Annotated in this window: 62 protein-coding genes and 3 pseudogenes (1 of these 65 only partly in view); 12 read left to right on the forward strand and 53 right to left on the reverse strand. The window is 62.0% G+C overall.

Annotated elements, in window-relative coordinates:
* On the reverse strand, positions 1-312 hold the 5' end (the start) of the coding sequence (locus tag BQ8482_RS33530; RefSeq protein WP_123151478.1) for a VOC family protein. It extends 597 nt beyond the left edge of the window; 312 of the gene's 909 nt are visible here — the first part of the coding sequence; the start codon lies at positions 310-312; its stop codon lies beyond the left edge, outside the window.
* A gap of 145 nt (positions 313-457) precedes the next feature.
* Here BQ8482_RS33530 and BQ8482_RS40220 point away from each other — a divergent pair, with 145 nt between their 5' ends.
* Positions 458-583: a hypothetical protein gene (locus tag BQ8482_RS40220; protein WP_280178892.1), complete on the forward strand. Its 126-nt coding sequence runs from the start codon at positions 458-460 to the stop codon at positions 581-583.
* A 28-nt stretch (positions 584-611) separates the two neighbouring features.
* Here the strand turns inward: BQ8482_RS40220 and BQ8482_RS33535 are convergent, their stop codons facing one another.
* Entirely contained in the window at positions 612-902 is a 291-nt protein-coding gene (locus BQ8482_RS33535) for a Dabb family protein (RefSeq protein WP_123151479.1), read from the reverse strand.
* Between the two features lie 106 nt (positions 903-1,008).
* A complete protein-coding gene (locus BQ8482_RS40225; protein WP_280178893.1) occupies positions 1,009-1,143 on the reverse strand; it encodes a hypothetical protein in 135 nt (44 codons plus the stop codon).
* Positions 1,144-1,383: 240 nt separating this feature from the next.
* Here BQ8482_RS40225 and BQ8482_RS33540 point away from each other — a divergent pair, with 240 nt between their 5' ends.
* Positions 1,384-2,640 carry an SAM-dependent methyltransferase gene (locus BQ8482_RS33540; protein WP_123151480.1) on the forward strand — a complete coding sequence of 419 codons (1,257 nt, stop codon included), beginning with the start codon at positions 1,384-1,386 and terminating at the stop codon, positions 2,638-2,640.
* 5 nt (positions 2,641-2,645) lie between these two features.
* Here BQ8482_RS33540 and BQ8482_RS33545 read toward each other — a convergent pair.
* Positions 2,646-2,856: pseudogene (locus BQ8482_RS33545) on the reverse strand (5'-nucleotidase C-terminal domain-containing protein); the annotation flags it as partial.
* A gap of 150 nt (positions 2,857-3,006) precedes the next feature.
* Positions 3,007-4,272, reverse strand: coding sequence for an NAD(P)/FAD-dependent oxidoreductase (locus BQ8482_RS33550; RefSeq protein ID WP_123151481.1), 1,266 nt, complete (start codon positions 4,270-4,272; stop codon positions 3,007-3,009).
* A 268-nt stretch (positions 4,273-4,540) separates the two neighbouring features.
* Between BQ8482_RS33550 and BQ8482_RS33555 the strand changes: the two genes are divergently transcribed.
* Positions 4,541-5,143 (forward strand): 5-formyltetrahydrofolate cyclo-ligase, encoded by a 603-nt coding sequence (locus BQ8482_RS33555; RefSeq protein WP_165848825.1) that lies wholly within the window; start codon positions 4,541-4,543, stop codon positions 5,141-5,143.
* Here the strand turns inward: BQ8482_RS33555 and BQ8482_RS33560 are convergent.
* Entirely contained in the window at positions 5,140-5,613 is a 474-nt protein-coding gene (locus BQ8482_RS33560) for an Lrp/AsnC family transcriptional regulator (RefSeq protein ID WP_023675099.1), read from the reverse strand. The genes BQ8482_RS33555 and BQ8482_RS33560 overlap by 4 nt on opposite strands.
* A gap of 159 nt (positions 5,614-5,772) precedes the next feature.
* Between BQ8482_RS33560 and ald the strand changes: the two genes are divergently transcribed.
* Positions 5,773-6,888 (forward strand): alanine dehydrogenase, encoded by a 1,116-nt coding sequence (ald, locus tag BQ8482_RS33565; RefSeq protein ID WP_123151483.1) that lies wholly within the window; start codon positions 5,773-5,775, stop codon positions 6,886-6,888.
* 198 nt (positions 6,889-7,086) lie between these two features.
* Positions 7,087-8,386, forward strand: a pseudogene (locus BQ8482_RS33570) (outer membrane protein).
* 242 nt (positions 8,387-8,628) lie between these two features.
* On the opposite strand, the gene BQ8482_RS33575 reads toward BQ8482_RS33570, so the two are convergent.
* The 6 genes from BQ8482_RS33575 to BQ8482_RS33600 form a co-directional block, all read right to left on the reverse strand.
* Complete coding sequence (locus tag BQ8482_RS33575; RefSeq protein WP_123151484.1) at positions 8,629-9,096, reverse strand: DUF1203 domain-containing protein; 468 nt, start codon at positions 9,094-9,096, stop codon at positions 8,629-8,631.
* A 77-nt stretch (positions 9,097-9,173) separates the two neighbouring features.
* Positions 9,174-9,980 (reverse strand): 4-hydroxy-tetrahydrodipicolinate reductase, encoded by an 807-nt coding sequence (gene dapB / locus BQ8482_RS33580; RefSeq protein WP_123151523.1) that lies wholly within the window; start codon positions 9,978-9,980, stop codon positions 9,174-9,176.
* Positions 9,981-10,320: 340 nt separating this feature from the next.
* Complete coding sequence (locus BQ8482_RS33585; protein WP_123151524.1) at positions 10,321-10,884, reverse strand: GNAT family N-acetyltransferase; 564 nt, start codon at positions 10,882-10,884, stop codon at positions 10,321-10,323.
* Entirely contained in the window at positions 10,884-11,741 is an 858-nt protein-coding gene (sseA, locus tag BQ8482_RS33590) for a 3-mercaptopyruvate sulfurtransferase (protein WP_123151485.1), read from the reverse strand. The genes BQ8482_RS33585 and sseA overlap by 1 nt, the downstream gene beginning before the upstream one ends.
* 35 nt (positions 11,742-11,776) lie before the next feature.
* Positions 11,777-12,520: an alanyl-tRNA editing protein gene (locus BQ8482_RS33595; protein WP_123151486.1), complete on the reverse strand. Its 744-nt coding sequence runs from the start codon at positions 12,518-12,520 to the stop codon at positions 11,777-11,779.
* Positions 12,520-13,554: a cysteine synthase A gene (locus BQ8482_RS33600; RefSeq protein ID WP_123151487.1), complete on the reverse strand. Its 1,035-nt coding sequence runs from the start codon at positions 13,552-13,554 to the stop codon at positions 12,520-12,522. The genes BQ8482_RS33595 and BQ8482_RS33600 overlap by 1 nt, the downstream gene beginning before the upstream one ends.
* 210 nt (positions 13,555-13,764) lie before the next feature.
* Between BQ8482_RS33600 and BQ8482_RS33605 the strand changes: the two genes are divergently transcribed.
* Positions 13,765-14,586: an SDR family oxidoreductase gene (locus tag BQ8482_RS33605; RefSeq protein WP_123151488.1), complete on the forward strand. Its 822-nt coding sequence runs from the start codon at positions 13,765-13,767 to the stop codon at positions 14,584-14,586.
* 96 nt (positions 14,587-14,682) lie between these two features.
* Positions 14,683-15,657 (forward strand): alpha/beta hydrolase, encoded by a 975-nt coding sequence (locus BQ8482_RS33610; protein WP_123151489.1) that lies wholly within the window; start codon positions 14,683-14,685, stop codon positions 15,655-15,657.
* Positions 15,658-15,757: 100 nt separating this feature from the next.
* On the opposite strand, the gene BQ8482_RS33615 is transcribed toward BQ8482_RS33610, so the two are convergent.
* Positions 15,758-17,161 carry a DEAD/DEAH box helicase gene (locus tag BQ8482_RS33615; protein ID WP_123151525.1) on the reverse strand — a complete coding sequence of 468 codons (1,404 nt, stop codon included), beginning with the start codon at positions 17,159-17,161 and terminating at the stop codon, positions 15,758-15,760.
* Positions 17,162-17,570: 409 nt separating this feature from the next.
* On the opposite strand from BQ8482_RS33615, the gene BQ8482_RS33620 reads away from it, so the two are divergent.
* Positions 17,571-19,103, forward strand: coding sequence for an acyl-CoA carboxylase subunit beta (locus tag BQ8482_RS33620; protein WP_123151490.1), 1,533 nt, complete (start codon positions 17,571-17,573; stop codon positions 19,101-19,103).
* A 35-nt stretch (positions 19,104-19,138) separates the two neighbouring features.
* Here the strand turns inward: BQ8482_RS33620 and BQ8482_RS33625 are convergent, their stop codons facing one another.
* Together BQ8482_RS33625 and BQ8482_RS33630 are read right to left on the reverse strand one after the other, a co-directional pair.
* Complete coding sequence (locus BQ8482_RS33625; RefSeq protein WP_244603096.1) at positions 19,139-20,716, reverse strand: hypothetical protein; 1,578 nt, start codon at positions 20,714-20,716, stop codon at positions 19,139-19,141.
* Positions 20,717-21,137: 421 nt separating this feature from the next.
* Positions 21,138-22,670, reverse strand: coding sequence for an NAD(P)H-hydrate dehydratase (locus BQ8482_RS33630; RefSeq protein ID WP_123151491.1), 1,533 nt, complete (start codon positions 22,668-22,670; stop codon positions 21,138-21,140).
* A 378-nt stretch (positions 22,671-23,048) separates the two neighbouring features.
* On the opposite strand from BQ8482_RS33630, the gene BQ8482_RS33635 reads away from it, so the two are divergent.
* Both BQ8482_RS33635 and glnA read left to right on the forward strand, forming a co-directional pair.
* Positions 23,049-23,387: a P-II family nitrogen regulator gene (locus tag BQ8482_RS33635; RefSeq protein ID WP_095494897.1), complete on the forward strand. Its 339-nt coding sequence runs from the start codon at positions 23,049-23,051 to the stop codon at positions 23,385-23,387.
* A 54-nt stretch (positions 23,388-23,441) separates the two neighbouring features.
* Positions 23,442-24,851 carry a type I glutamate--ammonia ligase gene (gene glnA, locus BQ8482_RS33640; protein WP_123151492.1) on the forward strand — a complete coding sequence of 470 codons (1,410 nt, stop codon included), beginning with the start codon at positions 23,442-23,444 and terminating at the stop codon, positions 24,849-24,851.
* A gap of 170 nt (positions 24,852-25,021) precedes the next feature.
* On the opposite strand, the gene BQ8482_RS33645 is transcribed toward glnA, so the two are convergent.
* The gene (locus tag BQ8482_RS33645) at positions 25,022-26,062 is read right to left on the reverse strand and encodes a glutamine synthetase beta-grasp domain-containing protein (RefSeq protein WP_123151493.1); all 1,041 of its coding nucleotides are present in this window, start codon (positions 26,060-26,062) and stop codon (positions 25,022-25,024) included.
* A gap of 318 nt (positions 26,063-26,380) precedes the next feature.
* Here BQ8482_RS33645 and BQ8482_RS33650 point away from each other — a divergent pair, with 318 nt between their 5' ends.
* Positions 26,381-26,575, forward strand: coding sequence for a DUF2735 domain-containing protein (locus BQ8482_RS33650; RefSeq protein ID WP_123151494.1), 195 nt, complete (start codon positions 26,381-26,383; stop codon positions 26,573-26,575).
* Positions 26,576-26,662: 87 nt separating this feature from the next.
* On the opposite strand, the gene BQ8482_RS33655 is transcribed toward BQ8482_RS33650, so the two are convergent.
* From BQ8482_RS33655 to BQ8482_RS33695, 9 genes and pseudogenes are all read right to left on the reverse strand, one after another.
* Positions 26,663-28,552, reverse strand: coding sequence for an MFS transporter (locus BQ8482_RS33655; RefSeq protein ID WP_123151495.1), 1,890 nt, complete (start codon positions 28,550-28,552; stop codon positions 26,663-26,665).
* Between the two features lie 286 nt (positions 28,553-28,838).
* On the reverse strand, positions 28,839-29,630 hold the full coding sequence (locus tag BQ8482_RS33660) for an ATP12 family chaperone protein (protein WP_123151526.1): 792 nt from the start codon (positions 29,628-29,630) through the stop codon (positions 28,839-28,841).
* Positions 29,631-29,641: 11 nt separating this feature from the next.
* Positions 29,642-30,426, reverse strand: a pseudogene (locus BQ8482_RS33665) (DMT family transporter).
* Between the two features lie 50 nt (positions 30,427-30,476).
* Complete coding sequence (locus BQ8482_RS33670) at positions 30,477-31,457, reverse strand: RluA family pseudouridine synthase (protein ID WP_123151496.1); 981 nt, start codon at positions 31,455-31,457, stop codon at positions 30,477-30,479.
* A gap of 64 nt (positions 31,458-31,521) precedes the next feature.
* On the reverse strand, positions 31,522-31,860 hold the full coding sequence (locus tag BQ8482_RS33675; RefSeq protein ID WP_123151497.1) for a DUF190 domain-containing protein: 339 nt from the start codon (positions 31,858-31,860) through the stop codon (positions 31,522-31,524).
* Positions 31,857-32,228 carry a fluoride efflux transporter CrcB gene (gene crcB / locus BQ8482_RS33680; protein WP_244603097.1) on the reverse strand — a complete coding sequence of 124 codons (372 nt, stop codon included), beginning with the start codon at positions 32,226-32,228 and terminating at the stop codon, positions 31,857-31,859. The genes BQ8482_RS33675 and crcB (BQ8482_RS33680) overlap by 4 nt, the downstream gene beginning before the upstream one ends.
* A gap of 125 nt (positions 32,229-32,353) precedes the next feature.
* Complete coding sequence (crcB, locus tag BQ8482_RS33685; RefSeq protein WP_123151499.1) at positions 32,354-32,743, reverse strand: fluoride efflux transporter CrcB; 390 nt, start codon at positions 32,741-32,743, stop codon at positions 32,354-32,356.
* A gap of 79 nt (positions 32,744-32,822) precedes the next feature.
* Positions 32,823-34,133, reverse strand: a complete 1,311-nt coding sequence (locus BQ8482_RS33690; RefSeq protein WP_123151500.1) for a replication-associated recombination protein A — start codon at positions 34,131-34,133, stop codon at positions 32,823-32,825.
* A gap of 51 nt (positions 34,134-34,184) precedes the next feature.
* A complete protein-coding gene (locus tag BQ8482_RS33695) occupies positions 34,185-35,672 on the reverse strand; it encodes a DegQ family serine endoprotease (protein ID WP_123151501.1) in 1,488 nt (495 codons plus the stop codon).
* A 133-nt stretch (positions 35,673-35,805) separates the two neighbouring features.
* Between BQ8482_RS33695 and BQ8482_RS33700 the strand changes: the two genes are divergently transcribed.
* The gene (locus BQ8482_RS33700) at positions 35,806-36,432 is read left to right on the forward strand and encodes a hypothetical protein (RefSeq protein WP_208867943.1); all 627 of its coding nucleotides are present in this window, start codon (positions 35,806-35,808) and stop codon (positions 36,430-36,432) included.
* Between the two features lie 66 nt (positions 36,433-36,498).
* Here BQ8482_RS33700 and rplQ read toward each other — a convergent pair whose 3' ends face one another.
* The 28 genes from rplQ to BQ8482_RS33840 form a co-directional block, all read right to left on the reverse strand.
* Positions 36,499-36,930 carry a 50S ribosomal protein L17 gene (gene rplQ, locus BQ8482_RS33705; RefSeq protein ID WP_023799277.1) on the reverse strand — a complete coding sequence of 144 codons (432 nt, stop codon included), beginning with the start codon at positions 36,928-36,930 and terminating at the stop codon, positions 36,499-36,501.
* Positions 36,931-36,969: 39 nt separating this feature from the next.
* A complete protein-coding gene (locus tag BQ8482_RS33710; RefSeq protein WP_023799278.1) occupies positions 36,970-37,980 on the reverse strand; it encodes a DNA-directed RNA polymerase subunit alpha in 1,011 nt (336 codons plus the stop codon).
* A 102-nt stretch (positions 37,981-38,082) separates the two neighbouring features.
* Entirely contained in the window at positions 38,083-38,472 is a 390-nt protein-coding gene (gene rpsK, locus BQ8482_RS33715) for a 30S ribosomal protein S11 (protein ID WP_023799279.1), read from the reverse strand.
* Positions 38,473-38,611: 139 nt separating this feature from the next.
* Positions 38,612-38,980 carry a 30S ribosomal protein S13 gene (gene rpsM / locus BQ8482_RS33720; RefSeq protein WP_029352234.1) on the reverse strand — a complete coding sequence of 123 codons (369 nt, stop codon included), beginning with the start codon at positions 38,978-38,980 and terminating at the stop codon, positions 38,612-38,614.
* Between the two features lie 199 nt (positions 38,981-39,179).
* The gene (locus BQ8482_RS33725) at positions 39,180-39,791 is read right to left on the reverse strand and encodes an adenylate kinase (RefSeq protein ID WP_123151503.1); all 612 of its coding nucleotides are present in this window, start codon (positions 39,789-39,791) and stop codon (positions 39,180-39,182) included.
* Positions 39,788-41,128, reverse strand: coding sequence for a preprotein translocase subunit SecY (gene secY / locus BQ8482_RS33730; protein ID WP_123151504.1), 1,341 nt, complete (start codon positions 41,126-41,128; stop codon positions 39,788-39,790). Before secY ends, BQ8482_RS33725 begins: the two co-directional genes overlap by 4 nt.
* Before the next feature lie 192 nt (positions 41,129-41,320).
* On the reverse strand, positions 41,321-41,794 hold the full coding sequence (gene rplO / locus BQ8482_RS33735; RefSeq protein ID WP_123151505.1) for a 50S ribosomal protein L15: 474 nt from the start codon (positions 41,792-41,794) through the stop codon (positions 41,321-41,323).
* A gap of 22 nt (positions 41,795-41,816) precedes the next feature.
* Positions 41,817-42,014 carry a 50S ribosomal protein L30 gene (rpmD, locus tag BQ8482_RS33740; RefSeq protein WP_006205449.1) on the reverse strand — a complete coding sequence of 66 codons (198 nt, stop codon included), beginning with the start codon at positions 42,012-42,014 and terminating at the stop codon, positions 41,817-41,819.
* Between the two features lie 25 nt (positions 42,015-42,039).
* Entirely contained in the window at positions 42,040-42,603 is a 564-nt protein-coding gene (rpsE, locus tag BQ8482_RS33745) for a 30S ribosomal protein S5 (protein ID WP_006333394.1), read from the reverse strand.
* A 154-nt stretch (positions 42,604-42,757) separates the two neighbouring features.
* Positions 42,758-43,117 carry a 50S ribosomal protein L18 gene (rplR, locus tag BQ8482_RS33750; RefSeq protein ID WP_029352225.1) on the reverse strand — a complete coding sequence of 120 codons (360 nt, stop codon included), beginning with the start codon at positions 43,115-43,117 and terminating at the stop codon, positions 42,758-42,760.
* A gap of 85 nt (positions 43,118-43,202) precedes the next feature.
* The gene (gene rplF / locus BQ8482_RS33755) at positions 43,203-43,736 is read right to left on the reverse strand and encodes a 50S ribosomal protein L6 (RefSeq protein WP_023799285.1); all 534 of its coding nucleotides are present in this window, start codon (positions 43,734-43,736) and stop codon (positions 43,203-43,205) included.
* 112 nt (positions 43,737-43,848) lie between these two features.
* On the reverse strand, positions 43,849-44,247 hold the full coding sequence (rpsH, locus tag BQ8482_RS33760; protein WP_006205453.1) for a 30S ribosomal protein S8: 399 nt from the start codon (positions 44,245-44,247) through the stop codon (positions 43,849-43,851).
* A 12-nt stretch (positions 44,248-44,259) separates the two neighbouring features.
* On the reverse strand, positions 44,260-44,565 hold the full coding sequence (gene rpsN / locus BQ8482_RS33765; RefSeq protein WP_029352223.1) for a 30S ribosomal protein S14: 306 nt from the start codon (positions 44,563-44,565) through the stop codon (positions 44,260-44,262).
* Between the two features lie 27 nt (positions 44,566-44,592).
* On the reverse strand, positions 44,593-45,171 hold the full coding sequence (gene rplE, locus BQ8482_RS33770) for a 50S ribosomal protein L5 (protein ID WP_023799287.1): 579 nt from the start codon (positions 45,169-45,171) through the stop codon (positions 44,593-44,595).
* Positions 45,164-45,478 carry a 50S ribosomal protein L24 gene (gene rplX, locus BQ8482_RS33775; protein WP_013531428.1) on the reverse strand — a complete coding sequence of 105 codons (315 nt, stop codon included), beginning with the start codon at positions 45,476-45,478 and terminating at the stop codon, positions 45,164-45,166. The genes rplE and rplX overlap by 8 nt, the downstream gene beginning before the upstream one ends.
* A gap of 12 nt (positions 45,479-45,490) precedes the next feature.
* Positions 45,491-45,859: a 50S ribosomal protein L14 gene (rplN, locus tag BQ8482_RS33780; protein ID WP_006205457.1), complete on the reverse strand. Its 369-nt coding sequence runs from the start codon at positions 45,857-45,859 to the stop codon at positions 45,491-45,493.
* Between the two features lie 82 nt (positions 45,860-45,941).
* Positions 45,942-46,181 carry a 30S ribosomal protein S17 gene (rpsQ, locus tag BQ8482_RS33785; protein WP_023799288.1) on the reverse strand — a complete coding sequence of 80 codons (240 nt, stop codon included), beginning with the start codon at positions 46,179-46,181 and terminating at the stop codon, positions 45,942-45,944.
* 11 nt (positions 46,182-46,192) lie between these two features.
* Complete coding sequence (gene rpmC / locus BQ8482_RS33790) at positions 46,193-46,393, reverse strand: 50S ribosomal protein L29 (protein WP_006205459.1); 201 nt, start codon at positions 46,391-46,393, stop codon at positions 46,193-46,195.
* Between the two features lie 13 nt (positions 46,394-46,406).
* Complete coding sequence (rplP, locus tag BQ8482_RS33795) at positions 46,407-46,820, reverse strand: 50S ribosomal protein L16 (RefSeq protein ID WP_023799290.1); 414 nt, start codon at positions 46,818-46,820, stop codon at positions 46,407-46,409.
* 27 nt (positions 46,821-46,847) lie between these two features.
* The gene (gene rpsC / locus BQ8482_RS33800; RefSeq protein WP_077377560.1) at positions 46,848-47,573 is read right to left on the reverse strand and encodes a 30S ribosomal protein S3; all 726 of its coding nucleotides are present in this window, start codon (positions 47,571-47,573) and stop codon (positions 46,848-46,850) included.
* Positions 47,573-47,962, reverse strand: coding sequence for a 50S ribosomal protein L22 (rplV, locus tag BQ8482_RS33805; protein WP_023799292.1), 390 nt, complete (start codon positions 47,960-47,962; stop codon positions 47,573-47,575). Before rplV ends, rpsC begins: the two co-directional genes overlap by 1 nt.
* 2 nt (positions 47,963-47,964) lie before the next feature.
* Complete coding sequence (rpsS, locus tag BQ8482_RS33810; protein WP_006205463.1) at positions 47,965-48,243, reverse strand: 30S ribosomal protein S19; 279 nt, start codon at positions 48,241-48,243, stop codon at positions 47,965-47,967.
* Positions 48,244-48,259: 16 nt separating this feature from the next.
* Positions 48,260-49,093: a 50S ribosomal protein L2 gene (rplB, locus tag BQ8482_RS33815; RefSeq protein WP_029352208.1), complete on the reverse strand. Its 834-nt coding sequence runs from the start codon at positions 49,091-49,093 to the stop codon at positions 48,260-48,262.
* 23 nt (positions 49,094-49,116) lie between these two features.
* Positions 49,117-49,410 carry a 50S ribosomal protein L23 gene (locus BQ8482_RS33820; protein WP_010909275.1) on the reverse strand — a complete coding sequence of 98 codons (294 nt, stop codon included), beginning with the start codon at positions 49,408-49,410 and terminating at the stop codon, positions 49,117-49,119.
* Positions 49,407-50,027: a 50S ribosomal protein L4 gene (gene rplD, locus BQ8482_RS33825; RefSeq protein WP_123151506.1), complete on the reverse strand. Its 621-nt coding sequence runs from the start codon at positions 50,025-50,027 to the stop codon at positions 49,407-49,409. Before rplD ends, BQ8482_RS33820 begins: the two co-directional genes overlap by 4 nt.
* Positions 50,027-50,773, reverse strand: a complete 747-nt coding sequence (gene rplC, locus BQ8482_RS33830) for a 50S ribosomal protein L3 (RefSeq protein ID WP_095494915.1) — start codon at positions 50,771-50,773, stop codon at positions 50,027-50,029. Before rplC ends, rplD begins: the two co-directional genes overlap by 1 nt.
* Before the next feature lie 94 nt (positions 50,774-50,867).
* Positions 50,868-51,176, reverse strand: coding sequence for a 30S ribosomal protein S10 (gene rpsJ, locus BQ8482_RS33835; protein WP_006205468.1), 309 nt, complete (start codon positions 51,174-51,176; stop codon positions 50,868-50,870).
* A gap of 63 nt (positions 51,177-51,239) precedes the next feature.
* Positions 51,240-51,437: EF-Tu C-terminal domain-related protein (locus BQ8482_RS33840; protein ID WP_483237940.1), on the reverse strand; the 198-nt coding region annotated here is incomplete at its 5' end.

Genomic DNA, 51,437 nt, shown 5'->3' on the forward strand with positions numbered 1-51,437 from the left:
CAGGGCGGAAAATCCCTCATTGCCGCGCTTGTCGCGATAGGCGCGATCGCGCGCGAGGAAGACGTTGCTGTCGGCGATCGCTTTCGCCACCGCCTGCTCGTTGCCCACCGCCAGCGGCTCGAGATAGGTGCCGTCCTCAAGGAAGACGCAGCAGTTTTCCGTCCCGAAAGGATGGATGCCGGTCGGCGCCACGACAAAGCCAAGCGAAACCAGCCGCGCCCGCGCCACGTCGAGGCTCGCGGTCGGCAGCACAAGATGGTCAAGCGGATAGGTGCGCGGCGGATAAGGGCCTGCTGTCTTCGTCTCGGTCATGCCGGCGCGGTGTGCATCATTCCGGAATTTGGTTCAAGAGCCTCGCCTGACGCCGCAAGGATCCAAGGCAGCCGATCGCGTGGCCGCATTACGCGAACCTCCGGGATACTTGCCGCTGCCGGAAAACCGACCTACGTCAACCAAAATGAGAAAGATCCTGTTCATAGCGGCAGCGGTCGTCGCAATGGCTGTTCTCGCCATGCTGGTCTGGGACGCGCCGAAGCGGCCGGGCGCCGATTCGACAGAACCGACCGCCGCTCAGACGGAGTAACGTTGCTCCTGCTTCGCTCAATTTCTCTTCAGGTTGCCGCCACAACATCCGCCGAATATCGCAATTCGCGCAGTGGTTTGACCTGGCTGGTCGTCTCGGCATAGAGCGGATGCGCCTTGTAGGCGGCCAGGGCGGCATCATCCTCGAACTCGGCATAAACGACCACGTCGATCTCGTTCGAAAGCGGGTCGACCTTGCTGTTGAGCGTCACCTCGAAAAGACGGGAATGGGGGATGTTGCCCAGCGCCAGCAAGCCCGTGCGTACGGCCTCGACGTCCACTTTGTGCCGCGCGCTGAAGAAAACGATATGCCGGATCAACCCAAGCCTCCTCGATCGATGTGCAAGCGTGTTTTGTGTGGGCAAAACGGTCGCGTCAACCGGCAACGATGTCGCGGCGACACGGCATTGGACGGGGAAAAGAACCCTACACCATCCCGGTGATGTAGCGCACGATGCGCGTTATCTCCCTGACCGTGGTGTCGAGATAGCGGCCCTGATTGTAGAGTCCGTCCCAGATCAGGAAGAACGTGACGGTGCAGATGACGATGACATAACGCATGGCTAAAACTACTGCATCTGGGTGGCTGCAACCATAGTGATTCCGGCGTTGATCAGCGCCCTCCCGCAAAATCTATCCATTGATCCATGTTCGCTTGCCTTGGCTCTTGAAGTTCCCTTTGATGACGTGAAAGATTGCTGCGGGGATTCATCGGGAAGCGGCGCGCCCTGGCGAATGAACTGCGAGAGAGTGGAAACCGCCAATTTGCGCCGGCGCCGCAGAAATCCCCGGGGGCGTGACATGGCTCACAAGGAAGACACCGGCGTTGCGTCGGGCGACGCGGTCAGGTTGGACGAATTCAATTTCGCCGAGACCGTCAAAGGCCTGCCGGCCAAGGCGCGCATGGTACTGTCGGCGGCGATGAACCTGCCGCGTGGCTCGCTCAAAGTGAGGATGCCGGACGGCCGCGCCGTCCTCGTCGGCGGCAAGGGCCCGGGTCCGGACGCCGAACTGGTGCTCAAGAACTGGCGCTTGCCCGGCCGCGCCTTCACCGGCGGCACCATCGGCATCGCCGAATCCTACATCGACGGCGATTGGGACAGTCCCGATGTGACCAGTTTCCTGGAACTGTTCGTAGTCAATTCAGAAATCGGAGAGCGCATCGCCGGCGGCGCCAACTGGCTGATCAACGCCGTCCAGCGTGTCCGCCACTGGTTCAACCAAAACACCCGCACCGGCTCGAAGCGCAACATTTCGGCGCATTACGATCTCGGCAATGCCTTTTACAAGGAATGGCTGGATCCGAGCATGACCTATTCTTCGGCGCTCTATGCGGCTGGCGCCAACGATCTGGAAAGCGCGCAAGCCGCCAAATATCGCGCGCTGGCCAAGGACACGGGCATCGGCGCGAACGACCACGTGCTTGAAATCGGTTGCGGCTGGGGCGGCTTTGCCGAATTCGCCGCGCGCGAGATCGGCTGCCGCGTCACCGGGCTGACGATCAGCCGCGAGCAGCATGATTTCGCCAGAGCACGCGTCCAGAAGGCTGGATTTGCCGACAAGGTCGACATCAAGCTGCAGGACTACCGCGACGAAACCGGTTCCTACGACCGCATCGCATCGATCGAGATGTTCGAGGCGGTCGGCGAAAAATACTGGCCTATGTTTTTCGGCAAGATGAAGGATTGCCTGCGGCCTGGCGGCACCGCCGGCCTGCAGATCATCACCATCAACGAGAAAGCCTACGACACCTATCGCGCCCGGCCGGATTTCATCCAGCGTTACGTCTTCCCGGGCGGCATGCTGCCGACGCCGTCGATCCTGAAAACGCTCGGTAAAGACCATGGCCTTGCTCATCTGCGCGAGCGCATTTTCCCGGACGACTATGCCCGCACGCTCGCCGAATGGCGCCTTCGCTTTTGGGGGTCATGGGAAAAGATCGTCCCACTCGGTTTCGACGACCGCTTCAAGAAGCTCTGGGAATTTTATCTGCACTATTGCGAAGCCGGCTTCCGCGCCAGCTACATCGATGTCCGCCAGGTGGTTTACAGGGCCTAGACTAGGGCGTCCGCCGACGGGTTGATCGTGCCCTGGCTGATGAGGTAGCACAATCACGTCGCGGTTGGTGTCCAGCGCCTTGCAGATGATCTTCGAGGTGTTGATCTCCGGGAAATTGCCGCCACCGTCGGCGCGGTAGTTGTTGGTGATGACGACGAATTCCCGCATGGGATCAATTGGTTTTCCGTCGAACATCAAGTCGATGATGCGGTCCGAGCCGGCTCCTGTTCAACGACGTGCCAGGCTTCAACGACGTGCCAGGCTTCAACGACGTGCCAAGTCCTGCCCGAAGCAAAGCCGCGTGCCTAATCCAGTCGAAGTCCATCAGGAACAGAGGACGTGCGGATGAATGTGCGCGCGGAGACGTCAGCTTCTGTCGTCGTCGCCTTGGGTGATCAGCCGCGCGCTGCGCTGACCTGTCACGTAAATCCATAGCCAGCTCAGCGAAACCGCAAGCCGGTTACGGAATCCAATCAGGAAATAGATGTGCGCGAGACCCCACAGCCACCAGGCCAGCCGGCCAGTGAGCTTGATCCAGCCGAAATCGATCGCGGCGGCGCGCTTGCCGATCGTCGCCAGATCGCCGTCATGCTTGTAGCGGAAAGGCCGCGGGGTCATGTCGCCGGCAAGCCGGGCCTTGATCGTCGCGGCGACATGCCGGCCCTGCTGTTTGGCGGCGGGTGCTACGCCGGGCACCATGCGGCCGTCCGGCCGCAGGACGTGTGCTGCGTCGCCGACGACGAAAATCTCCGGGCTGCCCGGCACGGTCAGGTCGGGCTCGACCAGCACCCTGCCCGCGCGGTCCGCTGCTACCCCCAGCCATTCGGCGGCCGGCGAAGCGGCAACGCCTGCTGCCCACAGAATGGTTCTGGCCGGCAGGTGCGTGTCGCCAAAGAGGACGCCCTCGGCATCGCATCGTGTAACGGGCCGGCCGAGTTCGACCGTCACGCCAAGCCGCTCAAGCGCCTTGCTGGCATAGCCGGAGAGTTCTTGCGCAAAATTGGGAAGAATGCGGTCACCGGCCTCAATCAGCACCACGCGCGTCTGCCGCGTATCGATGTTGCGGAACTCACCGCGCAGCATGTCGTGCGCCAGTTCGACAATGGTGCCGGCCAGTTCCACGCCGGTCGGTCCGCCACCAACGATCGCCAGCGTCAGCAGCGCTTGGCGCTTGGCGGGATCGGTTTCCCGCTCGGCCTGCTCGAAGGCCAGCAGAATGCGCCGTCGAATGGTGGTGGCATCCTCCAGCGTCTTCAACCCTGGCGCGAAAGGCTCCCATTCGTCATGGCCGAAGTAGGCGTGGCGGGCGCCGGTGGCCAGCAGCAGCGTGTCGTAGGCGACCGCGCCGCCATCATCGAACAGCACGCGCCTGCCGACGCGGTCGACTCCGCTGACGGTGGCGAGCAGCGTCATCACGTCCTTGCGCTTGCGCAGGAGATGGCGGATCGGCCAGGCGACTTCCGAGGTCGCCAGCGCCGTGGTCGCCACCTGGTAGAGCAGCGGCTGGAAGAGATGATGGTTGCGCTTGTCGATCATGGTGATGCGCACCGGCGCACCGTCAAGCGCGCGGGTGAATTCGAGCCCCCCAAAGCCCGCCCCGACGACGACGACATGATGGCTGGATTCGTTCATCTCATTCACTCCGGGAGAGCAGGTTGGCCGGGAGAACAGGTTGGCCGGGAGAGCAGGCTGGAGAGCAATTTCGCCAAATCTGATGTAGGGACTTTTGTGCACTGCAACAACATCCGACTTTGCCGACTGCCCGCCCTAAGATGTCGCGAATGTACATGCCCACTCCTGCCGCCGAGTATAATTTCATTGAAACTGACGACAGGAGTGGAACTTGGATAGCGATCATGACGATGAAGGTCAGGCTCACTATTCCTCGCCCCCTTGCTTCATGCACGAACTCGACCCGGAATTCCGGGCGCCCCTGTCCGACTGGACCGACGTGAAACGATGGCGCAAGGCCGAGCGCGAGCGGCTGATTGCGGCGCGCCTCGCTGTCTCGGCTGACGCTCGGACGGCAATGTCGCAGCGCATCGGCGAAAGCCTCGACGCGGTTATCGGCGACGTCGCCGGCCGCGTGGTCAGCCTCTACTGGCCGTTCCGCGGCGAGCCGGATCTGCGGCCATGGATGGCTTCCGTCAATGAGCGCGGCGGCCGTACTGCACTGCCAATCGTCGTCGAGAAAGGCAAGCCGCTGATCTTTCGCGCCTACGCACCGGGCGACCGGCTGGAGAAGGGCGTCTGGAATATCCCGATCCCGGCTGAAGGCGATCCGGTGCTGCCAGACATCGTCATCTCACCGATCGTCGGCATCGATCCGGGACAGTATCGGCTGGGCTATGGCGGCGGCTTCTTCGACCGCACACTGGCGGCGATGCCTTTCAAGCCGCTGGTCATCGGTGTCGGCTACGAACTGCAGCGCATTGCCACCATCTATCCGCAGCCGCACGACATCCCGATGGACCGGGTGGTGACGGGGGCCTTCAAGGCCTAAGCAAGTTCCGGCTTCATCCCCACCGCCGTCCGGTCGACGATCTCGCGCAAGGCGAAGGACGAATTGATCTTCGTCACATGCGGCATCGCCGACAGCCATTCCTTGTGGATGCGCTCATAGTCGACGAGGTCCTTCGCCGCGATGCGCAGGATATAATCGTATTCGCCCGACATCAGGTGGCAGGACAGGACATTCGGGCAGCGCTTTATCGCCGCCTCAAAATCCGACAACGTCTTCTCGAATTGCCCCGACAGCGATATATGCACGATTGCCGTCATCTGGTGGCCAAGAGCAGCGTTGGAAAGCCGGGCGTGGTAGCCGCGGATGGTTCCGGATTTCTCCAGATTGTCCAGCCGCCGCGAACAGGCGGATTGCGACAGGCCGACCTTCTCGGCAAGCGCCGCGTTGGGTATCCGCCCATCCTTCTGCAACGTTTCGAGAATGGCGATATCGATCCTGTCGAGCGGCATTTTTCGGGATTCCTGCGACAATCCAGCTATTTTGCGCAACGATTATCGAACCATGCCCTTCTGCGCAAGCGCATTCGCAAACACTTACCGGACGATTCGTGGTTCACTATCTGTAGACAGGGAACGTGCCCCAAAGGGCCGGATCAGGAGGAGAAGAAGATGCGCGTCGGCTGCCCCAGAGAAATCAAGAACCACGAATACCGCGTCGGCCTGACGCCGGGCTCGGTCCGCGAATATATCGCGCATGGCCACGAAGTACTGGTCGAGACCGGTGCCGGCGCCGGCATCGGCGCCGACGACAACGCCTATCGAGCAGCAGGCGCTACCATCGCCAAGACGGCCGCCGACGTGTTTGCCAAGTCCGACATGATCGTCAAGGTCAAAGAGCCGCAGCCCAATGAATGGGCTCAGCTCCGCGACGGCCAGATCCTCTATACCTATCTCCATCTCGCTCCGGATCCGGAGCAGACCAAGGGCCTGCTGGCCTCGGGCGTAACGGCCATCGCCTACGAGACGGTCACCGACGACCGCGGCGGCCTGCCGCTGCTGGCGCCGATGTCGGAAGTCGCCGGCCGCCTGTCGATACAGGCCGGCGCCACCGCGCTGCAGAAGGCCAATGGCGGCCGCGGCGTGCTGCTTGGCGGCGTGCCCGGCGTTCTGCCCGGCAAGGTCACGGTGCTCGGCGGCGGCGTCGTCGGCCTGCACGCCGCCCGGATGGCGGTCGGCCTTGGCGCCGACGTCACCATCATCGACCGCTCGATCCCGCGCCTGCGCCAGCTCGACGATATCTTCGGCGGCCGCGTCCACACCCGCTATTCGACCGTCGAGGCGCTGGAAGAGGAATGTTTTTCGGCCGACATCGTCGTCGGCGCCGTGCTGATCCCGGGCGCCGCCGCGCCGAAACTCGTTTCGCGCGAGATGCTGTCGGGCATGAAGAAAGGCTCGGTGCTTGTCGACGTCGCGATCGACCAAGGCGGCTGCTTCGAGACCTCGCACGCCACAACTCATGCCGAGCCGACCTATGAGGTCGACGGCGTCATTCACTATTGCGTCGCCAACATGCCGGGTGCGGTGCCGGTCACTTCGGCCCACGCGCTCAACAACGCAACGCTGCATTACGGCCTGCAGCTCGCCGACAAGGGCCTGAAGGCGCTGATCGACGATCATCATTTGCGCAACGGCCTCAATGTCCATAAGGGCAAGATCACCAACCGCGCGGTGGCCGAAGCACTCGGCTATGAGTTGGTCGAGCCGAAGGCCGTTCTCGCCGCCTGAACCCTGCCGCTCAATCCTCTGCCGACAGAGCCGCCGACGCCCTCGGCGGCTCTTTTTCCACAAGCAAATTTCACGGTTTGCGATTGGCTGACCGGCTTTGCCCGTATTGGTTGCAACGTGTTCTTGTGGCTTTTTTTTTACAGCCGCCAGCATGGGCAGGTGCTAGACGGGTGGCGGGTCTTTCAAAAGGTAGGGGCAATGACCAGCAAACGATTCGCAAAATCTCTTCTTCTTGGCGCAGTTCCGTTCTGGCGCTCGGATCGGTTTCCCATGCCGCCGACGCGGTTGTGCCGGTCGTTGAGACGTCGGCCTTCAACTGGAGTGGCCTCTATGTCGGCTTTGGTGTTGGCGCCGGCGCCAATGTCCACGAGATCAGCAGCGATTTGGTTCCTGGCTTCTCGTTCAACGGCATTGGTGGTGAAGGCGTATACGGTGAACTGACCGTTGGGTACGACTACATGGTGTCGCCGCGCTTCCTGATCGGCGGACTTCTGGATGCCCCATGCCGGCAACATTGAAACCGCTCGATGTTGCTGGTTTTGAAGCTTCGGTCCGCGAGACCTACGGTTTCGACGCTGGGTTGCGGCTTGGTTATCTCTTCACGCCAAACACCTTGGGCTATGTGCTGGGTGGCTATTCCTGGCAGAAATACAAACTCGACACGAACGCTGGTTTTGATTTCGATTGGGACCAGAGCGGCTACTTCGTCGGAGCTGGCGTTGAAACGGCCATCAACAGCAACTGGACCATCAAGTCAGAATATCGCTATACCCGCTTCGGTACTAATGATGATCTCCTTTCCGATTTCGGTGTGCCGGATGGCACCCTCAACCTCGACACGTCGCGGCATACGTTCCAGGTTGCGGCCAACTATCGCTTTGGCGCCCAGAATGGTGGCGTCGCCTCTTTTGAGGCTCCTGCCTACAACTGGACCGGCTTCTACGTCGGCGGCGCCGCCGGTGCGGGTGCATCGGTGCATCAGATCGATGTTCCGCCGGCTGGCGACCTCGAGTTCAACGGGATCGGTGGCGAAGGCGTGTTCGGCGAATTGAACGTCGGCTACGACCATGATTTCGGCAGCTGGGTCGCAGGCGTCATGGTGGATGCCCGCTACTCCGGCATGACTTCGGAACTTGAGATCCCGGGCGGGTCGATCAATCTGGATACTGATTACGGATTCGATGTGCTTGGTCGTGTCGGTATGAAAGTCAACGAATCAACCCTCGCCTACGTGCTCGGTGGTTACAGTTGGCAGCACTTCGATCTGAACGCGTCTTCACCCATCGGCGATTTCCTCGATTGGGACTCCAGCGGCTTCTCGGTGGGTGGTGGTCTGGAAACGGCCATGTCCAGCAACGTGACAGTCGGCCTCGAGTACCGCTATTCGCAGTTCTCCGAGAAGGATTTCTCGTCGGAACTTGGGCTGCCGGACGACACTCTCACCTCCACGCCTTCGTTCCATACCGTCCGCATCGGCGCGAAGTACAAGTTCAATTAAAAACCGTCCAGACAACAGTCAAAGCCCGCCGGTCATTCCGGCGGGCTTTTTCTTTGGGGCGGAAGAAATGCGGGGCGGACAGGGCGGGCAACAAAAAAGCGGAGCCAAAGCCCCGCTTCCTCTGATATAGAGACTTCCGCCGGTTCATCCGCGGTCGGCAAATCGATCGACAATCATTCCGTAACGCGACAATGCGACAGGCGTACGACAGCTGCGACCGATGAATACCGCCCGGCGGATCGTCACGCGCGCTCGATCCGGCACTGGTAGCAGTTGTTGCGCGCCGAGCGGACATGCAGATAGGCGATGTCGTCGCGCTCGAACAAGGTCTCTGCCCGCGCCGCGATAGCGCCCGTCGGAATGACGCCGCCGCTGCCATAGACGATGCGGTCGTCCCTGCCGTAGCCGCGCACGATGTAGTCGGTACTTTCGAGCATTTCTGGAAGCGCCTCGGCTTCGGCGGCGCGCTCGCATTCCTCGGCATGCAGAAAGATCGGTCCGGTTTCGGCGTATGGCTGCAATTCCGGGAATGGCCTGTAGGCCAGGATGAGATAGGCGTCTCCGGCGGTCACGTTCTTCAGGCAGTGGCGGCAAGGCACGCCGTCGCCGTCGGATATTTTCCGCTCTGGTATCAGGCCATAGGCGTCCGGCGCGCCGCGCTGCAAGGCTCTTACATCTTCCGTGGGCAAGGCTTTGAACTGGATGGTCATGGCGAAATCTCCGGTATCGTCGACCGGAAATTACGCCGCTGCGCCAGCGTCTCCCACCCGATTCCTGCCAATTTGGATCAGTCCATCAAGGCGTCGAGACCGCGCACCAGCCCTGTGATCTCCTGTACCCGCCTGATAGCGAGCAGTGTGCCGGCCACGTAAGGAGCAGCGGACGAGCCGGCGTCGTGACGAATGGTCAGCCGCTCGTCGGGCAGGCCGAACAGCGCCTCACAGGACAGGATGTAGGAAGGCAGGCGAAGCGCATGCACCTGCACCCCCTGGCCCGTACCGACCGCCGCACCGCGGGTTCCCGGCACACCCGAGACCTCCGAGACCGGCCGCACCGTCGAAGCCTTGCGGACATCGGCCAGCGCTTCGGCAAGCTCGCGCGCGGTGCCGGACGGCGCGTCGGGTTTCTTGGCGCTCGCATAGTCGATCAGCTCGACATCCGGCACGTATTTCGCCGCCATCAGGGCAAACCGCTTCATCAGCGTGGCGGTGATCGAAAAATTGCCGGCTGCAACGACGCCGACACGATTGGCGCGTGCTGCAGCGTCGATCTCGCCGAACTCGGTCGCACCCAGCCCCGACGTGCCGATCACAACGTGCCGCCCCTTCTCTATGGCCAGCAGCGCATGGTCTTTCACCACATGCGGCTTGGTGTAGTCGACCAGCACGTCCGACGGCACCTCCAGCGCCTCGGCCAGCGAGGCGGAAACGGTGATGCCGTTGGCCGGCATGCCAACAAGGAGGCCGGAATCCTGCCCCGCGCCGCTGCGTGACACAGCCCCGGCCAGTTCCATGTCGCCTTGCGCCCCGATCGCCGGAACCAGCGCCTTGCCGACCCAGCCGGTCGCACCGGCCATCACCACCCGAATCGTCATCGTTTGATCCTCCATCACCATTGGAGCGCCACGCGTCCTTTTTGGACGCGCAAAGGACGCTCCAATATTTGAGTCTACGCACCGTGCTTTCCGAAAATCGATTCCGATTTACGGGCCGATGCGATGGGCTTTGACCGACAGCGATATGGAAAGAGCGCGGCTCATTCAAGCCAGGCTCTTTTTCGGGAGTTGATCCAGACCGCGGTGACTAAGCCTGTTTCGAAAACGCAGTGGCGAGTCAGATGATGGTCTTTTCTCCTCTGCCGCATTGATGGTGCCGGCAAGATGGCAAAGACAAGCTGAAGCATTGATGAACAATAGGTTCAGTTTGCGGAGAAAATCATGGCTGCATGACGCTGGCCGCACGCTCGGCGAAGGTCATTGGATGCACGATCTCCTTCTTTTGCGCGACCGGTGCAAAGCCGAGCTTCTGGTAGAGCGGCAATGCCGCCGGATGGTCGAGCGTGCAGGTCTGCACCGTCACCCGCCTTGGGCCGTGCGACCAGGCGGCGGCGATCGCCGCACCCAGGAACCAGCGGCCGATGCCTTGGCCGGTCGCGTGCTCCATCATGCCGAAATAGGCAAGTTCCACTTCTTCCGGCAGATGCGGCTTTAGGTCGAAGAAGCCGGCCGGCGACCCATCGAGATACAGCACCCTGATGTCGCGGTCCTCGCGATGGATGCCTGCAGAAAGCTCCTCGTCGCTCAGCCTCAGCACGTTGACCCAGTGCCATTTGCGGCCTACCCGATCCATCAAATAGCGGTAGAAATGCAGCGGAATGTCTTTGGTCTTCAGCAGCGCGATCTGGCGGTTGAACGGCACCGGCGGCGAATAGGCGGGCGGCACATGCATTTCGAGAAACGTCACCGTGACCTCGATGTCTTCAAGCGCTCCGTTTTCCATCACTGTCGATCCTTGCCGGTCACGACGGGCGTATCGCCAAGCCCACCCCATTCCGTCCATGAACCGTCGTAGAGCCTGTTGTCGGCATGGCCAAGCGTCTCGAGCGCCAGCGTGATCGCCGCCGCAGTGACGCCTGAGCCGCAAGAGGTGACAACCGGCTTCGACAGGTCGATGCCGGCGTCCTCGATCACCTTGCGCAATCGGTCTTTCGACAGCAGCTCGCCGTCCTCGGCAAGCGCCGAAAACGGCACATTGTGCGCGCCGGGCATATGGCCTGAGCGGATGCCGGCGCGAGGCTCCGGCTCGGTACCGGCAAACCGGCCAGGCGAACGCGCGTCGGCGATCTGGCTTTCCCCGGTCTCGACGATCCGGCGCATGTCGGCCAGGCTGGCGACGCGAGCGGCATCGAAGTCGGCATGAAACACGCAGGGCGCGATCTTCGTCGGCTCCGCCGTTACCGGCCGTCCCTCCGCTTTCCAGCGGTCGAAACCGCCGTCCAATACGTAGACCTGGAATACCCCCATGACACGAAACATCCACCAGGCGCGCGGCGCCGAGAAGAAGCCCGGACCGTCATAGACGACGATGGTGTCGTCGGCCGAAATGCCCATGGCGCCGACATATTGGGCGAAATGCTGCGGCGACGGCAGCGTGTGCGGCAGTGGGGAATCAGGATCCGAGATCGCATCCTGATCCAGGAAACGGGCGCCTGGAATGTGCGCTGCGTCATATTCGGCGCGCGCGTCGCGCTTCTGCGCCGGCAGATACCAGGACGCGTCGACGATGGTCAGGCCAGGCTCGCGGAGGCGCTTCTGCAACCAGTCCGCATCGACGGTGAAAGGGCTGTCTTCGGCCATTCTTCTTCTCCTGCCCGCCTTTGACAATCTGTTTATCAGGCCGGCGGCATCGGTCCAAAGCGTATTCGGAAGCGCCGGTTCTCGCGACCCTTCTTCTCGATCTTGCCGATATGGATCTCGCCGACTTCTCCTGTGCTCTTCACATGGGTGCCGCCGCAAGGCTGGCTGTCGATCGAGGCGTTCTCGCCAATGCAGACCAGGCGGATCTTGCCCGTGCCGACGGGTGGCCGAACATTCTTGGATTTCACCAGTCCCGGATTGGCCGCCAGTTCCTCGTCGGTGATCAGCCTGACAAAGACCGGGTGGTCGGCCCGCACCAGTTCCATCAGCCTGGCCGTCACGTCTTCCCTGGTGAAGCCGGCATCCGGGATGTCGAAGTCGACACGGCTGTCGTCCTCGGAAACCGAGGCGCCGGTGATCGGGAACGGGCAGACGACGGTGAGCAAATGGCAGGCTGTGTGCATGCGCATCAGCAGATACCGCCTCTCCCAATCGACGGCGAGCTTTATCGGCTCGCCGACCTCAAGCACTGCCTGCTCAGGCGGGGGCACATGGATGATCTCGTCCTTGGTCTCGCCGGTGATGGTGGCGGCAACGTTGATCAGGCTGCCGTCGGCGCGTTCGAGAGTGCCGGTATCGCCCGGCTGCCCGCCCGACGTGGCATAGAAGATCGTCCGGTCCAGAATGATGCCGCCACGGTCGTTGACGGCGACAATCGTGGCGTCAGCCGTCCTGAGATAGGCGTCGTCGCGAAACAGCGCTTCCGTTTTGTAAGCCATCACGCGACCTTCTCGAACGGCACCGAAATTGTGCTCCGCTGCTCCATCCAGCCCGGTACCGGCAGTTTCTTTTGACGCAGGAATTCCGGGTTGAACAATTTCGACTGATAGCGCGTGCCGTAGTCGCAAAGCACCGTCACGATGGTGTGGCCGGGACCCATCTCACGCGCCAACCGGATCGCGCCGGCAATGTTGATGCCGGTCGAGCCGCCGACGCACAGACCCTCCTCCTGGATAAGATCGAAGACGATCGGCAGTGCATCCTCGTCCGGAATCTGGAAGGAGAAATCCGGTGTGAACCCTTCCAGATTGGCGGTGACCCGCCCCTGCCCGATGCCTTCGGTGATCGAGCTGCCTTCGGATTTCAGCTCTCCGGTGGTGTAGAAACTATAGAGCGCTGCCCCCAGCGGATCGGCGAGCGCAATCTTGACGTCTTTGCTCTTGGACTTAAGCCCGAACGCGACGCCGGCCAGCGTCCCGCCGGAGCCGACCGCCGAGACGAAACCGTCGACCTTGCCGCCGGTCTGGGCCCAGATTTCTTCCGCCGTGGTGCGGGTATGGCCGTCACGGTTGGCGACGTTGTCGAACTGATTGGCCCAGATCGCGCCGTTCGGCTCGGCCCTCGCCATCTGCTCGGCCAGGCGGCCCGACAGTTTCACATAATTGTTGGGGTTCTTGTAGGGAACGGCAGGCACCTCGATTAGCTCGGCGCCGAGCAATTTGATCGTGTCCTTCTTCTCCTGGCTTTGCGTGTCGGGGATGACGATCACGGTGCGGTAGCCAAGCGCCTTGGCGACAAGCGTCAATCCGATGCCGGTGTTGCCGGCCGTCCCCTCGACGATGACCCCGCCCGGCCTCAAGAGCCCGCGCTGCTCGGCGTCGCGGATGATGAACAGCGCGGCGCGGTCCTTGACCGACTGGCCCGGATTCATGAATTCGGCCTTGCCCAGGATCTCGCAGCCGGTTTCTTCCGAGGCTTTGTTGAGGCGGATCAGAGGCGTATTGCCGATCGCTTCGATCACAGAACGGGGCATTGAGATTCCTTTATGCTTGCGGCGGAACCCTAGAAACCCGAAGCTTCGGTTTCAAGGCAAGAATTTGTCTGGTCCAGCGGCATTTCTGGGCTGCAATTCCTAAAATAGACGTCGCCTTCCGCTATTCGTTGAAGCTCCCACTGAAAAGCGCTCTTTTCATTCGATTTCTTCACCGCTAGAGCACAGGCTAAAAAAGTCGCAGGGCATAGCATGACTCTCTACCGGGCCAACCCGAAAGACGGCGTCGCGTGGATCACGGGCGGCAGCAGCGGCATCGGCCGTTCATTGGCCAAGGACCTGGCGGAGCAAGGCTATGCCGTCGCGGTGACGGCGCTCGACGACGATCCGATCGATACGCTTGTAGTCGAGACGGCGCAGATGCCGGGCCATGTCACAGCCTATCCTTGCGACGTCACCGACGAGAGACGCATGGCAAAGACGGTGGCAGCAATCGAGAAGGATCTTGGCCCGATCGTCTTGGCCGTCTTCAATGCCGGGAGCTATATTGCGACCGCCGGCGAAGACCTCACCGTCCGTGGATTTCGCCAGTCCTTCGATGTCAATTATTTCGGCATCATCAACGGCCTGGTGCCGGTCATCGAACGCATGCGCGTCCGCGCGCGCGGCCATATCGTCCTGGTCGGTTCGGTCACCGCCTATTTCGGCTGGCCGACCACGGCCGCCTATGGCGGCACCAAGGCGGCGGTCAACATCCTCGCAGAGTCGCTGAAATACGATTTCGACAAGATGAACGTCCGCATCCAGGTGATAAATCCGGGCTTCGTCGACACCCCGCTGACCGAGAAGAATTTGCTGCCGATGCCCGGTCTGATGCCCGTCAATCGCGCCTCGCGCCGCATGGCGCGCGGCATCAAGTCCGGCGGCTTCGAAGTCACCTTCCCGCGCCGCTTGAGCTGGGGCCTGAAGCTGCTCAGAATCCTGCCGAGACCGTTCTGCCGATGGGTCATCAGCACCGCGACCCGCTGGAAGGCGCGTCCGCTGATTTTCGACCGCAAGCCGCCGAGCGAATAGACGGTCCTTCAAAGTTGGCGATCCCGCCGCTGGCGAGACGCCGTTGCCTGTTTGCCATCGCGGCCATAGGTTGCGGATTGTTGCGTGGAGTCTGCGATGGGGCGACGGATCGTGCTTGCGGTATTGGGTCTCGCCGTCATTCTTGTCCTGGCCTTCGCGCTTGGCCCGCGCATCCAAGCCGACACCACGATCCGCTTCGATCCTTCCGTGATCGGCGATGATCCACAAGCTTATCTGGCACGCAAGGAGGCTGCCGTACCGGGCGTCTACGACGGGCTGGAGAAGGAGATCATCTGGGCCAATCCGATGGTTCACGCCAGGACGCCGCTGTCGATCGTCTATATCCACGGCTTTTCGGCGTCGAAGGGCGAGGTTCGTCCGCTGCCGGACGAGGTGGCCGACCAGCTCGATGCCAATCTTTACTACACCCGCCTCACCGGCCACGGACGGGGCGGTGCCGCAATGGCGGACGGCAGCGTCAACGCCTGGATCAACGACTATGAGGAAGCTCTCGCCATAGGCCGGGCGATCGGCGACAAGGTGATCGTCATCGCCACCTCGACCGGCGGCTCGCTGGCAGCCTGGGCTGCGACACAGCCGGGCGCATCGGACGGAGTGGCGGCAATCGCGTTCATCTCGCCGAATTTCGGCGTCAAGGCTTCCGGCGCCGAACTTCTGACCATGCCGTGGGGCCGAGAGATCGCCGAGTTGGTCGCCGGCAAGGAGCGCAGCTTCGTGCCACGCAATGCGCTGCACGAGAAATTCTGGACCTACCGCTATCCGATCGCCGCGACCCTGCCGATGGTGGCGCTGACCGAGCTTGCCTATGGCGCGCCGGTGGAGAAGGCGACCATCCCTGCCCTCTTCATCTTTTCGGATTCGGACAAGATCGTGCGGCAAGACCGCACCCGCGAAATCGCCGGGCGCTGGGGCGCCGCGCTCGAACTGGTGCCGGTCGACGATACCGGCGATCGAGACAACCACGTCATTGCCGGTGACGCGCTGTCGCCAGCAACCACAGCTTTCCTCGCGCGGCGCATTGTCGTGTGGGTACAGGCGGTGGTGAAGTAGATCTCAGGCGAAAAAGGCGACCGAAGCATCGCTCCGATCGCCTTTTTCAATTGTGAGCAGCCGGCCGAGCCCGACAGGCTCGGCCGGCTGCACTATCTGATTACGCAGCCCGCGCCGCTGGCCGCTTGCCGCCGAAACGACGCTTGTTGTTGCCCTTGAAGGGCTTGGCGCCTTCCGGCTTACGCTCGCCGGCGAAGGCCTCGCCGAAGCGCTTCTTGCCGAAGCCGTTGTTCTGGCCACCGGGACGCCTGCCGTCGCGACGGCCATTGCGGTCGTTGGCCGGCTCGAAGCTGCGCTCGTTCTTTTCGGCGGGATTGCGCTGCGGATCGGGGCTGCCGAGATGGTCGGCAACGATCGGCAGCTTGGTGCGGATGATACGCTCGACCTGGCGCAGCTTGCTGTTCTCGGACGGGTCGCAAAGCGTGATGGCGATGCCGTCCATACCGTTACGACCGGTGCGGCCGATGCGGTGGACATAGCTCTCCGCCTCGTCCGGCAGGTCGAAATTCACCACGTGGCTGATGCCGGGCACGTCGATGCCGCGCGCCGCGATATCGGTCGCCACAAGAATACGCACCGAACCCTCGCGGAAATCATTCAGCGCCTTCTGGCGGGCGTTCTGCGACTTGTTGCCATGGATGACGGCGGCCTTGAAGCCGTCGCGCTCGAGGTCCTTGGTCACCCTGTCGGCACCATGCTTGGTGCGCGAAAAGATGATGACCGACTTCATAGCCTCGTCGACGAGCATCGTCGAAAGCACCTGGCGCTTCTGCTTGGTACGGGCAAAGACGACGCCCTGCACGATCTCGGCCGCCGCAGTGCCGTGAGGCGCCACTTCGACGCGGATCGGGTTCTTCAGCAGACCCTTGGCCAGTTCGGCGATTTCGGCCGGCATGGTCGCCGAGAACAACACCGTCTGACGGTCCGGCGCGGTCGCCCTGGCGATGCGCTTGACGTCGTTGATGAAGCCCATGTCGAGCATGCGGTCGCCCTCGTCCAGCACCAGCCATTTGGTGTCGGCAAGCACGAGATCGCCCTCACGCACCAGGTCGGTCAGCCGGCCGGGCGTGGCAATCAAAATGTCGACGCCGGGAGCAATCTTTTTTACCTGGCTGAAGCGCGAGACGCCGCCAAGCACGAGTGCTGTCGAGACATGCGCGCCCTTGGCGAGCAGCTTGATCATCTCTTCGATCTGCACGGCGAGTTCCCGCGTCGGCGCCAGGATCAGCGCGCGAGCGGTCTTCGGCCGGCGCTTGGTGCCGAGCGCGATGATCTTCGACAGGATCGGCAGCGCGAACGCCGCAGTCTTGCCCGAACCGGTCTGGGCGATGCCGAAAATGTCACGGCCTTCCAGCTGCGGCGGGATCGCCTGCGCCTGGATCGGCTTCGGATCGGTGAAGCCGGCGCCATGGGTGGCCTTGAGCAGCGCGCCCGTAATTCCAAGTGCTGCGAAACCTGAAAGTTCCCCAGTGTCATTACCGGTCAGAGTGTCCTTGCCGGTCAAAGTGTTTTCGTTGGTCAAAATATTCTTCTTTCACGCGGCTCCTGGCCGCAAACATCGATGGCGGCAGGGCGCAACAACCTGCCGTCGAAAAAACTGTCATGAAACGACAAGGCGGCGGACGTTATCGTCCGCACGGCTGCGCTGTCGTGCCCGCAGGCATCATGCCACGGGGCTTTTTCGCCGCCTTGCCGATATGTCGGAAAGAGGGAAAACAGACGCAACCAGTCTCATTCGTCGAGAAGGCCGGATAGTCCCGGCCCAAGCGCCTATGTCGCCGCATATGGCCCAGTTCGTTGCGAAATGCAAGGGGCGTCATGTTGCAGCGCAGCGAAAGCCATGGCGAAGCGGCGCTTGCGCTCGCCTGCCGTCATGATTACCACAAATCAGCTTCCGTTTTGGGGATCGACCGATGAAGGACGTGCTGAAGGAACTCGAGCGCCGCCGCGATATGGCGCGCATGGGCGGCGGCCAGGTCCGCATCCACGCTCAGCACAAGAAGGGCAAGCTCACCGCGCGCGAACGCATAGACGTCTTTCTCGACGAGGGTTCGTTCGAGGAGTTCGACATGTATGTCGAGCATCGCTCGACCGATTTCGGTATGGAGAAGACCAAGATCGCCGGCGACGGCGTCGTCACCGGCTGGGGCACCGTCAACGGCCGCCCGGTCTATGTCTTCGCCAAGGACTTTACCGTGTTCGGCGGCTCGCTGTCCGAGGCCCACGCCGAAAAGGTGGTCAAGGTGCAGGAGATGGCGCTGCGCAACCGCACGCCGATCATCGGCCTCTACGACGCCGGCGGGGCCCGCATCCAGGAAGGCGTTGCAGCACTAGGCGGCTATGCCGAGATCTTCCAGCGCAATGTGCTCGCCTCCGGTGTCATCCCGCAGATTTCGCTGATCATGGGCCCTTGCGCCGGCGGCGACGTCTATTCGCCGGCAATGACGGACTTCATCTTCATGGTTCGCGACACCTCCTACATGTTCGTCACCGGCCCGGACGTGGTGAAGACGGTCACCAACGAAACGGTGACTGCCGAGAGCCTCGGCGGCGCCTTCGTCCACACGACCAAGTCCTCGATCGCCGATGGCGCCTACGACAATGACGTCGAGGCGTTGCTGCAGATGCGCCGGCTGGTCGATCTGCTGCCTGCCTCCAACACGGCTGATATCCCCGAGATCCAATGCTATCAGTCGGTCACCGATCATGATCTGTCGCTCGATCGGCTGATCCCCGACAACGCCAACAAACCCTATGACATCAAGGAGTTGATCCTTAAAGTTGCCGACGAGGGTGACTTCTTTGAGATCCAGCAGAATTTTGCGAAAAACATCGTTACCGGTTTCGGGCGCGTCGAAGGCCGCACGGTGGGCTTCGTCGCCAACCAGCCGATGGTGCTGGCCGGCGTGCTCGATTCGGACGCCAGCCGCAAGGCGGCGCGGTTCGTACGCTTCTGCGACTGTTTTTCGATTCCGATCGTCACCTTCGTCGACGTTCCAGGCTTTCTGCCAGGCACCGCGCAGGAATATGGCGGGCTGATCAAGCACGGCGCCAAGCTCTTGTTCGCCTATGCCGAAGCGACGGTCCCGAAGATCACCGTCATCACCCGAAAGGCCTATGGCGGCGCTTATGACGTGATGGCGTCAAAGCATCTGCGCGGCGATATGAACTATGCCTGGCCGACGGCGCAGATCGCGGTGATGGGCGCTAGGGGCGCGGTCGAGATCATCTATCGCAAGGACATCGGCGATGCGGAGAAGATCGCAGCGCACACAAAGGCTTACGAGGATCGCTTCCTGTCGCCCTTCGTCGCCGCCGAGCGCGGCTATGTCGATGAGGTGATCATGCCGCATTCGACCCGCCGCCGCATTGCGCGCGCGCTCCGCATGCTGCGCAACAAGGATATGCAGAACCCCTGGAAGAAGCACGACAACATTCCGTTGTGAGACGCTGATGTCGCGAAAGCGACCACAGCAAAAGCTCACTCCGCTTCCGCCGCGCCGAACCCCGCGCCCATCGTCGCGCGGACGGCGCCCGACCACGGCGTGGCATGATTGTCGATGCGCATCTGGAAGATAAAATAGGTCGGCGAGCAGAAGCCGATACCTTTTACCCTGCCGATACCAGGCGTATCGGGCGGCAGCGACTGGCACATATAATCCTCGCGGCAGAAATGATCGGCCGAGCAGGCCGGCCTGTTGCCGCGATTAACGGCGCCGCCGAGGCACTGGTCGAAATTGTTGGTCGCCACGCAAATGTCGAATTTTTTCCCGCCGACCAGCCCGCAGATCTCGTTCGGCATCGGCTTGCCCGGCTTGAAGCCGGCAAAGGCACGATCCTTGTCATTGCAGCCGCGATAGGCGATGCCGGCCGGCACGCCGATCTTCGGCGGCCGGCAAGTGTAGGCGGTGCGCGAAATATCGGTGGCGAAGGCCGCGAATTGGCCTGATATGCTGTAGCGGTCATTGAAAGGCTGCGCCGGGTTGCTGGCGATCGAGCCGGTCAGACATGGATGGCCGGAGAACATCTTTTCGCTGCCCTTGGGCAACAGGCATTGCGCCAGTTTCGTCCGCACGCCCGATGCAGTCGCCAGCACCGTGCAGACGGTGCCGCCGCCGCATTGCCAGCCCGCAGCGAAGTGCTTTGCGTCCTCCGGCATCAGACACGGCATCGCCATCTCGGCCGGCAGATAGGCGACCTCGCCGGCGTCCTGCCATGCGGCCGGCGGCGCGAAGGACAGCGGGCGGAGGCGGTTCGGCTCCTTGCCCTCGACGGTCGCGCGCAGCCACGCTTCGCGCCGCGGCATCTCGGCGTGGAGATGCGGCGAGATGCCGACTTCGATGCGGTTCAGCGGCGATGTGGTCTTGTCGTCGAGGCCGATGAAATGGAAACCGGCGGTCGAACCCGCCTGATGGCAACCCTGGCAGGCGCCATTATCCAGCCGCTCGACCAGCGCTTCCGGCGTGCGCACCAGCTTCAGTGCGGAATAGTCGAGCCCAGAAAAATCCGCGGGCTGGAATAGCGGCGTGAACGGGTGATTGGCCTGCCTTGCGCTGCCGAAAGTCGACCACGAAATGACCTTCTTCGCCAGGAATTCATCGGGGATTTCATAGACGCCGAGATCGACCGCCGCGAGATTGGAGCTGATATAGTCGGCAAGTTTTGCTTTCAGAGCGGCGTTTTCCGAGAGCAGCGCCACATCCGGCGTGTTTTCCAGCGGCTTTTCGCTGACCGTCTCTCCATCGACGCCGAAAATCCGCATGAGATAGGCGGCCTGCCCGCCGAATTCGGTCTCCTGGCCGGAGGGAAAGCGCACCACCTGGGCGTTGAGCTCGAGCTGCTTGAAGGTCAGCCCGGCCTTCTCCAGCGGCCCGCCGATGAGCCAGCCGGTATCGACGGTCTCGTCGAGCTGCGGCGTCCAGCGCCCGGCAACGCCGACGCAGCCGCCGTCGGCGTCCGGCGCGGCGCTGTAGATAGCATTGAAGTTGAACGGCAGGCGCGAGGCCAGAACCTTGCCATTTTTCTTGAAGCTGTAGGCAAGGCGATAGATGAAACGCACCTCGCCGCAGCGCCCGTCGCCCGTATATCGGCGAAATCACGCCGATCGAGCCGGTTGACGACACCGACCAGCCGGAAACGGGCGGCGTCGGTCTTCAGCCAGCGCATGTCCATGATGCGGCCGACATTGCCGTCGGTGACTTCGTAGAGCGGCCGCCCGCCAGCCTTCATCTCGGCCCGCAGCGCGGCGACATCGCCGGCAACCGTTTCGACGATCCGGTGATAAGCAGGCGCCTTGTCATAGAGCGCCTTCAGGTCGCCCCCGCCATCGACGCCAAAAATGCCGGCGAAGCCAAAACCCTTGGTGTCGAGGGCGGCAAGCAAGGCCGGATCGTCGACGATCATCACCGGACCTTCGGCGCGCACGAGGTTGGCTAGGAAGAGGCTGAGGAAAATCACAGCGATCAAGGCGAGCCGACGGTTCATTCAGCGGTCATCCCGTGGCGATTTTCGACAAGCTCGCGCAGCACCGGCACCAGCGCCAGCGGCAAGTCTTCGGCGATCAGCCCGGGCCCGAAACGGCTGCCGGCCTCGGCATGGATCCAGACCGCCGCACAGGCGGCTTCGAAAGCCGGCATGCCTTGCGCCAGGAAACCGGCGATGATGCCCGACAGCACGTCGCCCGAACCGGCGGTGGCCAGCCATGGCGCGCCGTTACCGTTGATCGCCGCCCTGCCATCGGCCGCCGCGATCACCGTGTCCGCGCCCTTATAGACGACGATGGCGCCGGCGCGCTCGGCGGCAGTGCGCGCCTTGGCCAGCTTGGACAGGTTCTTGTCTCCGGCGATGTCCGGAAACAGCCTGGCGAATTCGCCCTCATGCGGCGTCAGCACCAGCACCGGCGCGTTCGGGCGACGGGCGGCTTCGAACAAAACGTTGGGCGTATCGCGAAACGCGGTGATGCCATCGGCATCGAGCACCAGCCCGTCGACCCTGCCGTCTGGCCGTTGTCCGGCGGCCAGTACGCCGAGGGCAAAATCGCGTGTTTTTTCGCCGACGCCAAATCCGGGTCCGAGGACGAAAGCCGACGGCCGGCGGTCGCCGATGAATTCCTGTACGTCCGCGATGGTGTCGGCCTTGCGCAATATGATCGAAGTCAAATGCGCGGCATTCACCTGCAGTCCGTTCGCCGGCGACAGCACGGTCACCGCCCCTGCCCCGCTCCTGGCCGCGGCAAGCGCCGACAGCCGTGCCGCACCCGTCGCAGATGGCCCACCCGAAAAAACGCCGACATGGCCGCGCCTGTATTTATGCGTGTCGACGGCTGGCATCGGGAAACTTTCTAACCAAAGCGGCGGGGTGTTCTCGAAGGTCCGCGGTTCAAGCTGCGCAATGATCCTATCGCCGATGCCGATGTCGGCAAGCACCAGCTCGCCGCACATCTCGCGCCCAGGCAACAGCAGATGGCCGGCCTTTTTTCGCGCGAACGTCACCGTGAATCGGGCGCGGAATGCCTGGCCGAGAATCTGGCCGCTCTCGCCTGACACGCCTGAGGGCAGATCGACCGCAACGACGGGCAGGTTCAGTTCTGTCGCAACCTCGACCGCCCTGGCGGCATCGCCGGATAGCGGCTTGGACAGCCCTGCCCCATAAAGGGCGTCGACCAGGATCGCTCCTGTCTCGGCGGCAAATTCCGACAGCGGCCGAGGCCTGACCGGGCATTCCGAAGCGGCGAGCGCCGCGTCGCTGCCGGCTTTGGGCGAGACGGATGCCCACATCAAGACGTCGATGGCGCTGTCCTGAAGAATGCGGGCGACGACATATCCGTCGCCGCCATTGTTGCCCGGCCCGCACAACACGTGGACGCGCCTGGCAGCCGGAAAATGGGCGAGCACCACCGCAGCGACCGCGGCACCTGCATTGCGCATCAGGCCAATGCCGTCGAGAGGTCCGGCGGAGATCGTCAACCGGTCGGCCTCAGCCATTTCGGCCGGAGACAAAATTTCATTGTTCATGGATGCCAATCCGCATTGGCTCAAGCCCGATCCTTGTGGTCAAAACATTGTCCAGTTTTCGGTTCGAAGCAAACGGTGATGAGGTGGCACAATCCATAAGCACATCTTGGGGACAATGGCTTCGTCGAAGCACAAATGCTCACGAAATGCTCTGTCTGCCCAATTATTGTGCGGACGAAAGCGCCGACAATGTGTAGGTTCCCAGTATCCATGACGCATCCAACGCAGCGAATGACGCGAATTTACCCCCCAACGCGGCATGGCATCGAAATCGCGTGATACCGCTTCGAATCCCCTCAAATTGGCACAATTCGTGCTTGAAGGAGGCGCAAGCGGGGCTCACAACCCGTCTTTTTGGCAGTGGAGGCCATTTTTTACATGAAAAAGATCGAAGCGATCATCAAGCCGTTCAAGCTAGACGAAGTGAAGGAAGCGCTTCAGGAGGCCGGGCTGCAAGGCATCACCGTTACGGAGGCCAAGGGTTTTGGCCGCCAGAAGGGCCATACCGAACTCTATCGCGGCGCTGAATATGTCGTGGATTTTCTGCCCAAGGTGAAAATCGAAGTCGTGCTCGGCGACGAGGCGGTCGAAGGCGCGATCGAAGCCATTCGCAAGGCGGCCCAGACCGGCCGCATCGGCGACGGCAAGATCTTTGTCTCCAACATCGAGGAAGTCGTGCGCATCCGCACCGGCGAAACAGGGATGGACGCGGTCTGAGCTTTCTGATTTCAGATCATTTCCTCGAAACGTCATCAGACAGGGAAACATGACATGACGACAGCCAAAGACATCATGAAGCAGATCAAGGACAACGACGTTAAATTCGTTGATCTGCGCTTCACCGATCCGAAGGGCAAGCTGCAGCACGTGACGATGGATGTCGTCGAGGTCGAGGAAGACATGTTTGCCGACGGCGTCATGTTCGATGGGTCCTCCATCGCCGGCTGGAAGGCGATCAACGAGTCCGACATGGTGCTGATGCCCGATACCGAGACGGTGCATATGGACCCGTTCTTCGCGCAGTCGACCATGGTCATCCTGTGCGATATCCTCGACCCGATCTCCGGAGAATCCTACAACCGCGACCCGCGCGGCACCGCCAAGAAGGCCGAAGCCTATATGAAGGCGGAAGGCATCGGCGATCAGATCTTCGTCGGCCCGGAAGCCGAGTTCTTCGTGTTCGACGATGTCAAGTACAAGACCGATCCGTACAACACCGGCTTCAAGCTCGACTCCACCGAATTGCCGTCCAACGACGACACCGACTATGAGACCGGCAACCTCGGTCACCGTCCGCGCATCAAGGGCGGCTATTTCCCGGTGCCGCCGATCGACTCGGCGCAGGACATGCGCTCGGAGATGCTGACCGTGCTCGCCGAAATGGGCGTGCGGGTCGAAAAGCATCACCACGAAGTGGCCGCTGCCCAGCACGAACTCGGCATCAAGTTCGACACGCTGGTCCGCAACGCCGACAAGATGCTGATCTACAAGTACGTCGTGCACCAGGTCGCCAATGCCTACGGCAAGACGGCCACCTTCATGCCGAAGCCGGTCTTCGGCGACAACGGCTCGGGCATGCACGTCCACCAGTCGATCTGGAAGGAAGGCAGGCCGACCTTCGCCGGCAATGAATATGCCGGCCTGTCCGAGAGCTGCCTGTTTTACATCGGCGGCATCATCAAGCACGCCAAGGCGATCAACGCTTTCACCAACCCGCTGACCAACTCCTACAAGCGCCTGGTCCCGGGCTATGAAGCGCCGGTGCTGCTCGCCTATTCGGCGCGCAACCGCTCTGCCTCCTGCCGCATCCCGTTCGGCTCGTCGCCGAAGGCCAAGCGCGTCGAGGTCCGCTTCCCCGATCCCGGCGCGAACCCTTACCTCGCCTTTGCCGCCATGCTGATGGCCGGCCTCGACGGCATCAAGAACAAGATCCATCCCGGCCAGCCGATGGACAAGGATCTCTACGACCTGCCGCCGAAGGAACTGAAGAAAATCCCGACTGTGTGCGGCTCGCTGCGCGAAGCCTTGCAGAGCCTCGACAAGGACCGTGGCTTCCTGAAGGCTGGCGGCGTGTTCGACGACGACCAGATCGACAGCTATATCGAGCTCAAGATGGCCGAAGTGATGCGCTTCGAAATGACCCCGCATCCGGTCGAGTACGACATGTATTATTCGGTCTGACCGGATCGGCTAAGCGACAAACGAAACCCCGCCGGAGCGATCCGGCGGGGTTTTTTGTTTGGGATGGAGAACACTCAATCGAGCAGTTGGTGTTGTCGCCCTTGGCAAAAACCCGACGCGACGAGAGCTAGACACGGCGCAGACACAGACGTCTGCGCCGTGAGCGATGCTCAAGCGGCGGCCGAAACTTCGGCGCTGGTCGGGACGGAGGCGATCGTCTTCAGGATCTGGGAAGCGATCTGGTAGGGGTCGCCCTGCGAGTTCGGGCGGCGATCCTCGAGATAGCCCTTGTAGCCATTGTTGATGAAGGAATGCGGCACGCGGATCGAGGCGCCGCGGTCGGCGATGCCATAGCTGAACCTGTTCCAAGGCGCGGTCTCATGCTTGCCGGTCAAACGCTTGTCGTTGTCCGGCCCGTAGACGGCGATGTGATCCATCAGGTTCTTGTCGAAGGCGGCCATCAGCGCCTCGAAATAGTCCTTGCCGCCGACTTCGCGCATGTAAGCGGTCGAGAAGTTGGCGTGCATGCCGGAACCATTCCAGTCGGTGTCGCCGAGCGGCTTGCAGTGGTATTCGATATCGATGCCGTATTTCTCGGTGAGGCGCTGCATCAGGTAGCGGGCCATCCACATCTGGTCGGCGGCCTTCTTGGAGCCTTTGCCGAAGATCTGGAATTCCCACTGGCCCTTGGCCACCTCGGCGTTGATGCCTTCATGGTTGATGCCGGCGGCAAGGCAGAGGTCGAGATGCTCCTCGACGATCTGCCTGGCGACGCTGCCGACGTTGCTGTAGCCGACGCCGGTGTAGTACGGGCCTTGCGGCGCAGGGTAACCGCTCTCGGGGAAGCCGAGCGGGCGACCGTCCTTGTAGAAGAAATACTCCTGCTCGAAGCCGAACCAGGCGCCCTCGTCGTCGAGGATGGTTGCGCGCTTGTTGGATGCATGCGGCGTCATGCCGTCCGGCATCATCACTTCGCACATGACGAGCACGCCGTTTGTGCGCGCAGGGTCCGGATAGATGGCGACCGGCTTCAGCACGCAGTCGGACGAGTGGCCTTCGGCCTGCATGGTCGAGGAACCGTCGAAGCCCCACAGCGGAAGCTGGTCGAGCGTCGGGAACTCGGCATATTCCTTGATCTGCGTCTTTCCACGAAGGTTGGGAACCGGGGTGTATCCATCGAGCCAAATGTACTCGAGCTTGTATTTCGTCATTCTAGCCTCTCGTTGCTTTGATCACCGAACCTTGGACGGCGCTGGCGTGCCAGCCACCCTGCAGCCGACCTGCCGGATTATTAAAAAGCAATTCGTGTGCCATTCTCGCCGGCAAAGGATGCGGCAGAAGTGACGCCGGATCCCGACAAAATTCATTGCGCCGTCACCGCAATGCGTCCGGATCAATCACAAGCACATTTCGCACAAATAATAGGCAACTACTGATCTTTTCGTAATCATGTTGCCTAACTGGATTGCAGAACCTATGTTCGGGAAAGATTGAATCGGCAAGGCTCTGCAGAAGAAGGGAGACCGACAATGGAAATCACTCCTGCCCGTCAGTCGGCCAAAATCCTGATGTTCCCGGTGGCAGCGCGCGCTTCTGCCTCAAATTTAAGCGGAAAGGCTAAGTTCGCGGCAGAACTTGCTTCATTGCGCAACCGTACGGATTTCGGAAGCGGCTGGTATCACGAAGCGGCCATCGAGGAAGAAAAACAGGACCGGAAGAGCTAAACCTTTCCTCCGCATCGCTTTTGACGAATTGCAAAGCCCGGCGCGATCACTCACGCCGGGCTTTTCATTTTTGCTGTCAGGCGAGGATCAGGTCTTGGCGTGCAAGTCCGTTCCCAGCGTATCCTTGACAAAGATCATACCGATGACCAGCGACATCGCTGCGATCACCACCGGATACCAGAGGCCGTAATAGATATCGCCGCTGTAGGCGCTGAGCGCGAACACCGTCGCCGGCAGCAGGCCCCCGAACCAGCCATTGCCGATGTGATAGGGCAACGACATGCCGGTATAGCGGATGCGGGTCGGGAACATCTCGACCAAGATCGCGGCTATCGGTCCGTAGACCATGGTCACGTAAAGGACCAGGACGAACAGGATGCCGATGACCTTTGCCCAGTTGACCTGTTCAGGGTCGGCAAACATCGCAAAGGCGCCTGCTGCCGGGACGCTGTAGACGGTGACCTCAGGCGCTCCCGCCTTGGCCTCTTCGGCCGTAAGCAGCTTGTCCTTAATCGCCTGGTCGGCCGCAACCGTCGTCTTGTCGCCGGCGCGGATTGCGGCGGCGTCGAGCTTCAGTTCCGGATTGGCCGCGACGAAGGCGTCAAGCTTCTGGTCGGCGACCTTGGCCGCAGCACGCTTCAGCGGATAGCCGCCGTCCTGCAACGCAATGTTGATTGCCTTCTTGAACGCAGCGTCGCTTGAAGCTGCCTTGTCTGCGGCTGCCACGGCATCATAGGACGTCACCGTTTCGTTGCCGATCTTGACACTGGCCGCGGTGCCCGCTGCCGCTGTCGTGACAATGTCATAGGGCACGGAGCTCTTTGCAAGGAAATCCGTCGCAATATCGCACGACGTGAGAGGCTTGCGCGTTCCGGTCGGATTGAACTGGAACTTGCAGTCGCCAGGCGCAGCGGTAATCGTGGCACGGGTGTTTTGCTGGGCAGTGGCGAGCGCCGGGTTGGCTGCCCAGGTCAGCGCCTTGAACAGCGGGAAGGTGGTGACGATCGCCAGCGCCAGGCCAGCCATGATGATCGGCTTGCGGCCAATCTTGTCGGAGAGCCAGCCGAACACGACGAAAAAGATCGTGCCGAGCGCCAGCGCGATGGCGATCATGATGTTGACCGACTGGCCGTCGACCTTGAGCACGTTCTGCAGGAAGAACAGCGCGTAGAATTGGCCGTTGTACCAGACCACGGCCTGGCCGGCGGTAAGGCCGAGAAGCGCCAGAATGGCGATCTTGGCATTTTTCCATTGGCCGAACGCTTCCGTCAGCGGCGCCTTGGAACCCTTACCTTCGTCCTTCATCCGCTGGAATGTCGGCGATTCGGCAAGCGACAGGCGAATCCAGACCGAAATGCCCAGCAGGATCGCTGAAACCAGGAACGGAATGCGCCAGCCCCACTCCGCGAAGTCTTCCTTGCTCAGCGAATTCTGCACGGTCAGGATGACGATCAGCGACAGGAACAGGCCGAGCGTGGCCGTCGTCTGGATCCATGACGTGTAGAAGCCACGACGATCGTCGGGCGCGTGCTCGGCGACGTAGGTCGCGGCACCGCCATACTCGCCACCGAGCGCCAGTCCCTGCAGCATGCGCAGCGCAACCAGGATGATCGGCGCTGCGATGCCCCAACTGGCCGCGCCAGGAAGTATGCCGACCAGGAAGGTCGACAGACCCATGATCAGGATGGTGACGAGAAAAGTGTATTTGCGGCCGACGAGGTCGCCGATGCGGCCGAATACCAGCGCACCGAACGGGCGCACGAGGAAGCCTGCGGCGAAAGCCAGCAGCGTGAAGATGTTGCGCGTTGTTTCAGGATACTGAGTGAAGAACGCAGCGCCGATCGAGGCCGCCAAGGTGCCGTAGAGATAAAAATCATACCATTCGAAAACGGTGCCGAGTGAGGAAGCGAAGATGACTTTCTTCTCTTCCCGCGTCATGCCGCGGCTTGCTCTGCCGGCGGTCGCTGCCATTACCATGAATTCGTCCTCCCGTGACATCTCGCTGTGCTTAATGCTGCGCGGTGTCGTGCCTAGACACGAACTCGGGCAACAATCGCCGCGAGAAATGACAGAAAGCGCCGCCCAGAGGCAGCCCGCCTTTGGGATTATGACTTTGGTCCAATGCATCGGCCCGAAGATCGGAATCGATCTACGGAAAGCATGATGCATAGATTTCAAAGTGTTAGAGCGTACTTCGCACGTCCAACTGGAACGCACGTCGCTCCAATGTGCTACGCGAAACGAATGCGGGCGGCGATTGCGGTCAGCCCTTGAGCGCATCGAGAAGACCGACCGCCGCCATGAAATCGCGTTTGCGGTGGGCACGGCGGGCGACAGCCTCCGCGTCATGTCCCCAGTGCTCGGCCTGCCAGTCCTCGTCGACATGGCCGGCAGTCCAGGCGGCGTCGCCGTCGATCTCGCCGAACTCGACGGCCAGCGCCAGCAGCGCCGATCCCGTCAGCGACGTCATGACGTGGATGGCCGCCAGCCGTAGCGGGTCGGCACGCTGGGCAAGATGAACCCCGAGCACCGCGATGCTCTCGCGCGGCTGCTCGACATGGATCACCCCTTCGGCGAGGTGAAACCGGGCGCCAAGCGCACTCCGCGCCCAGTCGATGATGGGATCCCAATGTTCGTTCTGCCGGTCGACCAGCCCTTGTGGGGCATCGGCGCGATAGCAGAGCAGATCGGACGAGGCGAAGCGCAGGACGTCCTCCAGTACCGCCTGCGGGTCGCTGGCGACGCCGTCGATGGCCGTGTTGACCAGACGCATGACCGGCATCGTCATCGGGTCGATGGTCTCACCTTGCGCAGCGAACTCGTCGGCGACCAGCGCGGCCGCTTTTTCGGTCGGCAGCACCAGCAGCGCCTTGCCCGGCGTGCGAACCGGCTTGCCATCGAGATGAATGGCAAAACCATTTTCGGCCGGTGCGACCGAGACGGCTTTGTAGAAGCGTTTCGGCAGGTGCGTCTTCATCTGGATCTGGGCACGGCGTACCGGATCCGGATCGGAGAGCTGCTTTCCCGCTTCGAGGTCGTTGAGAATATCGCGCATGCCGGAGCCTTTCATCCGGGGATCTGTTTTCGGGCCGGCCGATTCACAATGATCAGGCCGGCTGCGATGAGGCCGAGTGCCAGGAAAATACGAATGGTCAGCGGCTCGTTCAAGATGATGGCGCCGTGAAGGCGACGATGTAGACGGCCTGAAAAAGCAGAGCCAAGGTCGGCAAAGCGGCGAAGTCGCGGACAGGCTGCCCGGCGAAAGGCAGCACCAAGGCGCCTACCATCGCAGCGCCGGCCAGTTGATAGAGCAGCAATTTCTCGGCGCTCGTTTCCGCCAATTTCGTGCGCTTGATGACGATGTAGGTCAAGGCCCAGAGAATGCCGGCGCCGAGACTGAGCAGGTCACCGGTCAGTGTCGCACCATTGTCGGCGCTCAACTGGTCGGAAAACACCGCGACCAGGCCAGCGAATGCGAGCAGAAGTCCGACGAGCCGGCGCAAGGTGATGCGTTCGCCCAGCAGGAAATGCCCGCCGACCAGTACCCAGAACGGCATGGTGTTGACCAGCAAGGTGTTGCGCGCGACGGTCGTCTGTTCGAGCCCGACATAGAGAAACAGGAACTCGAGACCAAAAAGCGCGCCTGCCAGAATGCCGGCGACAAGCGTTCCGTCGCGGGTAAAAAGCACAATACCGCGCCAGCAGCACCAGGCGAGAACGCACAGCCCGCCAATGATCGACCGCGCAATCGACAGGAAAACGGGATCATAGCCGGCATAGGAGATTTTGGCGGCGACGTAGTTCAGCCCCCAGGAAAAGGTCAGTCCGACCATGATGGCAGCCGCCGCCATGTCGACCCTGTCGTGGCGGTCGAGTGTCTCGGTGGCGATACCCACTGGACCTAGTCCTCCGCGCTGGCGTCGTCGAAGCCGATCAGGTTCCAGCTCTGGCGCATATGCGGCGGCATCGGTGCGGTGACGTCGATAAAACCCTTGTCGGGATGCGGGATGACGATGCGGCGCGCGTGCAGATGCAAGCGGTTCTGCATGCCGCCGGGGAAATCCCAATTGGTGTCGGCCTCGAAATATTTGGGGTCACCGATGATCGGGCAGCCGATGTGAGCGGCATGGACGCGAAGCTGGTGGGTACGGCCGGTATAGGGTTCCATTTCCAGCCAGGACAGGGTCTGCGCCGCCTGTTCGACGATCCGGTAATAAGACACCGCGTGGTCGGCACCCTTTTCGCCATGCTTGGCGACGCGCACGCGGTCGCCGTCGGGTGTCGGCTCCTTGATCAGCCAGGTCGAGATCTTGTCCTCGCGCTTCGGCGGCACGCCCTTGACCAGCGCCCAATAGGTCTTCTTGGTCTCACGCGCCCGGAACGCCTCGGCAAGCTTCATGGCGGCGAGCCTGGTGCGGGCGACGACCAGCACGCCTGATGTGTCGCGGTCGAGCCGGTGCACCAGACGCGGTTTCTCGCCCTTCTGGTTGCGCCAGGCTTCCAGCATGTCGTCGACATTGCGGGTGACACCCGAGCCACCCTGGACGGCAAGGCCTGCAGGCTTGTTGAATACGAAGACTTTCGGATCTTCATGGATCAGCATCTTGGCCAGAACGTCGGCGTCGCCCTGGTTGCGGATCGAGTGACCGGTGAGCGGGCTCTCGCCCTTCTTGTCCACTTCGAGCGGCGGGATGCGGACCATCTGGCCCGGCTCGACGCGGGTATCAGCCTTCACCCTGCCACCGTCGACACGGATCTGGCCGGAACGCAGCAGTTTTTGCAGATGGCCGAAGCCAAGCCCCGGAAAATGGGTCTTGAACCAGCGGTCGAGCCGCATACCCGCCTCGCCGGCCTCCACCGTGATCTGTTCAACGCCTGCCATAATTCCAATCGCCGTTTCGCGGGCATGCAACGGCATTCACCGGCACCCGCAACCTCACACTCGATCATTCGTTATCGGTTCCATATTGCAGAACCTGAACTTTCTCCAGTGTGATCAAACCACTTGTCATGATTGTTTCAAGGACGGGCAGGAAAGCGGCTATCTTGTCCTCGTCATCGACGATCTCGATCACAAGGGGCAGATCCTCCGACAGACGGAGGATCTTCGTGGTGTGAAGCCGGCTGGAATGGCCGAACCCCATCGCCCCGCGCAGGACGGTAGCGCCGGCAATCTGCATTTCGCGGGCCTTCAGCACAATCGCCTCATACAGCGGACGGCCGTCTGCCCTGTCGTTCTCGCCGATGAATATGCGCAGCAACTGCGCCTGTCTTGGTATCTTCATTGCCTGGATCCTCTCAGCCGGTTGAGGCGCACTGCAAGGATGTGGCCAAGCCAGACGGCGGCAAGCCACGCTACCACGGAGATCGCGATATTGAGCGCAGCCGCCATAAGCTTCCCGCTTTGCGCGAGGGTGAGCGTTTCAAGGCTGAAGGCGGAGAAGGTCGTCAGGCCACCGCAGAAGCCGGTCATGAAGAACTGGCGCTGCAACGGGCTGGCGAAGACGCGGCCATCCGGCCCCGTCAATGTCGCGTAGAAGCCGATGAGGAATGAGCCGACAATATTCACGAGGAGCGTGCCGAATGGGAATCCATTGCCCCACAGGGCAGTGCTCGTCAGCGAGGCAAGCGCCCGCAGCACGCCGCCGATCATGCTGCCTGCGGCCACGGTCGCATAGATCCGAACCGCTTCGTTCGTTTTGCGCCAGCTAATGAGGCGCGCCGTATGCTCTGCTGCGGCGGTGTCCGGCCCGCCGGAGCGGAGCTTCCGCGGGCTGCTCATGGCGCCCCACTGCCAATCAGAAGACTTCCTGCGGCAAAGCCCAGCGTCACACCACCGAGGCTCAGAAAGACCGAAAGCAGCACATTGCCACCGGCGCGCAGCCATTCGCCCTCGCGCGCCAGTGCCAGCGTCTGCAGGCTAAAGGAGGAAACCGTGGTGTAGCAGCCGAGGCCGCCGGTTGCGGCAAAGGCCCAGATGGCGGGCATGCTGTGGCGCGCCACCGCATGCGCAACGACACCGATCGCAAATGCCCCCGAAACGTTGACGACCATTGTGCCCCAGGGAAAGGTCTCGCCGACCCGGCGGGCGACGAAGCCGGACAGGAAGAAGCGGGCCATTGCGCCGATCGCGCCGCCAAGACAGACAAGCAACAGATGATACATCATGCTCCCTCTTGCCGGTCAAGCTACGGTGTCAGGCAGCTCCGGCCTTCTTGGTCTCAAGAGACCGCAGGGCCGCGCGAGCCTACTTTTGCCGCTCGCCGCGCAGTTTCGCCCAATAGTCGAGCCGTTTCCTGATATCACGCTCGAAACCGCGCTCCGGCGGATCATAGAATGTGCGGCGGCCCATCCTTTCCGGAAAATAATCCTGTCCGGAAAAAGCGTCCGGCTCGTCGTGGTCGTAACGGTAGCCGGTGCCGTAATCTTCTTCTTTCATCAGCTTGGTCGGCGCGTTGAGGATGTGTTTGGGCGGCAGCAGCGAGCCGAACTCCTTCGCCGCCTGAGTGGCGGCCTTGAAGGCGGTGTAGACGGCGTTGGATTTGGGCGCGCTGGCGAGATAGACGGTGGCCTCGGCGAAGGCGAGCTCGCCCTCTGGCGAGCCCAGGTAGTCGTAGGCATCCTTGGCGGCATTGGCGATGACCAGCGCCTGCGGGTCGGCCAGCCCGATATCCTCCATCGCCATGCGCACCAGCCGGCGGCCGAGATAGAGCGGATCCTCGCCGGCGTCGAACATACGGGCGAGATAATAGAGGGCGGCGTCCGGGTCGGAGCCGCGCACCGATTTGTGCAGCGCCGAGATCAGATTGTAGTGGCCGTCCTGGCCCTTGTCGTAGATCGGAGCGCGGCGCTGGACGATGCGCTGCAGGCCCTCGGCGCCGAACACCTCGCCTGACTTGGCGGCGCGCCAGACCTCTTCGGCCAGCGTCAGCGCCGCGCGGCCATCGCCATCGCTCATGCGGATGAGCATCGCCCTCGCCTCGTCGTCGAGCGGCAGCGCACTGCCCTCGGTCTCCTCGGCACGCGCCAGCAGTCTTGCGATGCTGTCCTCACCGAGCGAATGGAAGACCAGCACGCGCGCGCGGGATAGAAGCGCCGCGTTCAGCTCGAAGGACGGGTTCTCGGTGGTGGCGCCAACCAGCACGACGGTGCCGTCTTCCATGACAGGCAGAAAACTGTCCTGCTGGGCGCGGTTGAAGCGATGGATCTCGTCGACGAAGAGCAGCGTCTGACGGCCGTTGGAGCGACGCAGCTTCGCCGCCTCGAACACTTTCTTCAGGTCGGCGACACCGGAAAACACCGCCGATATCTGTTGGAAGGCAAGGCTGGTTTCGCCGGCAAGCAGCCGCGCGACCGTGGTCTTGCCCGTCCCGGGCGGCCCCCAGAAGATCATCGAGCCGAGCGAGCCGGAGCCGATCAGCCGCGTCAGTGCGCCGTCGGGCCCGGTCAGATGCTCCTGGCCAACGACCTCGCCGAGGTTCTTCGGGCGCAGCCGGTCGGCCAGCGGCCTGCCGGGCGGCGCCTTTTCCGGTTCATCGACACTGAACAGATCGGCCATGCACTTCGTTTCGTTGGAGCGCGATCTCGTCCGAAAGATCGACGCTCGGGCTCAGTAACGCAACACCTGGCGCAGTATCTGCCCGCCACGCTCGACGGTAAAGCGCCACCAGCGCGTCTCTTCCATGGCTGCCTGTTCCAGGGTCGCGGCGGTATCGATGGTCAAGCCATTGACCTCGCGAACGATGTCGCCCGGCTGGAACCCGAAATCGGCTGCGGGCGAACCCCGATTGATGTCGACCACCGTAACACCCTTGACATCGGTACGCATGCCGAGCCGCTGGGCGAGCCGGGGCGACAGTTCCGCAACCTTGGCACCGGAAAACGGGCTGCGACCGCGCAGTGTCACTTCCGCGAGTTTTGCACCTTCCGGCGCGCGCTCCAGCGCAATCTCCATCGTCGCTTGCTGGCCTTTGCTGAGGACGCCGAAGCTGGCATTGGTGCCGATCGACAGCGTCGCCATCCGGTAATCCAGCGCCTCGATACTCTCGACCGGCGTGCCGTTGAGCGACAGCACGACATCGCCGGGCTTGAGCCCCGCCGTGGCCGCCGGCCCTGCTTCTTCGACGGTCGAAACCAGCGCCCCGGTCGGGGTCTCCAGACCGAGCGATTCGGCGATCTGCGGCGTCACGCGCTCGAATTCGGCGCCGATATAGGGCCGCTCGAAGAAGTCGCGCCCGGCCTTGGCCGCATCGGCAAACGCGCGAACCATGTTGGAGGGAATAGCAAAGCCGATGCCGATCGAGCCGCCGCTGCGGCTGTAGATCGCCGTGTTGATGCCGACCAGTTGGCCACCCATGTTGATCAGCGCACCGCCGGAATTGCCGGGATTGATCGCGGCGTCGGTCTGGATGAAGAAACTGGAATCGGAAACGCCGATGTGGCTTCGGGCAAGCGCCGAAACGATGCCGCTGGTGGTGGTCTGGCCGACACCGAAGGGATTGCCGATGGCCAGCAACAGGTCACCAACCTCGAGCGCGTCGGAATCGCCGATGGCGACGACCGGAAATGGCTTGTCGGAGGAGATCTTGAGCACGGCGAGGTCAAGCGTCTCGTCCTTGAGCAGCACCTTGCTGTCGAATTCACGCCCGTCCGCGGTGGCGACCTTGACCTGATCGGCGTCCTTGATGAGGTGGAAATTGGTGACCACTATGCCTGTCGGATCGACCAGCACGCCGGAGCCGAGCGAGGACTGCGCACGCGGCTGCGAACGGCCGAAGAACTCTTCGAAGAAAGGATCGCCGTCGAAGGGCGACCTCAACTTGGCCGTTTGCGAAGCATAGACATTGACCACGGCCGGCGCCGTCTGCTTGACCAGCGGCGCGAAGGACAGTTGCACCTCCTCGCGGCCGAAAGGCACGCGCTTGTCTGGACCGGAGGTGGCATTTTCGCCTTCGGCGCCGCGCAGCATGTCGGTCAGCACATCGGACAGACCGGGATCGGCCTTGGTGTCCTGAGCCAGCGCCTGCCTGGTCGCCGGCACGACTGCCAGCGCCATCAAGGCGCAGAGTAGAACAAGGGACATCCGTTTTACGCGCATTCCGAATCCTCCGGGTCGGGCGCCATTGTCCCGACGATTGTGCAAAATGAAAGGCTAAGGCAATGAAATCGAATTATTTTGGGTAGCAAAGCAGCTATCGGTCAGTTGAAACCGGAAAGCCTTGTCGGCCCTCATGAGAAAACAACTCGTTTCATTCCGTGACTTTCTGAAGACCGGCACTTTGGGGCCGGTTATCCCCGGTATGAAAATGATCGAAATTGCCAAAGTGCTTGGAGCGCCGGACGGCTGGCTGACCGAGTATGCGGAGACAGTGCCCGATTATTGGTTTTATGGGACACTTGAGGCCTCGTTTGACAAAGACCCGCCATACGAACTGGATTGGTTTCAGATCGAACATGTGCATGCCATTCGCGGCAAGACCGAACGCATAACGGACCAATTTGCTCTTTCAATGGATGGGTTCAACAGCAGAACAAAGCCATCGGAATTCCTGGCTGCGGGCCTGTGGACACCAGAAGAAGCTATGGTCTTCTACACCGCATCGAGGGACGACATCGAGCTGAACATCTGCGTGGGTCCCATCCAGATTTATTTCCGCGTTGATACTGACTTCATCGAAGATCGGGACGCCAAGAAATATCTGAACGGCGTGACTGTGTCCCAATTGATAAGCGATATCGATCACCGAACGGAGATCGATAGTATTTATTCCTATTCGCACCCCGCAATCGAGCAGATTACAAACGCGATTGATTGGAGGCCGATAGGCGGAAGAGACTACCTCAACTTTGCTCGGTAAGAGGTAGCCACCCCAACGAAAAAGGGGCCCTCGGGCCCCTTAAACTTGATCAGAAGAAACCGAAGCTTATGCGGCTGCGGCTTCCTCGTCGGTGCCTTCTGCCTCGATGCGGGCACGGTCGCCGGCGCCCTTGGCCGAGGTATCGCGATCGACGAACTCGATGACCGCCATGGCGGCATTGTCGCCGTGGCGGAAGCCCGCCTTCATGATGCGCAGATAGCCGCCGTTGCGGGTGGCGTAGCGCGGCGCGATCGTGTCGAACAGGCGCTTGACGACGCCTTCATTGCCGATCTGAGCAATCACCTGGCGGCGGGCATGCAGATCGCCGCGCTTGCCGAGCGTCACCAGCTTTTCGACGATCGGACGCAGATCCTTCGCCTTCGGCAATGTGGTGAGGATCTGCTCATGCTCGATGAGCGATACGGCAAGGTTGGCAAACATCGACTTGCGATGGCTTATGCTGCGGGCGAACCGGCGGCCTTTAAATCCGTGGCGCATGGCTCTTCTCCTTCATTCCGGGTTCAAGAGGCCACAGCCTCAGTATTGATCTTCGTAACGCTTGGCGAGGTCTTCGATGTTTTCCGGCGGCCAATCCGGCACTTCCATGCCGAGGTGCAGGCCCATCGCCGCCAGGACTTCCTTGATCTCGTTCAGCGACTTGCGGCCGAAGTTCGGGGTGCGCAGCATCTCGGCTTCGGTCTTCTGGATCAGGTCGCCGATATAGACGATGTTGTCGTTCTTCAGGCAGTTGGCCGAACGCACCGAAAGCTCGAGCTCGTCGACCTTCTTGAGCAGCGCCGGGTTGAAGGCAAGCTCGGTCACCTGTTCGGCGGCGACTTCCTTCTGCGGCTCGTCGAAATTGACGAACAGGCCAAGCTGGTCCTGCAGGATGCGGGCGGCGAAAGCCACCGCGTCCTCGCCCGAGATCGAACCGTCGGTGTCGATCGTCATGGTCAGCTTGTCATAGTCGAGGACCTGTCCCTCGCGGGTGTTCTCGACCTTGTAGGAGACCTTCTTGACCGGTGAGTAGAGGCTGTCGACCGGGATGAGGCCGATCGGCGCGTCTTCGGCGCGATTGCGGTCGGCCGGCACGTAGCCCTTGCCGGTATCGACGGTGAACTCCATGCGGATTTCAGCGCCCTCGTCCAGCGTGCAGATGACGTGGTCGGGATTGAGGATCTCGACGTCGCCGACCGTCTGGATGTCGCCGGCGAGAACAGCGCCCGGTCCCTGCTTGCGCACGACCATGCGCTTGGGGCCGTCACCTTCCATGCGGATGGCGATTTCCTTGATGTTCAAGACGATGTCGGTCACGTCCTCGCGCACGCCGGCGATGGACGAGAATTCATGCAGAACGCCATCGATCTGCACGGCGGTCACAGCCGCGCCACGCAGTGAAGACAGAAGCACGCGACGCAGCGCATTGCCGAGGGTGAGACCAAAGCCGCGCTCGAGCGGCTCGGCGACCAGCGTGGTCAGCGTCTTCTTCTTCGACGAAAACTCGATCTTGTTCGGCTTGATCAGTTCCTGCCAATTTTTCTGGATCATGATGCTTTCCTTCCGTTGACCCGCCACCATCCAATCGTGGCGGGCGACCTGGAATGCCGTGGAGGAACGCTACTGGGCGTTCGCGCGGCGTTCGGTAATTCTTTAGACGCGGCGCTTCTTGCGCGGGCGGCAGCCATTGTGCGGGATCGGCGTCACATCACGGATCGAGGTGATGGTGAAGCCGGCTGCCTGCAGCGCACGCAGCGCCGATTCACGACCGGAGCCGGGTCCGCAGACCTCGACCTCGAGCATGCGCATGCCGTGTTCCTGGGCCTTCTTGGCAACGTCCTCGGCAGCCATCTGAGCAGCAAACGGGGTCGACTTGCGAGACCCCTTGAAGCCCTGGGCTCCCGCCGACGACCAGGCAATCGAATTGCCCTGCGCGTCGGTGATGGTGATCATCGTGTTGTTGAAGGTCGAGTTGACGTGGGCAACGCCCGACGAGATATTCTTGCGTTCGCGACGGCGAACACGTGTGGCTTCCTTGGCCATGATGGTCCTTTCAGTTGATCTCTACACCGCCGTAATGCCAGCGGCTCCACCAGGGAGAAGGCAGTAGGGGAATACGGCAGTAGGGCAGTATGTCTGCCGATCCTATTGCCTTACTGCCCTACTCCCGTACTGCCCTAAATTACTTCTTCTTGCCGGCGATCGACTTGGCCGGGCCCTTGCGGGTGCGCGCATTGGTATGCGTGCGCTGGCCGCGAACCGGTAGCGAGCGGCGATGACGCAGGCCGCGATAGCAGCCGAGGTCCATGAGCCGCTTGATGTTCATCGACACTTCGCGGCGCAGATCGCCCTCGACCTGATAGTCGCGGTCGATCGTCTCGCGGATCTGCAGCACTTCCGCGTCGGTCAGCTGGTTGACGCGGCGCTCGGCCGGGATGCCGACCTTGTCGACGATCTCCTGGGCGAAGTTCTTGCCAATGCCGTGAATGTACTGAAGCGCAATGACGACGCGCTTGTTGGTCGGAATGTTGACGCCGGCTATACGAGCCATGTTCTTCTCTTCTCCATTTGGGCCGGACAAGCCGGCGCTATCAAAGTTGCCCCGCGTCCGGTGGAGGCCGGCCCATGCGGGAGTTTCCAGTTCAAAGCGGCTGCCTTGCCCTTGCGGGCAAGCAAGCCTCATGCCTGATAGGAAGACGGGCCGCCATACCCCAGCGAACCGCTCCCGTCAAGCGTAATCGTTCAATTCTCTAGCTGGCCGCCTGGCCAACCTGCTGGGTCGTCGCCGTGAGCACCACTTCGATCTGTCGCGTCACCGCATCGATGTCGGCCATGCCGTCGACACCTCTCAGCTTGCCCTTGGCATAGTAGTAGCCGATCAGCGGCGACGTTTTCTTATAGTACTCCTTCAGACGCTCTTCGAACACTGCCGGATTGTCGTCCTTGCGTACCGGCAGACCCGCGGCCTTGGCCTCTTCGGCGCGCTTGCCGATTCGACCAACCAGCGCCCTGTCGTCAACGACCAGTTCGATGACGGCGTCGAGAGTGAGGCCGCGATCCGAGAGCATCGATTCAACCGCGTCCGCCTGCACCAAGGTTCGCGGGTATCCGTCAAGGATGAAACCGTTTGCGCAATCGGCCTGATCGATACGCTCGGCCACAATGGCGTTGACGATGGCGTCGGAGACCAGTTCGCCAGCGTCCATCACCGCCTTGGCGCGCTTGCCGACTTCGGTGCCGGCCTGGACAGCAGCGCGCAGCATATCGCCCGTGGAGAGTTGGGGTATGCCGTATTTTTCTACCAGTCTTTGTGCTTGCGTCCCCTTGCCCGCCCCTGGCGGCCCAAGCAATATCAACCTCATCTGGCCTTCTTCCCCCCGCGCAGCTTCGACTTCTTGATCAGGCCCTCATACTGGTGCGCGATCAGGTGACCCTGAATCTGCGCCACCGTATCGAGCGTTACACTGACCACGATCAGAAGCGATGTGCCACCGAGGTAGAATGGTACGCCAGTCGCTGAAATCAGGAACTCGGGCAGCAGACACACCAGCACCAGATAGATGGCGCCGACGACGGTGATGCGGGTGAGAACATAGTCGATGTAATCGGCGGTGCGCTCGCCCGGACGGTAGCCCGGAATGAAACCCGAATGCTTCTTGAGCTGGTCGGCGGTGTCCTTCGGGTTGAAGACGATCGCCGTATAGAAGAAGGCGAAAAACACGATCATCGCCGCATAGAACGCCATGTAGAGCGGCTGGCCATGGCCGAGTGCCGCCAGGACGGTGCTGGCCCAGGCTGGCATATTGGTCGTCTGCGAGAAGCCGGCGACCGTCGCCGGCAGCAACAGCAGCGAAGAGGCGAAGATCGGCGGAATGACGCCGGCCGTGTTGAGCTTGAGAGGCAGGTGCGAGGTGTCGCCCTGGAACATGCGGTTGCCGACCTGGCGCTTCGGATACTGGATCAGCAAGCGCCGCTGGGCGCGTTCGAAGAACACGATCAGCGCGATGACGACGACGGCGAGAACGATGATCGCCAGGATCAGGCCGGTCGACAGCGCGCCGGTGCGGCCAAGTTCCAGCGTACCGGAGATGGCTTGCGGCAGGCCGGCGACGATACCGGAAAAGATGATCAGCGAAATGCCGTTGCCGATGCCGCGGGCGGTGATCTGCTCGCCGAGCCACATCAGGAACATGGTGCCGCCGACCAGCGTGATGACAGTCGAGATGCGGAAGAACATGCCGGGATCGCTGACGATGCCGTTGCCGCCTTCCAGCCCGACCGCAATGCCGTAGGCCTGGACCAGTGCCAAAAGCACGGTGCCGTAGCGGGTATACTGGTTGATGACCTTGCGGCCCTGTTCGCCTTCCTTCTTCAGCGACTCCAGAGACGGGATAACGGAGGTCATCAGCTGCATGATGATGGAAGCGGAGATATAGGGCATGATGCCGAGGGCAAAGATCGCCATGCGCTCCACGGCGCCACCGGCGAACATGTTGAACATGCCAAGTACGCCCTTGCTCTGCGACGAGAAGGCCTGGGCGAAAGCGTCCGGATTGATGCCGGGCAGCGGGATATAGGTGCCGAGGCGATAGACGAGCAGCGCGCCGATGGTGAACCAGATGCGCTTCTTCAGATCCTCCGCCTTGGCGAAGGCCGAGAAATTCAGATTCGAGGCTAGTTGTTCAGCAGCCGAAGCCATGCCTGATTCTCCGCTTGGTCACGCTCGATGGCCCGCAACTCAGGCGGCGCGTGTCACCGAAGCTCACGAGATAAGCTCCGGACTGCAAACATGCAAGCGGCCGCGTTGATGCGGCCGCCATATTGATTGGATCAAAGCGCAAATCGAAAGCGAAACGTGTCCCACTCTTGCCGATCGCGCTTCAAATCGCCGTTACTCGGCGGCTGCCTTTTCCGGCAGCTTCACCGAACCGCCGGCCTTTTCGATCTTCTCGATGGCAGCCTTGGAGGCGCCGGCCACGTCGAAGGCGAGCTTGGCCTTGATGTCGCCGTCCGAGAGGATGCGCACGCCGTCCTTGACGCGGCGGATGACGCCGGCCGCGACCAGCGCTTCGGCTGTCACGGTCGTCTTGGCGTCGAGCTTCTTGGCGTCGAGCGCGGCCTGGATGCGGGCCAGCGACACGACGGCAAAGCTCTTGGCGAAGATGTTGTTGAAGCCACGCTTCGGCAGACGCCGGTAGAGCGGCATCTGGCCACCCTCGAAGCCGTTGACGGCGACGCCGGAGCGCGCCTTCTGGCCCTTGACGCCGCGACCAGCGGTCTTGCCCGAGCCGGAACCGATGCCGCGGCCGAGACGCTTCTTGGAATGCGTCGCGCCGTCCTTGTCACGCAGATCGTTGAGTTTCATCTGAGTTCTCCTGCGCTCTGGTTCAGCCCTCGTCCACGACGCGGACGAGATGCTGGACGGCAGCGATCATGCCGCGCACGGAGGGGGTGTCCTCCAGCGTGCGCTGCTTGTGCATCTTGTTGAGGCCGAGGCCGACCAGCGTCGCGCGCTGCTCCTTCGGCCGGCGGATCGGCGAACCGATCTGCTCGACGGTGATGGTCTTGGTTGCTTTCTTGGCCATGGTCAAAATCCCTGGTCAGCGTCGACTATTCTTCGGCCGCAACGGCGGTGCCGCGGCGGGCCTGAAGGGTCGAATACTTGATGCCGCGCGCAGCAGCTACATCCTTTGGATGCATCTGGCTCTTCAGCGCATCGAAGGTGGCGCGAACCATGTTGTACGGGTTCGACGAACCCATCGACTTGGCGACCACGTCATGCATGCCGAGCGTCTCGAAGACGGCGCGCATCGGGCCGCCGGCGATGATGCCGGTACCCTGCTTGGCAGCGCGCAGCAGAACGCGTCCGGCACCCCAGCGTCCCTCGACGTCGTGGTGCAGCGTACGGCCCGAGCGCAGCGGCACGAAGATCATGTCGCGCTTGGCCGATTCGGTCGCCTTGCGGATCGCCTCAGGCACTTCGCGCGCCTTGCCATGACCGAAGCCGACGCGGCCCTTCTGGTCGCCGACGACGACGAGTGCTGCAAAGCCGAAGCGCCGGCCGCCCTTGACGACCTTGGCGACGCGATTGATGTGGACGAGCTTGTCCACCATGCCGTCGTCGCGCTCTTCGCGATCACGGCCGCGGCCGCCATCCCTACGTTCCTGTGCCATATCCTGTTCCTTGTTTTTTTCCGGAAGCACGGTTGATGATGATATCCGGCACCTCTGTGGGTTGCCGGGGGCGAAACTCATTTTTTCTTCGCATGATCTTATCCGAAAAGTCTGCAACGTTTTGCTGCGCTGACCTCCGGTTCGGGATCATGCTTTAGAAGCTCAAGCCGCCTTCACGGGCAGCCTCGGCCAGCGCCTTGACGCGGCCGTGATAGATGTACGGTCCGCGGTCGAAGACGACTTCCTTGACGCCGGCCTTCGAAGCGCGCTCGGCAATCAGCTTGCCGATGGCCACAGCGGCGGCAGTGTCGGCACCGGTCTTGAGCGAACCCTTGAGGTCCTTCTCCAGCGTCGAGGCGGCAGCGATGGTGTGGCCCTTGGCGTCGTCGATGACCTGGACGTAAATGTTCTTCGACGTGCGGTGGACCGACAGACGCGGACGCTCGCCGGCGACCTTCTTGATCTGGCGGCGGACGCGCTGAGCGCGGCGTTGTGTGGATTCTTTCGAGCCCATGATATCAGTTCCTTGCCTTCAAAAAACGGGGGCAACCCTGTGCGGTAGGACAAGCCTCCCGCGACCGCTCCCCGCGGCGTTGAAATTACTTCTTCTTGCCTTCCTTGCGGACGATCTTCTCGCCAGCGTAACGGACGCCCTTGCCCTTGTACGGCTCGGGACCGCGATATTCGCGGATCTCGGCAGCAACCTGACCGACCTTCTGCTTGTCGATGCCGGTCACGGTGATTTCCGTCGGCTTCGGCACGGTGATCGTGATGTCCTGCGGCGTTTCGTAGACGACATCATGGCTGAAGCCGAGCGCCAGCTGCAGGTTCTTGCCCTGCATGGCGGCGCGATAGCCGACGCCGGTGATCTCAAGCTTCTTTTCGAAACCGTCCTTGACGCCCTGCAGGATGTTGACGATCTGCGTGCGCGACATGCCCCATTTGGAACGGGCGGTCTTGGTCTGGTCGCGTGGCTGGACAGCGATCTCGCTGCCTTCCATCTTGACCAGCACTTCGTCGTTCACCACGAACTTCAGCTCACCCTTGGGGCCCTTCGCCGTGACGGTCTGGCCGTCGACGGTCGCGGTCACGCCCTGCGGCAGCGAAACGGGTTTCTTTCCAATACGAGACATTTTGTTGTCCTCGTCACTTCTCTTGTTTCAGGTCTCTGTTTCGAGCGTGATCTTGTCCGAAAGCCGGGTTCCACTTTTCACTGCGTGGTTCGGTTCGGGATCGCGCTCCAGATCAGAAGATCTGGCAGAGGATTTCCCCGCCGACATTCTGTTCACGCGCTTCGTGGTCGGCCATCACGCCCTTCGGTGTCGAAAGGATGGCGATGCCGAGGCCGTTGGCGACGTGCGGGATCGACTTCGCCGAAACGTAAACGCGACGGCCCGGCTTCGAGACGCGGGCGATTTCGCGCACGACCGGCGCACCGTCGAAATACTTCAGCTCGATCTCGATTTCGGACTTGCCGTTGTCGAAGTCGGTCTGGCTGTAGTCGCGGATATAGCCTTCCGCCTTCAGCACGTCGAGGACGCGGGTACGCAGGCGCGAGGCCGGCGTCGAAACGCTCGACTTCTTGCGGCCATAGGCGTTGCGGATGCGGGTCAGCATATCGCCGAGAGGATCGCTCAATGACATGTTATGTCCTCCTTACCAGCTCGACTTGACCAGGCCCGGGATCTGGCCGTTGTTGCCGAGATCACGAAGCGCGATGCGCGATACTTTGAGCTTGCGATAGTAGGCACGCGGGCGTCCGGTGACTTCGCAGCGGTTGCGGATGCGGATCTTGGCCGAGTTGCGCGGCAGTGCCGCAAGCTTCAGCTGAGCGCGGAAGCGCTCTTCCATCGGCTTGGACTGATCCATGATGATCGCCTTGAGGGCCTTACGCTTGGCAGCGTACTGGTCCACAAGCTTGCGGCGCCTGTTGTTCTTCTCGACTGAGCTGGTCTTTGCCATTTCAGATTTTTCCTTTTCTCGCTGCCGTTACTGGCGGAAGGGGAAGTTGAAGGCCTTGAGCAATGCCCTGGCTTCGTCGTCCGTCTTCGCAGTCGTACAAACGATGACGTCCATGCCCCAGATCTGATCAACCTTGTCGTAGTTGATCTCCGGGAACACGATGTGTTCCTTGATGCCCATGGCATAGTTGCCACGGCCATCGAAGCTCTTCGGATTGAGCCCGCGGAAGTCGCGGACGCGCGGCAGCGCGATGTTCACGAGGCGGTCGAGGAACTCGTACATGCGTTCCTTGCGCAGCGTGACCTTGGCGCCGATCGGCATCTTTTCGCGGACCTTGAAGCCGGCGATCGAGTTGCGGGCGTGCGTGACGACGGCCTTCTGGCCGGCGATCAGCGCAAGATCTTCCGCCGCGATCGAAGGCTTCTTCGAATCGCCGGTCGCTTCGCCGACGCCCATGTTCAGCACGATCTTGTCGATGCGCGGAACCTGCATCTCGTTTTCGTAGCCGAACTGCTCCTGCAGCGCCTTGCGGATGGTCTCGTTGTAGACCTGCTTGAGGCGCGGCGTGTTCTGGGCAGTCGCCTGCTTGGTTTGAGCCTTAGCCATTGATGACTTCTCCCGAGCGCTTGGCGACGCGCACCTTCTTGCCATCCTTCTGGAAGATGAAACCGACGCGGGTCGGCTTGCCATCCTTGGGGTCGGCCAGCGCGATGTTCGACAGCTGGATCGGCGCTTCCTTGGTGATGATCCCGCCCTCTTGGGACTGGGACTGCTTCTGGTGACGACGGATCATGTTGACACCGCGCACCAGCGCGGTGTCTTCCTTCGGCTGTACCGAGAGGACTTCGCCCGAACGGCCCTTGTCCTTGCCGGCCAGCACGACGACCTTGTCGCCTTTTCTAATCTTCTGCATTGGTCCGGCTCCTTACAGCACTTCAGGCGCGAGCGAGATGATCTTCATGTGGTTCTTGGCGCGGAGTTCGCGCGGAACCGGTCCGAAGATACGCGTGCCGATCGGCTCTTTCTTGTTGTCGACGAGAACGGCTGCGTTCTTGTCGAAACGGATCACGCTGCCGTCCGGGCGGCGGATGTCCTTGGCCGTGCGAACCACGACCGCCTTCATCACATCGCCCTTCTTGACGCGGCCGCGCGGGATGGCTTCCTTGATCGACACCACGATGATGTCGCCCACGGAAGCGTATTTCCGCTTCGAGCCGCCCAGCACCTTGATGCACATGACACGACGGGCGCCGGAATTATCCGCGACGTCGAGGTTTGTTTGCATCTGAATCATGACTGGCCGCCTTCTTCTCTTCTAACGGGACGGGTTCTTCACCCTTCCCCGGTCTGTCCAAAATTCGTTTTGTTTGCCCTGATCAGGCCTGGTCCGAAGACACGACGGTCCAGCGCTTGTCCTTGGAAATCGGCTTCGATTCCTGGATGAACACCTGATCGCCGACCTTGTGGGCGTTGTTCTCGTCGTGCGCCTTGTACTTCTTGGTCATGCGCACGGTCTTCTTCATCACGGGATGCGTGAAGCGCCGTTCGACCTTGACGACAACCGTCTTCTCGTTTTTGTCGCTGACGACGGTGCCCTGCAGAATGCGCTTTGGCATGGTTTTCGTCCTTAAGCCTTCTTGGCCGCGGACTTTTCCGCAGCGATGGTCTTGATACGCGCAATGTCCTTGCGGACCTGCCTCACGCGCGCGGTCTTCTCGAGCTGGCCGGTGGCCTTCTGGAAGCGCAGGTTGAACTGCTCCTTCTTCAGGCTGGCCAGGTCGTCGGTCAGCTGGTCCTGGGTCTTGGTCCGGATGTCTTCGGCTTTCATGATCAGCCCGTCCTTATTCTGCGATGCGCTGTACGAAGCGCGTCCTGACCGAGAGCTTGGCCGCGCCGAGACGCAGCGCCTCACGGGCGGTTTCCTCATTGACGCCGTCGATCTCGAACATGATGCGGCCGGGCTTGACGCGCGCCGCCCAGTAATCGACCGCGCCCTTGCCCTTGCCCATGCGGACTTCGGTCGGCTTCGACGTCACCGGCACGTCCGGGAAGATACGGATCCAGACGCGGCCGGCGCGCTTCATCTCGCGGGTGATCGCGCGGCGGGCCGCCTCGATCTCGCGCGCGGTGACGCGGTTCGGCTCAAGCGCCTTCAGCCCGAAACCGCCGAAATCCAGATTGGTGCCACCCTTGGCGGCACCATGGATACGGCCCTTGAACTGCTTGCGGAACTTTGTGCGCTTTGGCTGCAGCATCGTTCTAACTCCAAATTCTCAACTGTCTCAGGCGTTTTCGCGACGGCGACCGCGTTCGCGCTCACCACCACCGCCATGCGCATGATCGCCCTCAGTCGCGCGGCGCTCCGAAGCCATCGGGTCGTGCTCGAGGATTTCGCCCTTGAACACCCAGACCTTGACGCCGCAGATGCCGTAGGCGGTGTGTGCTTCGGCCGTGCCGTAGTCGACGTCGGCGCGCAGCGTATGCAGCGGCACGCGACCTTCGCGGTACCATTCCATACGCGCGATCTCGGCGCCGCCGAGACGGCCGGCACAGTTGATGCGGATGCCTTCGGCACCGAGGCGCATCGCAGACTGCACGGCGCGCTTCATGGCGCGGCGGAACGCGATGCGGCGCTCGAGCTGCTGGGCGATCGACTGGGCGACCAGCGTGGCGTCGATCTCGGGCTTACGCACTTCGACGATGTTCAAATGCGTCTCGGACTTCGTCATCTCCATCAGCTTCTTGCGAAGCTTCTCGATGTCGGCGCCCTTCTTGCCGATGATCAGGCCCGGACGCGCCGCATGGATGGTGACGCGGCACTTCTTATGCGGACGCTCGATCACGACCTTCGAAATCGCGGCCTGCTTGAGTTCCTTCTCAAGATACTTGCGGATCTTGATGTCCTCATGCAGCAGCTTGCCGTACTCGCCGGTGTTGGCGAACCAGCGCGAATCCCAGGTGCGGTTGATGCCGAGACGCAGACCGATCGGATTGATTTTCTGGCCCATTATGCGGCCTCCACTTTTTCTTCGACTTCACGAACGACGATCGTGAGGTGCGAGAACGGCTTCTCGATACGGCTGGCGCGGCCACGGCCACGGGCATGGAACCGCTTCATGACGATCGACTTGCCGACATAGGCTTCCGCCACGATCAGCGCATCGACGTCGAGGTCGTGGTTGTTTTCCGCGTTGGCGATCGCCGATTCCAGCGTCTTCTTGACCGTGCCGGAAATCCGCTTGGCCGAGAATTCGAGATCGGAAAGCGCTGTCGCGACCTTCTTGCCGCGGATCAGCGCGGCAACCAGGTTCAGCTTCTGCGGGCTGATACGGATCGTGCGCAACACGGCGCGCGCTTCGTTATCAGCAAGCCTGCGCGGAGCTTTGGCCTTGCCCATGATTATTTCCTCTTCGCCTTCTTATCCGCGCCATGACCGTAATAGGTCCGGGTCGGAGCGAATTCACCGAACTTGTGGCCGACCATGTCCTCGTTCACCGAAACGGGAACGTGCTTCTGGCCGTTGTAGACACCGAAGGTGAAGCCGACGAACTGCGGCAGGATGGTGGAGCGACGGCTCCACATCTTGATCACCTCATTGCGACCACCTTCACGAACCTTGTCCACCTTCTTGAGAAGGTAGCCGTCGATGAAGGGGCCTTTCCAAATCGAACGAGTCACTTGGCGTTACCTCTTCTTAGCTCTTGCGCTGATGGCGCGAGCGCAGGATGAACTTGTCGGTCGCCTTGTTGGACCGCGTCTTCTTGCCCTTGGTCGGCTTGCCCCAAGGCGAAACCGGATGGCGGCCACCCGAGGTGCGGCCTTCGCCGCCGCCATGCGGATGGTCAACCGGGTTCATGGTCACGCCGCGGTTGTGCGGACGTTTTCCCCGCCACACCGTGCGGCCTGCCTTGCCGTCATTGATGTTGCCGTGGTCCGGGTTGGACACGGCGCCGACAGTGGCCATGCACGAGCCGTGGACGACACGCTGCTCACCCGAATTCAGGCGCAGGATCGCCATGCCCTGGTCACGGCCGACGAGCTGGGCATAACCGCCAGCCGAACGGGCAACCTGGGCGCCCTTGCCCGGCTTCAGCTCGATGTTGTGGACGATCGTGCCGACCGGCATCGAGGCCAGCGGCATCGCATTGCCCGGCTTCACGTCGACCGCTTCGCCGGCCACGATCTTGTCGCCGGCAGCAAGGCGCTGCGGAGCGATGATGTAGGACAGCTCGCCGTCGTCATACTTGATCAGCGCGATGAAGGCGCTGCGGTTCGGATCGTATTCGATACGCTCGACCGTGCCGACAATATCGAACTTGCGGCGCTTGAAGTCGATGATGCGGTACGTACGCTTGTGACCGCCGCCGATGAAGCGGGCCGTGATGCGGCCGTAATTGTTGCGGCCGCCCGACTTGGTCAGGCCTTCGGTCAGGCCCTTGACGGGCTTGCCCTTGTAGAGGCCCGAGCGATCGACGATGACCAGCTGGCGGGTGCTCGGCGTTATCGGGTTGAATTTTTTCAGTGCCATGTTTGTTGTCCTCGCGGTCTTGTTCAGAGACCCGTCGCGACGTCGATCGACTGGCCGTCAGCCAGCGTCACGATCGCCTTCTTGACGTCGCTCTGGCGGCCGATTGTGCCGCGGAAGCGCTTGATCTTGCCCTTGCGGACAAGCGTGTTCACGGCCATCACCTTGACGCCGAACAGCGCTTCGACGGCAGCCTTGATTTCCGGCTTCGACGCCTTCTTGGCGACGTTGAAGACGACCTGGTTCTGCTCGGAAGCCATGGTCGACTTTTCGGTGATCGCCGGCGAGACGATCACGTCGTAGTGACGAAGGTCGGTCATTTGAAGCGCTCCTCGAGAGCCTCGACGGCGGCCTTCGAAAGGACCAGCGTGCCGCGGCGCAGAATGTCGTAGACGTTGATGCCCTGGATGGGCAGCACGTCGATGTTCGGGATGTTCGTCGCCGCGAGCTTGAAGTTCTTGTCGAGCTCGGCGCCGCCGATCAGCAGGGCGTTGGACAGGCCCAGCGTCGCGAAATTCGCGATCAGCGCCTTGGTCTTGGCCTCGGTCAGCATCAGCTCGTCGATGATGATGAGCGACGCGCTCTTGGCCTTGGCCGACAGAGCGTGCTTGAGGCCCAGCGCACGCACCTTCTTCGGCAGGTCGTGCTCGTGGCTGCGGACGACCGGGCCGTGGGCCTTGCCGCCGCCGCGGAACTGCGGAGCGCGTGCCGAATGGTGACGGGCGCGGCCCGTACCCTTCTGCTTGTACATCTTGGCGCCGGTGCGGGCGATCTCGGCGCGACCCTTGGTCTTGTGCGTGCCTTGCTGCTTCTTGGCAAGCTGCCAGCGCACGACGCGCTGCAGGATGTCCTCGCGCGGATCAAGGCCGAAAATCTCCTCGGAGAGTTTCACCTTGCCGGCGTCCTTGCCGCCAAGCGTTGTGATCTTGATGTCCATTATTCCGCTCCCTCTGTGGCCGGGGCATCTACTGTGGCCGGGGCATCGTTCTTGGCGCCATCACTGGTTGCAATGACGCGGATTGCGGCGGGCTTCGGCGCATTGGCCGGCAGCGCAACCTTGGCCGCGTCGCGGACTAGGATCCAGGCGCCCTTCGAACCGGGAACCGCGCCGCGGATCAGGATCAAACCGCGATCGGCGTCGGTCGAGACGACCTCGACATTCTGCGTGGTGACGCGGGTGTCACCCATGTGGCCGGCCATATGCTTGCCCTTGAACACCTTGCCCGGGTCCTGGCGCTGGCCGGTCGAGCCGTGGGTACGGTGCGAGACCGAGTTGCCGTGGGTCGCGCGGCCACCGCCCATGTGGTGCCGCTTGATAACGCCCTGGAAACCCTTGCCGATCGTGGTTCCCGTCACATCGACCTTCTGGCCGGCGACGAAATGATCGACGGTGATCTCGGCGCCGACATCGATCATGTTGTCGGCGGAGACACGGAATTCGGCAACCTTGGCCTTCGGCTCGACGGAAGCGGTCGCGAAATGGCCGCGCATCGCCTTCGACGTATTCTTCACCTTGGCAAGGCCAACGCCGAGCTGGACGGCGGTATAGCCGTTCTTCTCTTGCGTGCGCTGCGCCACGACCTGGCAGTTCTCCATCTGGAGAACAGTGACGGGAACATGTTCCCCGGCATCGTTGTAGATGCGGGTCATTCCCACCTTCTTTGCAATCACACCTGAACGCATCGGTTCAATTCCTTTAGAGTTCCCTGTCGGGGCTGTCGCCCCTCCACGCCTCTTGTTCCGTCAGAGTTCCGGGTCGCCCCGCCCCTCTGGTTCCTTAGAGCTTGATCTCGACGTCGACACCGGCGGCAAGATCGAGCTTCATCAAAGCGTCGACCGTCTGCGGGGTCGGATCGACGATGTCGAGGAGACGCTTGTGCGTGCGCATCTCGAACTGCTCGCGGCTCTTCTTGTCGACGTGAGGCGACCGGTTGACCGTGAACTTTTCGATCCGCGTCGGCAGCGGAATGGGGCCGCGGACGTTGGCGCCGGTGCGCTTGGCCGTCGACACGATTTCCCGCGTCGAGGCGTCAAGCACCCGGTGATCGAACGCCTTCAGGCGGATGCGGATATTCTGTCCGTTCATGCGTCACTTCCTTGTTCTGGCGCGGCGCGGGCAGCGCCCGCGACAGATCGGTTTAAGTCCAAATTACTCTTTGATGGTGACGACGATGCCGGCACCAACGGTGCGGCCGCCTTCACGGATGGCGAAGCGCAGCTTCTCTTCCATGGCGATCGGCACGATCAGTTCGACATCGACGGTGATGTTGTCGCCCGGCATCACCATCTCGGTGCCTTCCGGCAGCGACACGATGCCGGTCACGTCGGTCGTGCGGAAATAGAACTG

It is taken from the genome of Mesorhizobium delmotii, assembly GCF_900149755.1.
GTDB classification, from domain to species: Bacteria; Pseudomonadota; Alphaproteobacteria; order Rhizobiales; family Rhizobiaceae; genus Mesorhizobium; species Mesorhizobium delmotii.

Excerpts from the sequence above, each read along its gene's own strand:
- BQ8482_RS40220 (WP_280178892.1), top strand. The coding sequence starts at position 458 with ATGAGAAAGATCCTGTTCATAGCGGCAGCGGTCGTCGCAATGGCTGTT.
- BQ8482_RS40225 (WP_280178893.1), bottom strand. The coding sequence starts at position 1,143 with ATGCGTTATGTCATCGTCATCTGCACCGTCACGTTCTTCCTGATCTGG.
- BQ8482_RS33540 (WP_123151480.1), top strand. The coding sequence starts at position 1,384 with ATGGCTCACAAGGAAGACACCGGCGTTGCGTCGGGCGACGCGGTCAGG.
- BQ8482_RS33550 (WP_123151481.1), bottom strand. The coding sequence starts at position 4,272 with ATGAACGAATCCAGCCATCATGTCGTCGTCGTCGGGGCGGGCTTTGGG.
- BQ8482_RS33555 (WP_165848825.1), top strand. The coding sequence starts at position 4,541 with ATGCACGAACTCGACCCGGAATTCCGGGCGCCCCTGTCCGACTGGACC.
- BQ8482_RS33560 (WP_023675099.1), bottom strand. The coding sequence starts at position 5,613 with ATGCCGCTCGACAGGATCGATATCGCCATTCTCGAAACGTTGCAGAAG.
- ald (WP_123151483.1), top strand. The coding sequence starts at position 5,773 with ATGCGCGTCGGCTGCCCCAGAGAAATCAAGAACCACGAATACCGCGTC.
- BQ8482_RS33575 (WP_123151484.1), bottom strand. The coding sequence starts at position 9,096 with ATGACCATCCAGTTCAAAGCCTTGCCCACGGAAGATGTAAGAGCCTTG.
- dapB (WP_123151523.1), bottom strand. The coding sequence starts at position 9,980 with ATGACGATTCGGGTGGTGATGGCCGGTGCGACCGGCTGGGTCGGCAAG.
- BQ8482_RS33585 (WP_123151524.1), bottom strand. The coding sequence starts at position 10,884 with ATGGAAAACGGAGCGCTTGAAGACATCGAGGTCACGGTGACGTTTCTC.
- sseA (WP_123151485.1), bottom strand. The coding sequence starts at position 11,741 with ATGGCCGAAGACAGCCCTTTCACCGTCGATGCGGACTGGTTGCAGAAG.
- BQ8482_RS33595 (WP_123151486.1), bottom strand. The coding sequence starts at position 12,520 with ATGGCTTACAAAACGGAAGCGCTGTTTCGCGACGACGCCTATCTCAGG.
- BQ8482_RS33600 (WP_123151487.1), bottom strand. The coding sequence starts at position 13,554 with ATGCCCCGTTCTGTGATCGAAGCGATCGGCAATACGCCTCTGATCCGC.
- BQ8482_RS33605 (WP_123151488.1), top strand. The coding sequence starts at position 13,765 with ATGACTCTCTACCGGGCCAACCCGAAAGACGGCGTCGCGTGGATCACG.
- BQ8482_RS33610 (WP_123151489.1), top strand. The coding sequence starts at position 14,683 with ATGGGGCGACGGATCGTGCTTGCGGTATTGGGTCTCGCCGTCATTCTT.
- BQ8482_RS33620 (WP_123151490.1), top strand. The coding sequence starts at position 17,571 with ATGAAGGACGTGCTGAAGGAACTCGAGCGCCGCCGCGATATGGCGCGC.
- BQ8482_RS33630 (WP_123151491.1), bottom strand. The coding sequence starts at position 22,670 with ATGAACAATGAAATTTTGTCTCCGGCCGAAATGGCTGAGGCCGACCGG.
- BQ8482_RS33635 (WP_095494897.1), top strand. The coding sequence starts at position 23,049 with ATGAAAAAGATCGAAGCGATCATCAAGCCGTTCAAGCTAGACGAAGTG.
- glnA (WP_123151492.1), top strand. The coding sequence starts at position 23,442 with ATGACGACAGCCAAAGACATCATGAAGCAGATCAAGGACAACGACGTT.
- BQ8482_RS33645 (WP_123151493.1), bottom strand. The coding sequence starts at position 26,062 with ATGACGAAATACAAGCTCGAGTACATTTGGCTCGATGGATACACCCCG.
- BQ8482_RS33650 (WP_123151494.1), top strand. The coding sequence starts at position 26,381 with ATGGAAATCACTCCTGCCCGTCAGTCGGCCAAAATCCTGATGTTCCCG.
- BQ8482_RS33655 (WP_123151495.1), bottom strand. The coding sequence starts at position 28,552 with ATGGTAATGGCAGCGACCGCCGGCAGAGCAAGCCGCGGCATGACGCGG.
- BQ8482_RS33660 (WP_123151526.1), bottom strand. The coding sequence starts at position 29,630 with ATGCGCGATATTCTCAACGACCTCGAAGCGGGAAAGCAGCTCTCCGAT.
- BQ8482_RS33670 (WP_123151496.1), bottom strand. The coding sequence starts at position 31,457 with ATGGCAGGCGTTGAACAGATCACGGTGGAGGCCGGCGAGGCGGGTATG.
- BQ8482_RS33675 (WP_123151497.1), bottom strand. The coding sequence starts at position 31,860 with ATGAAGATACCAAGACAGGCGCAGTTGCTGCGCATATTCATCGGCGAG.
- crcB (WP_244603097.1), bottom strand. The coding sequence starts at position 32,228 with ATGATCGGCGGCGTGCTGCGGGCGCTTGCCTCGCTGACGAGCACTGCC.
- crcB (WP_123151499.1), bottom strand. The coding sequence starts at position 32,743 with ATGATGTATCATCTGTTGCTTGTCTGTCTTGGCGGCGCGATCGGCGCA.
- BQ8482_RS33690 (WP_123151500.1), bottom strand. The coding sequence starts at position 34,133 with ATGGCCGATCTGTTCAGTGTCGATGAACCGGAAAAGGCGCCGCCCGGC.
- BQ8482_RS33695 (WP_123151501.1), bottom strand. The coding sequence starts at position 35,672 with ATGCGCGTAAAACGGATGTCCCTTGTTCTACTCTGCGCCTTGATGGCG.
- BQ8482_RS33700 (WP_208867943.1), top strand. The coding sequence starts at position 35,806 with ATGAGAAAACAACTCGTTTCATTCCGTGACTTTCTGAAGACCGGCACT.
- rplQ (WP_023799277.1), bottom strand. The coding sequence starts at position 36,930 with ATGCGCCACGGATTTAAAGGCCGCCGGTTCGCCCGCAGCATAAGCCAT.
- BQ8482_RS33710 (WP_023799278.1), bottom strand. The coding sequence starts at position 37,980 with ATGATCCAGAAAAATTGGCAGGAACTGATCAAGCCGAACAAGATCGAG.
- rpsK (WP_023799279.1), bottom strand. The coding sequence starts at position 38,472 with ATGGCCAAGGAAGCCACACGTGTTCGCCGTCGCGAACGCAAGAATATC.
- rpsM (WP_029352234.1), bottom strand. The coding sequence starts at position 38,980 with ATGGCTCGTATAGCCGGCGTCAACATTCCGACCAACAAGCGCGTCGTC.
- BQ8482_RS33725 (WP_123151503.1), bottom strand. The coding sequence starts at position 39,791 with ATGAGGTTGATATTGCTTGGGCCGCCAGGGGCGGGCAAGGGGACGCAA.
- secY (WP_123151504.1), bottom strand. The coding sequence starts at position 41,128 with ATGGCTTCGGCTGCTGAACAACTAGCCTCGAATCTGAATTTCTCGGCC.
- rplO (WP_123151505.1), bottom strand. The coding sequence starts at position 41,794 with ATGAAACTCAACGATCTGCGTGACAAGGACGGCGCGACGCATTCCAAG.
- rpmD (WP_006205449.1), bottom strand. The coding sequence starts at position 42,014 with ATGGCCAAGAAAGCAACCAAGACCATCACCGTCGAGCAGATCGGTTCG.
- rpsE (WP_006333394.1), bottom strand. The coding sequence starts at position 42,603 with ATGGCACAGGAACGTAGGGATGGCGGCCGCGGCCGTGATCGCGAAGAG.
- rplR (WP_029352225.1), bottom strand. The coding sequence starts at position 43,117 with ATGGGCTCGAAAGAATCCACACAACGCCGCGCTCAGCGCGTCCGCCGC.
- rplF (WP_023799285.1), bottom strand. The coding sequence starts at position 43,736 with ATGTCTCGTATTGGAAAGAAACCCGTTTCGCTGCCGCAGGGCGTGACC.
- rpsH (WP_006205453.1), bottom strand. The coding sequence starts at position 44,247 with ATGTCATTGAGCGATCCTCTCGGCGATATGCTGACCCGCATCCGCAAC.
- rpsN (WP_029352223.1), bottom strand. The coding sequence starts at position 44,565 with ATGGCAAAGACCAGCTCAGTCGAGAAGAACAACAGGCGCCGCAAGCTT.
- rplE (WP_023799287.1), bottom strand. The coding sequence starts at position 45,171 with ATGGCTAAGGCTCAAACCAAGCAGGCGACTGCCCAGAACACGCCGCGC.
- rplX (WP_013531428.1), bottom strand. The coding sequence starts at position 45,478 with ATGCAGAAGATTAGAAAAGGCGACAAGGTCGTCGTGCTGGCCGGCAAG.
- rplN (WP_006205457.1), bottom strand. The coding sequence starts at position 45,859 with ATGATTCAGATGCAAACAAACCTCGACGTCGCGGATAATTCCGGCGCC.
- rpsQ (WP_023799288.1), bottom strand. The coding sequence starts at position 46,181 with ATGCCAAAGCGCATTCTGCAGGGCACCGTCGTCAGCGACAAAAACGAG.
- rpmC (WP_006205459.1), bottom strand. The coding sequence starts at position 46,393 with ATGAAAGCCGAAGACATCCGGACCAAGACCCAGGACCAGCTGACCGAC.
- rplP (WP_023799290.1), bottom strand. The coding sequence starts at position 46,820 with ATGCTGCAGCCAAAGCGCACAAAGTTCCGCAAGCAGTTCAAGGGCCGT.
- rpsC (WP_077377560.1), bottom strand. The coding sequence starts at position 47,573 with ATGGGCCAGAAAATCAATCCGATCGGTCTGCGTCTCGGCATCAACCGC.
- rplV (WP_023799292.1), bottom strand. The coding sequence starts at position 47,962 with ATGGGCAAGGCCAAAGCTCCGCGCAGGCTTGCTGATAACGAAGCGCGC.
- rplB (WP_029352208.1), bottom strand. The coding sequence starts at position 49,093 with ATGGCACTGAAAAAATTCAACCCGATAACGCCGAGCACCCGCCAGCTG.
- BQ8482_RS33820 (WP_010909275.1), bottom strand. The coding sequence starts at position 49,410 with ATGACCGACCTTCGTCACTACGACGTGATCGTCTCGCCGGCGATCACC.
- rplD (WP_123151506.1), bottom strand. The coding sequence starts at position 50,027 with ATGGACATCAAGATCACAACGCTTGGCGGCAAGGACGCCGGCAAGGTG.
- rplC (WP_095494915.1), bottom strand. The coding sequence starts at position 50,773 with ATGCGTTCAGGTGTGATTGCAAAGAAGGTGGGAATGACCCGCATCTAC.
- rpsJ (WP_006205468.1), bottom strand. The coding sequence starts at position 51,176 with ATGAACGGACAGAATATCCGCATCCGCCTGAAGGCGTTCGATCACCGG.